The sequence below is a fragment of the Arthrobacter terricola genome (genome assembly GCF_004354015.1).
Lineage (GTDB): Bacteria > Actinomycetota > Actinomycetes > Actinomycetales > Micrococcaceae > Arthrobacter > Arthrobacter terricola.
The window spans coordinates 1-57,671 of sequence record NZ_SMRU01000030.1; the positions used below are offsets into that span (position 1 = coordinate 1).

Annotated in this window: 54 protein-coding genes (1 of these 54 running past the window's edge); 39 read left to right on the forward strand and 15 right to left on the reverse strand. The window is 63.4% G+C overall.

Annotation, left to right across the window (positions count from 1 at the left end; all coding sequences use genetic code 11):
* Window positions 1–495: 495 nt before the first annotated feature.
* A complete protein-coding gene (locus tag E1809_RS20790) occupies window positions 496–951 on the reverse strand; it encodes a MarR family winged helix-turn-helix transcriptional regulator (RefSeq protein WP_133206151.1) in 456 nt (151 codons plus the stop codon).
* A gap of 173 nt (window positions 952–1,124) precedes the next feature.
* Between E1809_RS20790 and E1809_RS20795 the strand changes: the two genes are divergently transcribed.
* Window positions 1,125–2,348 carry an MFS transporter gene (locus E1809_RS20795; RefSeq protein WP_133206152.1) on the forward strand — a complete coding sequence of 408 codons (1,224 nt, stop codon included), beginning with the start codon at window positions 1,125–1,127 and terminating at the stop codon, window positions 2,346–2,348.
* An 81-nt stretch (window positions 2,349–2,429) separates the two neighbouring features.
* Here E1809_RS20795 and E1809_RS20800 read toward each other — a convergent pair whose 3' ends face one another.
* Window positions 2,430–3,326 (reverse strand): DNA-formamidopyrimidine glycosylase family protein, encoded by an 897-nt coding sequence (locus E1809_RS20800; RefSeq protein ID WP_133206153.1) that lies wholly within the window; start codon window positions 3,324–3,326, stop codon window positions 2,430–2,432.
* A gap of 164 nt (window positions 3,327–3,490) precedes the next feature.
* On the opposite strand from E1809_RS20800, the gene gcvH reads away from it, so the two are divergent.
* The 5 genes from gcvH to E1809_RS20825 all read left to right on the forward strand — a co-directional run bounded on the left by gcvH (window position 3,491) and on the right by E1809_RS20825 (window position 6,575).
* The gene (gene gcvH / locus E1809_RS20805) at window positions 3,491–3,877 is read left to right on the forward strand and encodes a glycine cleavage system protein GcvH (protein WP_133206154.1); all 387 of its coding nucleotides are present in this window, start codon (window positions 3,491–3,493) and stop codon (window positions 3,875–3,877) included.
* Window positions 3,878–4,020: 143 nt separating this feature from the next.
* Window positions 4,021–4,500, forward strand: a complete 480-nt coding sequence (locus E1809_RS20810; protein WP_133206155.1) for an FHA domain-containing protein — start codon at window positions 4,021–4,023, stop codon at window positions 4,498–4,500.
* A 20-nt stretch (window positions 4,501–4,520) separates the two neighbouring features.
* Window positions 4,521–5,237 carry a transcriptional regulator FtsR gene (gene ftsR, locus E1809_RS20815; protein WP_133206156.1) on the forward strand — a complete coding sequence of 239 codons (717 nt, stop codon included), beginning with the start codon at window positions 4,521–4,523 and terminating at the stop codon, window positions 5,235–5,237.
* Complete coding sequence (locus tag E1809_RS20820) at window positions 5,237–5,740, forward strand: bifunctional nuclease family protein (RefSeq protein WP_133206204.1); 504 nt, start codon at window positions 5,237–5,239, stop codon at window positions 5,738–5,740. The genes ftsR and E1809_RS20820 overlap by 1 nt, the downstream gene beginning before the upstream one ends.
* A 241-nt stretch (window positions 5,741–5,981) precedes the next feature.
* A complete protein-coding gene (locus E1809_RS20825; RefSeq protein WP_133206157.1) occupies window positions 5,982–6,575 on the forward strand; it encodes a MerR family transcriptional regulator in 594 nt (197 codons plus the stop codon).
* A gap of 125 nt (window positions 6,576–6,700) precedes the next feature.
* Here the strand turns inward: E1809_RS20825 and E1809_RS20830 are convergent, their stop codons facing one another.
* Window positions 6,701–7,519, reverse strand: a complete 819-nt coding sequence (locus E1809_RS20830; protein ID WP_133206158.1) for a ParA family protein — start codon at window positions 7,517–7,519, stop codon at window positions 6,701–6,703.
* A 313-nt stretch (window positions 7,520–7,832) separates the two neighbouring features.
* Here E1809_RS20830 and E1809_RS20835 point away from each other — a divergent pair, with 313 nt between their 5' ends.
* Window positions 7,833–11,228 (forward strand): pyruvate carboxylase, encoded by a 3,396-nt coding sequence (locus E1809_RS20835; protein ID WP_133206159.1) that lies wholly within the window; start codon window positions 7,833–7,835, stop codon window positions 11,226–11,228.
* An 81-nt stretch (window positions 11,229–11,309) separates the two neighbouring features.
* On the opposite strand, the gene E1809_RS20840 is transcribed toward E1809_RS20835, so the two are convergent.
* Window positions 11,310–13,118, reverse strand: a complete 1,809-nt coding sequence (locus E1809_RS20840; RefSeq protein WP_133206160.1) for an AMP-dependent synthetase/ligase — start codon at window positions 13,116–13,118, stop codon at window positions 11,310–11,312.
* Between the two features lie 242 nt (window positions 13,119–13,360).
* Between E1809_RS20840 and E1809_RS20845 the strand changes: the two genes are divergently transcribed.
* On the forward strand, window positions 13,361–14,428 hold the full coding sequence (locus E1809_RS20845) for an ROK family glucokinase (protein ID WP_235835704.1): 1,068 nt from the start codon (window positions 13,361–13,363) through the stop codon (window positions 14,426–14,428).
* 26 nt (window positions 14,429–14,454) lie between these two features.
* On the opposite strand, the gene E1809_RS20850 is transcribed toward E1809_RS20845, so the two are convergent.
* From E1809_RS20850 to E1809_RS20860, 3 genes are read right to left on the reverse strand one after another with little or no spacing between them, the layout of a single operon-like run.
* Entirely contained in the window at window positions 14,455–14,985 is a 531-nt protein-coding gene (locus E1809_RS20850; protein ID WP_133206162.1) for a hypothetical protein, read from the reverse strand.
* A complete protein-coding gene (locus tag E1809_RS20855; RefSeq protein WP_133206163.1) occupies window positions 14,978–15,784 on the reverse strand; it encodes an alpha/beta hydrolase in 807 nt (268 codons plus the stop codon). Before E1809_RS20855 ends, E1809_RS20850 begins: the two co-directional genes overlap by 8 nt.
* Window positions 15,781–16,413: an alpha/beta hydrolase gene (locus E1809_RS20860; RefSeq protein WP_133206164.1), complete on the reverse strand. Its 633-nt coding sequence runs from the start codon at window positions 16,411–16,413 to the stop codon at window positions 15,781–15,783. The genes E1809_RS20855 and E1809_RS20860 overlap by 4 nt, the downstream gene beginning before the upstream one ends.
* 101 nt (window positions 16,414–16,514) lie before the next feature.
* Between E1809_RS20860 and E1809_RS20865 the strand changes: the two genes are divergently transcribed.
* Both E1809_RS20865 and E1809_RS20870 read left to right on the forward strand, forming a co-directional pair.
* A complete protein-coding gene (locus tag E1809_RS20865) occupies window positions 16,515–17,324 on the forward strand; it encodes a lysophospholipid acyltransferase family protein (RefSeq protein WP_133206165.1) in 810 nt (269 codons plus the stop codon).
* Between the two features lie 73 nt (window positions 17,325–17,397).
* Entirely contained in the window at window positions 17,398–18,813 is a 1,416-nt protein-coding gene (locus E1809_RS20870; protein WP_374102640.1) for a class II 3-deoxy-7-phosphoheptulonate synthase, read from the forward strand.
* Window positions 18,814–18,916: 103 nt separating this feature from the next.
* Here the strand turns inward: E1809_RS20870 and pknB are convergent, their stop codons facing one another.
* Together pknB and E1809_RS20880 are read right to left on the reverse strand one after the other, a co-directional pair.
* Window positions 18,917–20,980: a Stk1 family PASTA domain-containing Ser/Thr kinase gene (gene pknB, locus E1809_RS20875; protein WP_133206166.1), complete on the reverse strand. Its 2,064-nt coding sequence runs from the start codon at window positions 20,978–20,980 to the stop codon at window positions 18,917–18,919.
* Window positions 20,981–21,055: 75 nt separating this feature from the next.
* On the reverse strand, window positions 21,056–22,423 hold the full coding sequence (locus E1809_RS20880) for a LysM peptidoglycan-binding domain-containing protein (protein ID WP_133206167.1): 1,368 nt from the start codon (window positions 22,421–22,423) through the stop codon (window positions 21,056–21,058).
* 265 nt (window positions 22,424–22,688) lie between these two features.
* Between E1809_RS20880 and E1809_RS20885 the strand changes: the two genes are divergently transcribed.
* Window positions 22,689–23,042, forward strand: a complete 354-nt coding sequence (locus E1809_RS20885) for an Rv2175c family DNA-binding protein (RefSeq protein ID WP_133206168.1) — start codon at window positions 22,689–22,691, stop codon at window positions 23,040–23,042.
* 114 nt (window positions 23,043–23,156) lie between these two features.
* On the opposite strand, the gene E1809_RS20890 is transcribed toward E1809_RS20885, so the two are convergent.
* Together E1809_RS20890 and E1809_RS27890 are read right to left on the reverse strand one after the other, a co-directional pair.
* Complete coding sequence (locus tag E1809_RS20890) at window positions 23,157–24,248, reverse strand: polyprenyl synthetase family protein (RefSeq protein ID WP_133206169.1); 1,092 nt, start codon at window positions 24,246–24,248, stop codon at window positions 23,157–23,159.
* On the reverse strand, window positions 24,245–24,565 hold the full coding sequence (locus E1809_RS27890; RefSeq protein WP_308166742.1) for a hypothetical protein: 321 nt from the start codon (window positions 24,563–24,565) through the stop codon (window positions 24,245–24,247). The genes E1809_RS20890 and E1809_RS27890 overlap by 4 nt, the downstream gene beginning before the upstream one ends.
* A 49-nt stretch (window positions 24,566–24,614) precedes the next feature.
* On the opposite strand from E1809_RS27890, the gene E1809_RS27895 reads away from it, so the two are divergent.
* The 24 genes from E1809_RS27895 to dnaE all read left to right on the forward strand — a co-directional run bounded on the left by E1809_RS27895 (window position 24,615) and on the right by dnaE (window position 51,907).
* Window positions 24,615–24,764: a hypothetical protein gene (locus E1809_RS27895; RefSeq protein WP_308166743.1), complete on the forward strand. Its 150-nt coding sequence runs from the start codon at window positions 24,615–24,617 to the stop codon at window positions 24,762–24,764.
* Between the two features lie 117 nt (window positions 24,765–24,881).
* Window positions 24,882–26,138, forward strand: a complete 1,257-nt coding sequence (dinB, locus tag E1809_RS20900; protein ID WP_133206171.1) for a DNA polymerase IV — start codon at window positions 24,882–24,884, stop codon at window positions 26,136–26,138.
* 236 nt (window positions 26,139–26,374) lie between these two features.
* On the forward strand, window positions 26,375–26,737 hold the full coding sequence (locus E1809_RS20905; RefSeq protein ID WP_133206172.1) for a DUF3040 domain-containing protein: 363 nt from the start codon (window positions 26,375–26,377) through the stop codon (window positions 26,735–26,737).
* A 397-nt stretch (window positions 26,738–27,134) separates the two neighbouring features.
* Window positions 27,135–27,566 carry a division/cell wall cluster transcriptional repressor MraZ gene (gene mraZ / locus E1809_RS20910; protein WP_133206173.1) on the forward strand — a complete coding sequence of 144 codons (432 nt, stop codon included), beginning with the start codon at window positions 27,135–27,137 and terminating at the stop codon, window positions 27,564–27,566.
* 199 nt (window positions 27,567–27,765) lie between these two features.
* Window positions 27,766–28,764 (forward strand): 16S rRNA (cytosine(1402)-N(4))-methyltransferase RsmH, encoded by a 999-nt coding sequence (rsmH, locus tag E1809_RS20915; protein WP_133206174.1) that lies wholly within the window; start codon window positions 27,766–27,768, stop codon window positions 28,762–28,764.
* Window positions 28,761–29,456 (forward strand): hypothetical protein, encoded by a 696-nt coding sequence (locus tag E1809_RS20920; protein WP_133206175.1) that lies wholly within the window; start codon window positions 28,761–28,763, stop codon window positions 29,454–29,456. The genes rsmH and E1809_RS20920 overlap by 4 nt, the downstream gene beginning before the upstream one ends.
* A gap of 42 nt (window positions 29,457–29,498) precedes the next feature.
* The gene (locus E1809_RS20925) at window positions 29,499–31,295 is read left to right on the forward strand and encodes a peptidoglycan D,D-transpeptidase FtsI family protein (protein WP_205754284.1); all 1,797 of its coding nucleotides are present in this window, start codon (window positions 29,499–29,501) and stop codon (window positions 31,293–31,295) included.
* Window positions 31,296–31,413: 118 nt separating this feature from the next.
* The gene (locus tag E1809_RS20930; RefSeq protein ID WP_133206176.1) at window positions 31,414–33,057 is read left to right on the forward strand and encodes a UDP-N-acetylmuramoyl-L-alanyl-D-glutamate--2,6-diaminopimelate ligase; all 1,644 of its coding nucleotides are present in this window, start codon (window positions 31,414–31,416) and stop codon (window positions 33,055–33,057) included.
* Window positions 33,058–33,063: 6 nt separating this feature from the next.
* A complete protein-coding gene (locus E1809_RS20935) occupies window positions 33,064–34,554 on the forward strand; it encodes a UDP-N-acetylmuramoyl-tripeptide--D-alanyl-D-alanine ligase (RefSeq protein ID WP_133206177.1) in 1,491 nt (496 codons plus the stop codon).
* The gene (gene mraY, locus E1809_RS20940) at window positions 34,551–35,660 is read left to right on the forward strand and encodes a phospho-N-acetylmuramoyl-pentapeptide-transferase (RefSeq protein ID WP_133206178.1); all 1,110 of its coding nucleotides are present in this window, start codon (window positions 34,551–34,553) and stop codon (window positions 35,658–35,660) included. The genes E1809_RS20935 and mraY overlap by 4 nt, the downstream gene beginning before the upstream one ends.
* Entirely contained in the window at window positions 35,642–37,243 is a 1,602-nt protein-coding gene (gene murD, locus E1809_RS20945) for a UDP-N-acetylmuramoyl-L-alanine--D-glutamate ligase (protein ID WP_165962435.1), read from the forward strand. The genes mraY and murD overlap by 19 nt, the downstream gene beginning before the upstream one ends.
* A 2-nt stretch (window positions 37,244–37,245) precedes the next feature.
* Window positions 37,246–38,553 carry a putative lipid II flippase FtsW gene (ftsW, locus tag E1809_RS20950; RefSeq protein WP_133206180.1) on the forward strand — a complete coding sequence of 436 codons (1,308 nt, stop codon included), beginning with the start codon at window positions 37,246–37,248 and terminating at the stop codon, window positions 38,551–38,553.
* A 6-nt stretch (window positions 38,554–38,559) separates the two neighbouring features.
* A complete protein-coding gene (murG, locus tag E1809_RS20955) occupies window positions 38,560–39,666 on the forward strand; it encodes an undecaprenyldiphospho-muramoylpentapeptide beta-N-acetylglucosaminyltransferase (RefSeq protein WP_133206181.1) in 1,107 nt (368 codons plus the stop codon).
* Window positions 39,663–41,036, forward strand: coding sequence for a UDP-N-acetylmuramate--L-alanine ligase (gene murC / locus E1809_RS20960; RefSeq protein ID WP_133206182.1), 1,374 nt, complete (start codon window positions 39,663–39,665; stop codon window positions 41,034–41,036). Before murG ends, murC begins: the two co-directional genes overlap by 4 nt.
* Window positions 41,029–41,868 carry a cell division protein FtsQ/DivIB gene (locus tag E1809_RS20965; RefSeq protein WP_133206183.1) on the forward strand — a complete coding sequence of 280 codons (840 nt, stop codon included), beginning with the start codon at window positions 41,029–41,031 and terminating at the stop codon, window positions 41,866–41,868. The genes murC and E1809_RS20965 overlap by 8 nt, the downstream gene beginning before the upstream one ends.
* Window positions 41,869–42,064: 196 nt before the next feature.
* On the forward strand, window positions 42,065–43,294 hold the full coding sequence (ftsZ, locus tag E1809_RS20970) for a cell division protein FtsZ (protein WP_133206184.1): 1,230 nt from the start codon (window positions 42,065–42,067) through the stop codon (window positions 43,292–43,294).
* Window positions 43,295–43,350: 56 nt separating this feature from the next.
* A complete protein-coding gene (locus E1809_RS20975) occupies window positions 43,351–44,079 on the forward strand; it encodes a polyphenol oxidase family protein (protein WP_133206185.1) in 729 nt (242 codons plus the stop codon).
* Window positions 44,072–44,821, forward strand: coding sequence for a YggS family pyridoxal phosphate-dependent enzyme (locus tag E1809_RS20980; protein WP_133206186.1), 750 nt, complete (start codon window positions 44,072–44,074; stop codon window positions 44,819–44,821). Before E1809_RS20975 ends, E1809_RS20980 begins: the two co-directional genes overlap by 8 nt.
* A gap of 89 nt (window positions 44,822–44,910) precedes the next feature.
* Window positions 44,911–45,441, forward strand: a complete 531-nt coding sequence (locus tag E1809_RS20985) for a cell division protein SepF (RefSeq protein WP_133206187.1) — start codon at window positions 44,911–44,913, stop codon at window positions 45,439–45,441.
* 100 nt (window positions 45,442–45,541) lie between these two features.
* Window positions 45,542–45,829 carry a YggT family protein gene (locus E1809_RS20990; RefSeq protein WP_133206188.1) on the forward strand — a complete coding sequence of 96 codons (288 nt, stop codon included), beginning with the start codon at window positions 45,542–45,544 and terminating at the stop codon, window positions 45,827–45,829.
* Window positions 45,830–45,993: 164 nt separating this feature from the next.
* The gene (locus E1809_RS20995) at window positions 45,994–46,671 is read left to right on the forward strand and encodes a DivIVA domain-containing protein (protein ID WP_133206189.1); all 678 of its coding nucleotides are present in this window, start codon (window positions 45,994–45,996) and stop codon (window positions 46,669–46,671) included.
* 92 nt (window positions 46,672–46,763) lie between these two features.
* On the forward strand, window positions 46,764–47,387 hold the full coding sequence (lspA, locus tag E1809_RS21000) for a signal peptidase II (protein WP_133206190.1): 624 nt from the start codon (window positions 46,764–46,766) through the stop codon (window positions 47,385–47,387).
* Window positions 47,380–48,306, forward strand: coding sequence for an RluA family pseudouridine synthase (locus E1809_RS21005; RefSeq protein ID WP_133206191.1), 927 nt, complete (start codon window positions 47,380–47,382; stop codon window positions 48,304–48,306). Before lspA ends, E1809_RS21005 begins: the two co-directional genes overlap by 8 nt.
* 43 nt (window positions 48,307–48,349) lie before the next feature.
* On the forward strand, window positions 48,350–51,907 hold the full coding sequence (gene dnaE / locus E1809_RS21010) for a DNA polymerase III subunit alpha (RefSeq protein WP_133206192.1): 3,558 nt from the start codon (window positions 48,350–48,352) through the stop codon (window positions 51,905–51,907).
* A gap of 25 nt (window positions 51,908–51,932) precedes the next feature.
* Here the strand turns inward: dnaE and E1809_RS21015 are convergent, their stop codons facing one another.
* Entirely contained in the window at window positions 51,933–52,391 is a 459-nt protein-coding gene (locus E1809_RS21015) for a flavin reductase family protein (protein ID WP_205754286.1), read from the reverse strand.
* 169 nt (window positions 52,392–52,560) lie between these two features.
* Between E1809_RS21015 and E1809_RS21020 the strand changes: the two genes are divergently transcribed.
* From E1809_RS21020 to nrdR, 3 genes are all read left to right on the forward strand, one after another.
* The gene (locus E1809_RS21020) at window positions 52,561–53,088 is read left to right on the forward strand and encodes a hypothetical protein (protein WP_235835705.1); all 528 of its coding nucleotides are present in this window, start codon (window positions 52,561–52,563) and stop codon (window positions 53,086–53,088) included.
* 9 nt (window positions 53,089–53,097) lie between these two features.
* A complete protein-coding gene (gene hisD / locus E1809_RS21025; protein WP_133206194.1) occupies window positions 53,098–54,471 on the forward strand; it encodes a histidinol dehydrogenase in 1,374 nt (457 codons plus the stop codon).
* Between the two features lie 161 nt (window positions 54,472–54,632).
* Window positions 54,633–55,133, forward strand: coding sequence for a transcriptional regulator NrdR (gene nrdR, locus E1809_RS21030; RefSeq protein WP_133206195.1), 501 nt, complete (start codon window positions 54,633–54,635; stop codon window positions 55,131–55,133).
* A gap of 138 nt (window positions 55,134–55,271) precedes the next feature.
* Here nrdR and ppgK read toward each other — a convergent pair whose 3' ends face one another.
* On the reverse strand, window positions 55,272–56,075 hold the full coding sequence (ppgK, locus tag E1809_RS21035) for a polyphosphate--glucose phosphotransferase (RefSeq protein WP_133206208.1): 804 nt from the start codon (window positions 56,073–56,075) through the stop codon (window positions 55,272–55,274).
* Between the two features lie 74 nt (window positions 56,076–56,149).
* Complete coding sequence (gene map / locus E1809_RS21040; RefSeq protein ID WP_133206196.1) at window positions 56,150–57,028, reverse strand: type I methionyl aminopeptidase; 879 nt, start codon at window positions 57,026–57,028, stop codon at window positions 56,150–56,152.
* A 100-nt stretch (window positions 57,029–57,128) separates the two neighbouring features.
* Here map and E1809_RS21045 point away from each other — a divergent pair, with 100 nt between their 5' ends.
* Window positions 57,129–57,293, forward strand: a complete 165-nt coding sequence (locus E1809_RS21045) for an SPOR domain-containing protein (protein ID WP_133206197.1) — start codon at window positions 57,129–57,131, stop codon at window positions 57,291–57,293.
* 4 nt (window positions 57,294–57,297) lie between these two features.
* Here E1809_RS21045 and panB read toward each other — a convergent pair whose 3' ends face one another.
* Window positions 57,298–57,671, reverse strand: partial view of a 3-methyl-2-oxobutanoate hydroxymethyltransferase gene (gene panB / locus E1809_RS21050; RefSeq protein WP_133206198.1) — the final stretch only. Its footprint extends 529 nt past the window's final position; the window shows 374 of its 903 coding nt (coding positions 530–903); its start codon lies beyond the right edge, outside the window; it ends in the stop codon at window positions 57,298–57,300.

A 57,671-nucleotide genomic window follows, 5' to 3' on the forward strand; every position in this document is an offset into this window, starting at 1 on the left:
TGGCTCAGGCGTTGGACATCGATCCCCGGCTCATCGACCCGCGGGCGGACCAAGACGGGGATCCACCCAAGGTCAGGCCCGAGCACACGCCCAAGAGCAACACGGCTCCGGTTGATGTGAGTGCACTCGTGTGTGCACCCTGCCGGAAAGGCCCGAAAACAAGAGGGAACTAGCGGAGATGCATAGCCCCTATATATGAGGCACAAGGCCACCAGATGCACCCACGGGACAGTGGGGATATGGTGGCCTTGTTACTGGGGGTCAAGGGGTCGCAGGTTCAAATCCTGTCAGCCCGACCGCAAAGTATGGAAGCAACGTCCCGGAAACCTTTGGTTTCCGGGACGTTTGCGTTAAGCACTGACTGGGACGCGCGACGCCGAACATGCTCCGCGACACGGAAAAGCCGTGGCGACACTGGAATTCGGAATTTATCGAACTGTCACAGACAGCTTGATAAATTCCGCTTTTCCGCGTCGCAGGTCCTTTTGTGTGTCGTCAGGCGGAGTGAACGGCCTGCAGTGCGCCGAGTGCCTTGACCAAAGGCTCCAGCTCCGGGACCGATTCTGCTGCCGCGAGCGATTCCGCGAGTGTTTCGTCGTGCACGGGCCGGGCCGCAAGGAGCAGCTTCTGGCCGGCGTCGGTGAGTTCGGTATAGATCCCGCGGCGGTCGTCGGCGCATAGGATCCTGGTCAGCAGGGCGCGCTCCTCAAGCCTGTTCACCAGCCGTGTGGTGGCGCTGCTGGACAAGGCTGTCGCCCTGGCGAGCTGCTGCATCCTCATGTGCCAGCCATCCTGCCGGCTGAGAGCGTCCAAAACCGTGTATTCGACCACTGAGAGCTCCACGGCCGACTGCAACGCCTTCTCCAGTGCCGTCTCGATGTTCCCGTGCAAGGCTGCCAGCGTCCGCCACCCCTGCGCCCGCACCTCAACGGCGTCGTCCTTGATGCCCATGTCCTGCGTATCTCCTGCCGGTTGATAAATAAACCAGACGCACCCAAAAGTAGTTGCTTGCGCAATTACATGGCGTGTGCAACTATATATACGGCGTCTGCAACTAATATTCTACGGTTCTCGGCGGCGCACTTCCACTCTTACGGGAATCCATCCCCATCAAGGAGCACAACATGCCAGCAGGGTTGATCGCCCTAGCCCTCGGCGGATTCGGTATCGGACTGACCGAGTTCGTCATTATGGGCCTCTTGCCTGAGGTCGCGACCGAGTTCAATGTCAGTGAGGCCGCTGCCGGCTGGTTCATCACCGGCTACGCCCTGAGCGTCGTTGTCGGGGCCCTTCTGGTCACGGCGGCGGTAACCCGCTTGCCCCGGAAGCCAGTGCTGATCGGGCTTTTGGTCCTCTTCATCGCTGGGAACTTCCTCTGCGCGATCGCCGACAGCTACCAGGCCATGATCGTCGGTCGCGTCGTCGCCGCACTTTGCCACGGTGCCTTCTTCGGTATCGGATCAGTGGTCGCAGCCGGTCTGGTGCCCGCGAACAAGAAGGCCGGAGCCATCGCGATCATGTTCACCGGCCTGACCGCCGCCAACGTTCTCGGAGTTCCGTTCGGAACCTTCCTTGGCCAGAACCTTGGCTGGCGTTCCACGTTCTGGGCCATCACCATCATTGGCGTCGCGGCACTCGTGGGAATCGCGGTAATGGTTCCACGGGCCAATGACGACGCCGAAGCGAACAGCGTGCGCGGTGAGTTGCGGGCTTTCGCCTCGGGCCAAGTGTGGCTTTCCATCGTGGTTACGATCCTTGGCTTCGGCGGGATGTTCGGCGCCTTCACCTATATCGCCTTTACCCTGACAGACGTCTCGGGATTCGACCCCCACGCGGTGCCCTGGCTCCTGGTCCTTTTCGGTGCCGGCCTGTTCGTCGGGAACATCGCGGGCGGCAAAGCGGCGGACAAGTCCATCGACAAGGCGCTCGTGGCGATCCTTGCCGGACTGGTGCTGGTCCTGGTGTTTTTCGCGCTCACTGCTGCCAGTCCCGTGGCTACGCTGTTTTCGCTGGCCCTGATGGGCGGCTTCGGATTCGCGACCGTCCCCGGATTGCAGATGCGCGTGATGCACTTTGCCGCGGCGGCACCAACCCTCGCCTCCGGGGCGAACATCGGAGCTTTCAACCTGGGCAATGCACTGGGCGCCTGGCTGGGTGGCGTCACGATCAGCATGGGCTTGGGATACACCTCTCCCATTTGGGTAGGCGCCACCATCACCGTTTCCGCATTGCTTGTGATGATCGGAGCCGCATCAGCGGCCCGGCGCGGGGAAGCAGCGCGGCTGGCTTCCGCGCACAAAGCAGCTCCCGACGTCGGACGCGATCCTGCCGCCGTACCCGCCCCCTGATTGCCGGGCGCCTGACTGTCGGACGCCTAAGGGGGACCTGCCGAAGCCCGCCGCAACTATCGCGGCGGGCTTCGCTTGCGCTCAGGCGACGTCGGGGGAACCGCGCTTGACCAGAACCTCGCCGTCGGTTTGGCATGTAGGGCAGTACTGCAGGGAGGTTCCCACGAACGCAACTTCCCGAATACTGTCCGAACAGACGGGGCATGGCTCTCCCGTTCGTCCGTGGACACGCATGGAGGATTTCTTGGCAGCCTTCAACTCGCCGGGATGCAGGCCCGTGAACTCCTGGACGGCGCCTGACAGTATGTCGTTCATGGTCGTGTAGAGGAGTTGGAGGGCCTCTGGATCCAGCGAGGACGCGGCAACGACGGGGGACAGCTTCGCTGCGTGGAGGATTTCATCGCTGTAGGCGTTGCCGATTCCCGCTATGAGTTTCTGGTCCTTCAGGAGACCCTTGACCTGCTGCCGGTGGGTGAAGAGCTTGCTGAATTCGTTGATTCCGAAAGCGGGGTCGAGCGGTTCCGGACCCAGTTCGGCGATGCCCTTCACCTCAATGGGATCCTTGACGACGAATATGGTCAGCCCCTTCCAAGTGCCGGTATCGGCAAGTATGACCTGATAGCCCCGGTCATCGTTCTCAAAGTCGAACCGGGCTGCGAAATATCCGTCGGGGGAGGGGGCGTCCTCGCCTGGCTGCGTTTCCGAGAACGTCAGCCAACCGGTCTTCGCGAAGTTGACCACCAAGAACAGGAGTCCTGAGTCGCCTGTTTCCGGGAGTCCGTCCGGCGCGATCTTGACGATGATGAACTTCCCTTGCCTGCCCACGGACTCAACCGTTCGCCCGATCAGCGTTTCGAACGGGACATCTGAGATCTTCAAGGCGAATTTTGACGGCAGGAGTGCGTCGGTGATCCTGGAGCCGGATAGGCGCTGGTCGAGGAAGGTGGCCAAGGCGGTGATTTCAGGCAGTTCCGGCATGATCGCGCTCCTTCGACGGCGTTGCAGGAATGTGCGTTGCGGGCCTCGCAACCCATCATCCCAGAGACCTGTGGGGAGCGGGACTGGATGTGCTTATACTTTCAGCGGTGGCCGGAAGCCCGGGCCGCCCTCGTGGTCCTTAACGTACCGATGAAAGGCGACTCATGAGCAACATTCCTGCCGATCTTTCCTACACCGCTGAACATGAATGGGTCAGTGCCCCCAATGCAGACGGCGTCGTGCGCGTCGGCATCACGGATTTCGCCCAGGACGCCCTCGGGGACGTCGTCTACGCCCAACTGCCCGAGCCGGGCACGACCATCAAGGGCAACGACGTCGTAGGCGAGGTTGAATCAACGAAAAGTGTGAGCGATATCTACGCTCCGGTCAGCGGAGAGGTTATCTCCCGCAACGAGGCCCTCGACACCGACTCAGCCTTGATCAACTCGGATCCGTACGGTGACGGCTGGTTGTTCGAGGTCAAGCTTTCGGAAGCGGACGCCATCGAGTCTTTGCTCAGTGCATCAGAGTACGAACAACAGGTAGGCTAAAAGGTATCTGGCCCGCCAAGCTGGTTCTTCCTTTCCAGGGAGGGCGGCAGCGGCGGGCCAGCGGCCCGTTGTGGCCCGGGAGGACCGGGCAGATGCGTAGCCGGCGGTCGGGGACAACTGTCGGCGGATTGAGGAGGATTTCCATGGTTGGCGGCGAGCAGAACCAAGCCCAAGGCGAGTACGGTGCTGGAGAACAGCCAACGTCGGAGACCACCTCAATCCACCTCACGCCCGTGCGGCACCACGATCAAGGTGTCCGCCCGTCCTTGGCACCCGAAGAGCGCGCAGCGGTTGAGGCACTGCCTCCTGGATCCGCGCTGTTGATTGCCCACAGCGGCCCGAACGCCGGGGCCCGTTTCCTCCTGGACTCGGACACTACGACGGCGGGCCGTCACCCGGACGCCGACATCTTCCTGGACGACGTCACGGTTTCGCGCAAGCACGTCCAGTTCCTGCGCACCCCCGAAGGGTTCGAAGTTGTTGACACGGGAAGCCTCAACGGCACCTACGTCAATCAGGACCGCGTGGACAATGTCCTGCTCAAGAACGGCAATGAGGTCCAGATCGGCAAGTTCCGACTCACCTACTACCTGAGCCCTGCCCGCGCAGCAGGCCAGGACTGATTCCGGGGACGCCTGTGGCAATGGCCCAGCCGGAACGGCGCGGACCGCAGGTCCTCAATATAGGGGAGGTCCTCGCCCAGCTCAGCGACGACTTTCCCTCGATGACGGCTTCCAAGATCCGGTTCCTGGAGGAAAAGGGACTGATCAATCCGAAGCGCACGCCGGCGGGATACCGCCAGTATGCGGAGAGCGACGTCGAGCGCCTGCGTTTCGTCCTGGCTCTCCAGCGGGACCAGTACCTTCCGCTCAAGGTGATCAAGGACTATCTGGACGCGATCGACCGCGGCGAACGTCCTGAAAACCTGCCGCCAGGCGTCTCGGTGTCTCCGCGCATTGTTTCGGACGAACTTGCGGCCGAGCTGCAGGGGCGGGCCCGCGCTTTGAGCGAGGAGCAGCTTCGGGCAGAATCCGGTGCCAGCGTTCCCCTCTTGCAGTCCCTCCTCAGCTTCGGGCTAATCAGCCATGTCAATGGCAAGTTCGACGAGCATGCGTTGCAGGTGGCCCGGGCCTGCGTCCAGCTTGAGGGCCATGGATTGGAGCCCCGGCACCTCCGGCCCTTCCAAGCCGCTGCCGATCGCGAGTTCGGCCTCGTGGAGCGGGTTGTGGCCCCTTTGACGTCCCGCAAGGACGCCGCATCGCAGTCCCGGGCCGCTGAAGCCGCCCGGGAAATCAGCGAACTCTGCCTTAGCCTGCACCGTGCCCTGGTGCAGGACCGGATCTCCCGTATGGACGCATGATGATTGAAGTCGAAATTGTCGGAGTCCGGATTGAGTTGCCCTCAAACCAGCCGCTTGTCCTCCTTCGCGAGATGCACGGCGAACGGCATGTGCCGATCTGGATCGGAACGCCTGAAGCGAGTGCGATTGCCTTGGCCCAGCAGGGCGTGGTCCCGCCGCGCCCGATGACCCATGACTTGTTGATCGACGTTGTCGAGTCCCTTGGGCACTCGATCATCAGCGTCAACATCGTGGCGGTCGAGGACAACATCTTCTACGGCCAGCTGCAGTTCGACGACGGAACCGTAGTAAGTTCGCGGGCTTCGGATGCGCTGGCCCTTGCGTTGCGGGCGAAGTGCCGGATCTGGTGTGCCGATGCCGTGATGGACGAAGCCGGGGTCAGGATTACCGAGCACGACGAAGGCGAAGAGGCCGAGCCAGGTCCGGACGTCGATGAAGAACGGGAGTTGCGGCGTTTCCGTGAATTCCTGGACGACGTGGAGCCGGAAGACTTCGAAGGCTGATCCATCGCTAAGGTTAAAGTTGAGGGTGAAAGTCTCGACACGATCCAAAAATGGTTCGCACGTCTTTGACCTGAGGCCCTTGCACGCCTAACGTCGAAGATAACAAGTTCCCGTTGCATCCAGGACCGCTCCGCGTCACACTGAAAGGTGCGCACGCGTTGAAATTACACGGTTGCTCTTTCTGATCGTGTTGTGCGCCTCACGCAACATCCCCAAGGGAACTTCGGACAAGGAGGGTCACGTGAGTCCCAAAGGCGAAGCAGGCGAGCTACGGCAGGCCTCGGCTGGCATTGCCGTACCCGCAAGCGGTGCCCAGGGCCTGCTTTTCACCGAGGACCTTCCGGTCCTGGATGAAGATGCCGGCTACCGCGGTCCCACCGCTTGCAAGGCCGCGGGCATCACCTATCGCCAATTGGACTACTGGGCCCGAACCGGGCTTGTTGAGCCTGCAGTGCGCGGTGCCGCGGGCTCCGGTTCGCAGCGACTTTACGGATTCCGGGACATCCTGGTCCTCAAAGTGGTGAAGAGACTCCTGGATACCGGCGTTTCCCTCCAACAGATCCGCTCTGCGGTTGAACACTTGCGTGAGCGCGGAGTGGAAGATTTGGCGCAGATTACGCTCATGAGCGATGGCGCAAGCGTCTATGAATGTACGTCGGCAGATGAAGTCATTGATCTCGTGCAGGGCGGTCAAGGCGTCTTCGGTATCGCAGTCGGCCGCGTGTGGCGCGAAGTCGAGGGGAGCCTCGCAGCTCTTCCCAGCGAACACGCCGTGGAGCAATCCTTTCCCGACGACGAGTTGAGCAAGCGCCGGTCGGCCCGCCGGACCGGATGAACGCCGTCGTGATTTCCGCGCAGGATCCCGCGCAACACTAGACATGAATGAAGCCGCCTTCTTCGGAAGGCGGCTTCATTGCGTTGGGAAGGATTCAGGCCGGGGCCCTGAAAGGCGGAGGCGGCTCAGCGTTGGCGTCGTTCCCGCGTACCATTGTGGGCCGCAAGCATGTTTTCCAGGAGCGTGTCGAAAAGCTTGGCAGTGTTCTTTGCGGAGTCGCCCGGCCAATGGTGCACGGCGTGGGCTGCGCCTTGGATCTGCTGCCAGTTCGCTTGTTCAGGAATATGCGGAGACAACAGCAGGTCTCCGAACATCGATTCCATCTCGGCAAGCCTGAAGCTGTGCTCGGACGACGTTGGCCTGACGCGGTTGGCGACGATGCCGCCCGGGGCCAATTTCGGCGCGAATTCCTGGCGGAACAACTGGATGGCGCGCATAGTGCGTTCGGTTCCGGCGACGGAAAACAGACCCGGTTCGGCAACCAGGACCACGCGGTCGCTCGCGCCCCATGCCATACGGGTCAGTCCGTTGAGGGAGGGAGGGCAATCGACCAGGACCAGTTCGTACTGGTCGGCGGGCGCCAGGACCGACGAAAGGCGCCGGAGGTCGCGCCGGCCGAGGTCGGGCCGGTCGTAGATTCCGGTGTAGGCGGATCCGATCGCGACGTCGAGGGCGGAGGGTTCGCCGTTGCGGCGGGCGTGCTCTACCCAGCCGCTCGTGACGACGTTCTCGGGAAGCTTCGCTTTGCGGGGGTTCTTCAGCATGCGGCCGATGTCGAGCTGGTCGCCGGCCTGGACGCCGAGGGCAGTGGTTGCGTCGGCGTGGGGATCGAGGTCCACAACAAGGGTGGGGATGCCTGCAGTCAATGCGGCCGAGGCTAGCCCAGTGGTTACGGATGTTTTTCCTACGCCGCCCTTGAGGCTGCTGATGCTGACTACTTGCACTTGAAAACCCAAAACCTAACGCCGGTTACCGTGTCGCGGTGCTTCTGTTCCGATGAGGCCGGAACCGGGGCTCTGCCGCCGCCCTTCAACATCATATGTGGAGTCGCCGCAGAATCCCGCCTTATCCACTCCGAGGGGCTTTGATCTCCGTTACTTCCCAAGTCCCATAGCACGTGTATCCGGACCGTGCGCGAATGTACACTGCTCGTGACGATTCTCTATGTGACCGTCAACACAAAGATTTGTATTTGTGTGTGGAGGTCTTACACACTGTGACCACCGACCGTTACACCCGCAATGATGCAGGAGAAGCATGTTTTCCAAGATTCTGGTGGCTAATCGCGGCGAAATCGCGATCAGGGCCTTCCGCGCCGGCTACGAACTCGGCGCAAAAACGGTAGCGGTCTTCCCGCATGAGGATCGTAACTCGATCCATAGGCAGAAGGCCGATGAGGCGTACCTGATTGGCCAGCAAGGCCATCCGGTTCGCGCCTATCTGGATGTTGACGAAATTGTCCGCGTCGCCAAGGAAGCGGGTGCAGACGCAATCTACCCGGGCTACGGGTTCCTTTCGGAGAACCCGGACCTTGCCCGGGCAGCCCAGGAAGCCGGAATCACGTTCGTCGGCCCGCCTGCCGAAGTGCTTGAGCTTGCGGGCAACAAGGTCGCTGCGCTTGAGGCCGCGCGCAAGGCAGGCGTACCGGTCCTGAAGTCGAGCGCGCCCTCCCGTGACGTGGACGAGCTCATCGCTGCGGCGGACGAGATCGGCTTCCCCATCTTCGCCAAGGCTGTTGCCGGTGGTGGCGGTCGTGGCATGCGCCGCGTCGAAACCCGGGAAGAGCTTCCGGAAGCGCTGCAGTCGGCAATGCGCGAAGCGGACGCTGCGTTCGGCGATCCCACGATGTTCCTCGAGCAGGCCGTGCTGCGCCCCCGCCACATCGAGGTCCAGATCCTGGCCGACGCCGAGGGCAACGTCATGCACCTCTTCGAGCGTGACTGTTCACTCCAGCGCCGACACCAGAAGGTCGTCGAAATCGCGCCGGCCCCCAACCTGGACGAATCCATCCGCCAGGCCCTGTACCGGGACGCCGTTGCCTTCGCCAAGGCACTCAACTACGTCAATGCCGGCACCGTTGAATTCCTCGTGGACACGGAAGGCGCCCGCGCCGGCCAGCACGTGTTCATCGAGATGAATCCGCGTATCCAGGTGGAGCACACGGTCACCGAAGAAATCACCGACGTTGACCTGGTCCAGGCCCAGATGCGCATCGCGTCGGGCGAAACCCTCGCGGACCTCGGCCTCAGCCAGGAGTCGGTCTCCGTCAAGGGTGCAGCCCTCCAGTGCCGCATCACCACTGAGGACCCCGCAAACGGCTTCCGCCCCGACGTCGGACGGATCACCGGTTACCGTTCCGCCGGTGGAGCGGGCGTGCGTCTCGACGGCGGTACGGTTTACTCGGGTGCCGAGATCAGCCCCCACTTCGACTCCATGCTGGTGAAGCTGACCTGCCGAGGCCGTGACTACCCGGCCGCCGTCGCCCGCGCACGCCGTGGCCTTGCCGAATTCCGGATCCGTGGCGTGTCCACCAACATTCCGTTCCTGCAGGCCGTGCTCGCCGATCCGGACTTCATCGCCGGCAACGTAGCGACCGACTTCATCGACAAGCGCCCGGAACTCCTGAAGTCCCACGTCTCCGCGGACCGTGGAACCAAGCTGCTCACCTGGCTTGCCGACGTCACCGTCAACAAGCCCAACGGCGAGCTCAAGGTCCACACTGATCCGGCGATCAAGCTTCCGAAGATCACCGGTCCGGTCCCGAGCTCCGGCTCGCGGCAGAAACTGAAGGAACTGGGACCCGAAGGCTTCGCGAAGGCGCTTCGCGAGCAACAGGCCGTGGCCGTCACGGACACGACGTTCCGCGACGCCCACCAGTCCCTCCTCGCCACACGCGTCCGCACCAGGGACCTCGTAGCGGCCGGCCCCGCAGTCACCGCGCTCCTCCCGGAACTCTTGTCCGTAGAAGCGTGGGGCGGCGCCACCTATGACGTCGCGCTGCGCTTCCTCGGCGAAGACCCGTGGGAACGCTTGGCTGCGCTGCGCAAGGCATTGCCGAACACCTGTATTCAGATGCTTTTGCGCGGCCGCAACACGGTCGGCTACACGCCGTACCCGGAAGAAGTGACCGAAGCTTTCGTCAACGAGGCAGCCGCCACCGGCATCGACATCTTCCGGATCTTCGACGCGCTCAACGACGTCAACCAGATGGCTCCCGCGATCCGCGCCGTGCGCGCCACAGGCACGGCGGTGGCTGAAGTCGCCCTGTGCTACACCGGCGATCTCCTTGATCCGAACGAGAAGCTGTACACGCTCGACTACTACCTGGACCTCGCCCAGAAGATCGTCGACGCCGGTGCCCACATCCTCGCCATCAAGGACATGGCCGGCCTACTTCGCCCGGCCGCGGCAGCGAAGCTTGTAACGGCCCTGCGTGAGCGCTTCGACCTCCCGGTCCACTTGCACACCCACGACACCGCTGGCGGCCAACTGGCCACCCTGCTGGCGGCCGTGGACGCCGGTGTGGACGCGGTCGACGTCGCCTCTGCATCCCTCGCGGGAACCACCAGTCAGCCATCCGCTTCCGCCCTGGTGGCCGCGTTGGCACACACTCCGCGCGATACCGGCCTCAGCCTGGCCGGCGTGAGCGCCCTGGAGCCGTACTGGGAAGGCGTGCGCCGCGTCTACGCGCCGTTCGAATCCGGACTCCCGGGTCCCACCGGACGTGTGTACCAGCACGAGATCCCGGGCGGCCAGCTGTCCAACCTTCGCCAGCAGGCCATGGCTTTGGGACTCGGCGAACGCTTCGAGGCCATCGAAGACATGTACACCGCGGCGGACCGCATCCTGGGCCACCTCGTGAAGGTGACTCCTTCGTCCAAGGTGGTAGGCGACCTCGCCTTGCATCTTGTGGGAATCAACGCCGATCCGGCGGACTTCAACGAGAATCCGCAGAGCTACGACATCCCGGACTCCGTGATCGGCTTCCTGTCCGGCGAGCTGGGCGATCCTCCCGGAGGATGGCCGGAACCGTTCCGGACCAAGGCCCTCCAAGGACGCAGCATCAAGGTCCGCGACGTGGAGCTGAGCGCCGAGGACAGTGCGGCCCTCAAGGGCGATTCCAAGACGCGCCAGCGGACTTTGAACCGCCTCCTGTTCGATGGTCCCACCAAGGACTACCTCAAGAGCGTCGAAACCTACGGCAACTTGTCCGTGCTCGACACCCGTGACTACCTTTACGGCCTCCAGCTCGGTGCCGAACATGTCATGGAGCTGGAAAAGGGTGTGCGCCTCATTGCATCCCTCGAAGCGGTTTCCGAGCCGGACGAAAAGGGCATGCGCACGGTCATGTGCAAGCTCAACGGACAGTCCCGCCCCGTAGTGGTTCGCGACAAGTCGGTTGTCAGCAACGTGAAGACGGCGGAGAAGGCGGACACGTCCCAGCCGGGCCACGTCGCGGCTCCGTTCGCGGGCGCCGTCACGGTCACGGTGAAGCCCGGCGACGCCGTCAATGCCGGCGACACCGTTGCCACGATTGAGGCGATGAAGATGGAGGCATCTATCACGACGCCGGTAAGCGGCACGGTCTCGCGCCTCGCCATCAACAAGGTGGAACAGGTGCAGGGCGGCGATTTGCTGATCGTCGTCGAGTAGTGTGACGTCCCCGGCAGGGGACACAAAGGAGGGGTCCCGGGCTTCACAGCCCGGGACCCCTCCTTTCGTTTGACGGCAGATTCAGGACGCTTTCGGAGCGGAGTACATTTCCTCGATCACGGCGTCGAAGTCTTTCAAGACTTGTGCCCGCTTCACCTTCAAGGACGGCGTCAGATGGCCGGACGCCTCGGTGAAGTCCGAAGGGATGATCCGGAACGACTTGATGGCCTCGGCCTGGGAAACCGACTGGTTTGCGCGGTTGATCAGTTCCTGGACAGCCGCCCTGACCGTTGCGTTCTCCGTGGCGTCCTCCACGCTGGTAGACGTGGGAAGGCCGTGGCGCTCGAGCCAGCCCGGCAATGCTTCCTCATCCAGGGTGACGAGTGCTCCCACGAACGGCCTGTTGTCGCCTATCACCAGGACCTGGGAGACGAGGGCATCTGCCCGGATCTGGTCTTCGAGGAGGGCCGGCACAACGTTCTTGCCGCTCGCCGTGACGATGATCTCCTTTTTGCGGCCGGTGATTTTCAGGAAGCCCTGTTCGTCCAGTTCGCCGATATCGCCCGTGCGAAACCATCCATCGACGAATGTGTCCGCGGAGAGGTCTTCCCGCTTGTAGTAGCCCTTCATGACGCAGACACCCTTGGCGAGGATTTCGCCGTCTTCGGCAATCTTGACCGCGTTGCCGGGCAGCGGCGCCCCGACGGTACCGATCTTGATCAGGGACGGGGTGTTCACCGAGATGGGCGCGGTGGTCTCGGTGAGTCCGTACCCTTCCAGGATCTGCAGTCCGATCCCGTGGAAGAAATGGCCCAGGCGTTCGCCGAGGGGACCTCCGCCGGAAACGGCGTGGTGGACGTTGCCGCCCATCGCGGCACGCAGCTTTCCGTAGACGAGCCGGTCGAAGATCGCGTGCTTTAGCTTCAACGCGATTCCGACTGAACCCGCTTGGCGCGCCTTGGAGTAGGCGATCGCCGTGTCTACGGCCCGGTGGAAGATGGCTCCCTTGCCGCCGTCTTCGGCCTTCGTGAGGGCCGAATTGAAGACCTTTTCGAATACGCGGGGGACGGCGAGGATGAACGATGGCTGGAAACTCTGCAGGTCCGCCAGCAGGTTCTTGATATCCGGAGTGTGCGCCACTTGGGCGCCGGCCGCGACAGCCAACACCGAAATGAAGCGGGCAAACACGTGGGCCAAGGGAAGGAACATGATGGTCTTGGCATTTTCGTTGACCACGTCCCCGAGCGAAGCCAACGCGTTCTCCGAGAGCTCCACGAAATTCCCGTGCGTGAGCTCGCACCCCTTCGGACGGCCAGTGGTGCCGGAGGTATAGATGATCGTGGCGACGTCGCTAAGGACGGCGTGGCTGCGGCGGCTTTCGAGCTCCTCGTCGCTGACGCCCGTGCCGGCGTTGCGCAGGACGTCCAGTCCGTCCCCGAGCTGCCAGACGTTGGTCACGGCCTCAAGGCCTTCGGCTGTGACAGCCCGCCGGATGACGTCTTCGTGGTGGGCGGATTCGGCGAACGCCGCAACCGCTCCGGAATCGCCGAGGTTCCAAGCCACTTGGGACGGCGACGACGTTTCGTAGATCGGCACTGAAATTCCGCCGGCGAACCAGATGGCGAAGTCCACCAGCGACCAGTCATAACGTGTCCTGGACATGATGCCGACGCGATCTCCGGGCTCCACACCGTTGGCGATCAGTCCCTTCGCCAAGGCGGAGACATCTTGGAGGAACTCGACGGCCCGGATGTCCTGCCATTGGCCTGCGGTGTCGAGGGTGGCGAACAATGCCGGGTTGGAGGGATTGGCGGCCTGACGGATCACGAGGTCCGTGATGTTGGTTTCGGGGGCAACATTTACGAGGGGCGGAACACTGAATTCACGCACGATAGCTCCTTCGATATCAACAGACCATTGCGGGGCTGCTCTAACTCTATACGGCCCGGTCAGGGGTGTGTCGCAGTTCACCGCTCCAAGTTACTGATGAGTAACCTTACGGGAAGTGTCCTGTTCCTCAAAGAGGCCGGGCGTGAAGGCGCACCATGTCCTGACAAATGCTGCTCTCGGAATATGATGTCCACATGCCTCTCAATCCACCCAACGACCAGACCCCATCAAGAGTTCGGGACGTGTCCTGGCCAGGATCCGGATCGGCGCTCCGCCGCCTCGCCCGCAAGAAGGGTGGCCGGCGCGGGGAGGCTGTTCCCTGGGCTGCGCGGCGCGCGCATCTCGGACGCCGGGGCTTGGCTATCGGGATTGACATTGGCGGAACCAAAGTGGCGGCGGGCGTTGTTGATCCCTCCGGACAGGTTGTCGAGGAAGCACGGCGATCCACCCCCGGGAACGATGCCCGTGCCGTTGAGCGGGTGATCGTCGAGCTCGTCCAGGAACTCGGAATGAACCACAGGATCGCTTCCGTCGGGATCGGCGCCGCCGGCTGGATGGATCTCGACGGCGGCACGGTGCTGTTCAGTCCGCACCTCGCCTGGCGTAACGAGCCGCTGCGTGAAAACCTCCAGAGCCTCCTGCGGCGGCCCGTGTTGGTAACCAACGACGCCGATGCCGCCGCATGGGCCGAATGGCGCTTTGGCGCCGGTCAGGGAGAGAGCCGCCTCGTCTGCATCACGCTCGGCACCGGCATAGGCGGGGCAATGGTCATGGACGGCCGGGTGGAACGCGGGCGCTTCGGTGTCGCAGGAGAATTCGGGCACCAGATTGTGGTCCCCGGCGGGCACCGCTGCGAATGCGGCAACCGGGGATGTTGGGAGCAGTACGCGTCCGGCAACGCCCTCGGAAGGGAAGCCCGGGAGCTGGCGCTGCGGAACTCGCCGGTCGCCTACGAATTGCTGAAAGCAGCCGGTGGCTCCGCCGAGGACATCACCGGGATCACCGTGACGGAACGCGCGAAGGCCGGGGACGCGGCGTCGAAAGAACTCTTGGAGGAAGTCGGGCATTGGCTCGGGCTGGGCCTCGCCAACCTCGCCGCCGCGCTGGATCCGGGAACGTTCGTCATCGGCGGGGGACTGTGCGACGCCGGCGAGCTCCTGGTCGGTCCTGCCCGCACATCATTCGCCCGCAACCTGACGGGCCGGGGTTTCCGGCCGACGGCCGACATCAAGCTCGCCGCCCTCGGACCCCGGGCTGGAATGATCGGCGCAGCGGACCTCTCCCGCGTCAACGGCAGGATGCGCGGCTGACCCGAAGCCCGAGGTGCGGTGCCCGATCAGACGCGTGCGCCGTCGTCGTTGTCGTCTTTTTCCTCGGGGAGCTTCATGATGAGGTACACCACTGAGCCGAGGAACGCTGCCAGGATGCCCATGACCGCGAGGAGCGGTGCCGAGCGCCAGAACATGGCGGTGAACAGCAGCGCGATGGGCCCACCGACGGCTCCGAGCCACGCGAGCATCGTCATCGGTTCGGTACCGGCCAGGCTGGGCGGCTCTTCCGGTACGAAGCCGCCGTCGTCCTCTACGCCGTAATCGCGCGGGCCCGTAGCTCCGCCGGCTTCCTCGTCCAAGGACTTCGGCTCCTCCGCCCCCTGCCTGGACAATCCGAGCGGGTCGAAGTCCCTGAAGGAACGGGGCGCGGCGGTGTCCTGGTCCGGACGGCGGCCAGTGACGTCCTCGGGCGGCAGCGTCTCGTCCGGCGCCGTGGACGGCATCGACTCAAGGCGGGCTACGAGATCGAGCCAGACGGCGTCGTCGTCGTTATTGGCGCTCTGGTCCGCGGAGTCCGGCCCTGGCCTGTTATTCATGGCGTGAGTCCCGGAACTCGGAGCCGGAACGTCCGGCATCTGCACCGATCCCGGCCATCGTCTTCTTGATGAATTCGGCGGAACCGCGGAAGATCTCCGGGGCGTCGTTGTCGAGGGTAGCCACGTGGTAGCTGTTTTCGAGGGCGATGAATTCCAAAGGCGCAGTGACGCTTTCCTTCAGTTTCGTGATGCTGAGATCGGAAATAACGTGGTCCACAGTGGACCGGAAGACCCGGACAGGCGCGGAAATGCGGGGGAGGAGAGCCCGAGTGTCCTTGTACAGCTTCTTCAGTTCGTGGGCGGCCGCAACCGGTGTCCTCGGGTAGGCGCCCTCCTCGACGCCCGGCTTGCGGATGTCATTCGCAATGGCCGGCGTTGTTTTCATGACGTATTTGAGGGCGCCGACAATCGCTGCCCGGGGGTCGTCGATGACCAACCCGGGATTGACGACGACGGTACCGGCCACCGGGCGGGTGGCGGCGATCCGGAGGGCAAGTGTTGCGCCCATGGACAGGCCGGCGGCGAAGACGAAATCGCATTCGGACTGAAGCTCCAGGTAGGCGGCGTCGACTGCATGGTGCCACTCTTGCCAACGGCGCGTGGACATGTCTTGCCAGCTCGTCCCATGCCCCGGAAGAAGGGGCAAACGGACGGCGTACCCTTCGGCTGCAAGATACTCGGCCCAAGGGCGCATGCTGTGCGGACTGCCCGTGAAACCGTGGCTCATCACGACGCCGACGCTAGGGCCGTCGCCGGTGAAAGTACTGGCGTAGGGCGAAGGATCAGGGAGAGTGTTCATGATGACTCCGAGGCTACTCTGTTGGCGGCATGCTGGAGGAAAAATCTGGAGGATTCGTCAAGTATTGTGGGCGCGTCCACGTCGAGGGTTGCGACATGCCCGCTGGCGAGCAACGTGACAATCTGGAAATCGCGCGCGCCGAGGCGGCGCCGGATCATCGGCAGCGAGCTCGGCGGCACCACGCTGTCCCGGGCAGAAGTGAATACCAGCGTCGGGGCTGAGACCGCCGGCAGGGACAGGTAGCTGGACCGGAAGAGTTTCTTGAGTTCGTGCACGGCTGACAGCGGAGTCCGGGAGTAGTCGCCGTCGTCGGTGGGTGTCGCCGTCGGCTCCTGCTCCTCGACCGGGATGGTGGTGCGCATGAAGTACTTGAGCGCGCCGACGTAGCGGACGCGGCGGTCGTAGAAACTGAGCCCGGGATTGACGACGGCAACGCCGGAAACCGGATGCCGTGCGGCTACCCTAAGCGCCACCGCGCCGCCCTGGTCAGCCAAATATTCGGCCCACGGAAGCATGCTGAGCGGACTGCCGGTGAAACCATGGCAAAGGGTTATTCCGGTACCGGCGTTGGGCCCGTGACCCGGGTAGTGAAAAGGGCCGATGGCGCCCGCGACACCGCTTTCCGTCATGAGTACATCGTGTCACTGTTCCGGACATTTCTCACTGGAGTAGGGTGTCTTCTGGGCGCGGACGGGATGCCGCGCAGAGTCCGCCCGCGAGAGGAACCGACGTGTTCTATTGGGTCATGAAGCGGATCTTCCTGGGTCCGATCGTCAAATTGCTGTTCCGGCCGTGGATCAAAGGCCTCGACAATGTTCCCCATGATGGTGCGGCGATTCTCGCGTCGAACCATTTGTCGTTTTCGGACTCGATTTTCATGCCTTTGATGGTGCCGCGGCCTGTGGTTTTCCTGGCCAAATCCGAATACTTCACCGGCACGGGGCTCAAGGGCAGACTGACTGCGTTGTTCTTTCGGCTCACGAACCAGTTGCCCATGGACCGTTCCGGCGGCGCGGCATCGGAAGTATCCCTTCAGGCGGGCAGGGACATTCTGACTGGAGGAGGGCTCCTGGGCATCTACCCGGAGGGAACCCGCAGCCCGGATGCGCGGCTTTACCGTGGCAAGGTCGGGGTCGCCAAACTCGCGCTCCAAACCCGGGTCCCCGTGGTTCCGGTGGCCATGATAGGAACCGAGAAGGTCCAGCCCATCGGCAAGAGGCTGCCCAACATCCGGCGCATCGGCATCATCTTCGGCCAGCCCCTCGACTTCAGCCGCTATTACGGGCAGGAGGAGGACTACGCCGTCCAGCGGGCAGTCACCGACGAGATCATGTACGAGCTCATGCGGCTCTCGGGGCAGGAATATGTGGACGAATACGCCGCCGTCGTCAAACAACGGCTCGCGGGCCAAAGCACAACAGCGGTGTCCGCAAAGGAGCAGACTACGGGCAGCGCGGATTCGGCGGGCGGGCCAGTCCCGGCTAACGGCGCTCCGGCGGATTCCTCGCCGGACGACGACGGCGACACGCCCGGGCGGTAAGTGTGACGGCCCGGCCATTGCTGGTTACGGAGGCCGTGCGCAGAACAGTGGACAAGGCAATTAGGCTTGGAGGGTGACTGAGTTATCCGCAAACCCCGCACCGTCTGTAATCAGCCCGCTGGCCAGCCCCATGACCAGCACCGCGCAAAGCGGCGCGGCAAACTATCCCGGCTTGGACGACTGGCGGCAGTTGCCTATCTCGCAGCAACCCACGTGGTCCGATTCCGCCGTATTTGACGCCTCAGTCAAGGAACTTTCCGTCCTTCCGCCGCTGGTTTTCGCGGGCGAAGTGGATGTCCTGCGTGAGCGCCTGGCTGCCGCGGCGCAGGGCAAGGCGTTCTTGCTGCAGGGCGGGGACTGCGCCGAGACGTTCGAGGACGCGACGGCGGACAAGATCAGTGCGCGCGTCCGCACCATCCTCCAAATGGCAGTGGTGCTCACTTACGGCGCGGCAATGCCTGTCATCAAGATGGGCCGCATGGCAGGGCAGTTCGCGAAGCCGCGGTCTTCGAACGATGAGACCCGCAACGGCGTGACGCTTCCCGCCTACCGGGGTGACATCGTCAACGGCTACGACTTCACTCCGGAGTCCCGGGCGCACGACGCCAGCCGCATGCTGAAGGCGTACCACACCTCGGCATCCACCTTGAACCTTATCCGTGCCTTCACCCAGGGAGGCTTCGCCGATCTTCGCCTGGTCCATCTGTGGAACAAGGGCTTCACCGAAAACCCGGCCCATGCCCGCTACGAGTCCCTCGCCAGGGACATCGACCGTGCCATCAAGTTCATGGATTCCTGCGGCGCCGACTTCGAAGCGCTCAAGCGAGTGGAGTTCTTCGCGAGCCACGAGGCATTGCTGCTGGACTACGAGCGCGCCTTGACCCGTATCGACTCCCGTACCGGACTTCCTTACGACACGTCGGGGCACTTCCTGTGGATCGGCGAGCGTACCCGCGAGCTCGACCACGCCCACGTAGACTTCTTGTCCCGTGTCCGGAACCCCATCGGCGTCAAGCTCGGTCCTGGCACAACGGGTGATGACGCCCTGCGGCTCATCGAGAGGCTGGACCCGAACCGCGAACCGGGGCGCCTCACGTTCATCACCCGCATGGGTTCGAAGAACATCCGGGAGAAGCTGCCAGCCGTCGTCGAGAAGGTCACGGCGTCCGGCGCACAGGTTCTCTGGGTCACGGATCCCATGCACGGCAACACCGTCACCTCGCCGAACGGCTACAAGACCCGCAACTTCGACGACGTCGTGGACGAAGTGCGCGGCTTCTTCGAAGTCCACCACGGTTTGGGCACGGTCCCCGGCGGCTTGCACATGGAGATGACCGGCGACGACGTCGCTGAATGCCTCGGCGGTGCGGACCCGATCGACCAGGACGCGTTCCTCGACCGCTACGAGTCAGTGTGCGACCCCCGCTTGAACCACATGCAGTCCCTCGAGATGGCATTCCTGGTGGCTGGAGCCCTGGCGCGGCCATAGATTCAGCGCGGCCATAGTGTACGCCAGCCATCGTTTCAGCAAGCCAAGGCGCTAAAAATAAAGGCGATCCGGAAGATTCCGGATCGCCTTTACTTTTGGGCTGCTAAACCACCGTCAAAGTGACGGTGGATCCTTCCGGCGCGTCACTGTCCACTGGATTTTGGTCGCGTACTGTGCCGAAGAATCCGCCCAGGATGTTGTTGACCTTGACGTCGAAGCCGAGTGACTCCAACGCTTTCCGGGCGGCATCGGCCTGCTTGCCGATGAAGTTCGGAACGTGCACTTGCCTCGGACCCTTGGACAAGGTGATCGTAACGGCCGAGCCGCGGGTGAGCGTTCCGTTGGCAGGGGACTGGCTCACTACCGAACCCGCCGGGACTTTCTTGTCGAAGACCGGGTCCGGGGCGATTTTCGCAGTCAGCCCGGCGTCGCTGATGGCTTGCACCGCAGCTTGCTGGTCCATGCCGCGGACGTCGGGCACAGGAAGCGGCTGCGGACCTTTGGATACGAGCAACGACACCTGGGTACCGTGGCGTACCGCCGTGTCCTTGGCGGGCGACTGCGAAACGATGGAGCCCGCCGGCACGGTGTCGTCATACTGCTCCGTCACCTTGCCGAGCGTCATTTCTGCATTGCCCAAGGCGTTCTTGGCTTGGTCCAGCGTCAAGCCCGCCAAAGCCGGAAGCGGAAACAGTTGCGGTCCCTTGGACACGAAAAGCGCCACCGGTTGGAATTTCCGCACCACCTGGCCCGAAGCCGGCTCTGTTCCTACAGCCAGGCCGGCTTGCACGTCGTCGTCGAACACATCCCGTGGTTCCGATTGGAATCCGGCGGTCCGCAGCAGTTGCTGGGCCTCGGCGACTGTCTTGTTCTTCGTGTCCGGAATAGTTCCGGGGGAACCTGGTCCCATGCCGAAGAACCATCCTGCGGCGCCGGCCAATATTGCGAGGACAATCACGACGACGATCCAGATGATGGCGCGGCGCCGGGGGTTTCCTTCGCGCAAGGTCCGCGACGGAGTCGCCGCGGCACGCAGGCGGTCCTTTTCCTCTTGCCGGGCAATCCGCTTGAGGTCCCGTTTGCTTGGCGGGGCATCCTGCCGGTCCAATTCCCCCGTGTAAACGGCTGCCGGCGGCAAGGACGACGGCATCACCGTGGTCGGATTGCGCTGCCCGGAGATGATATCCGTCGGGCGTCCGATCCTTTCCAAGGTCTCCGTGCGTCCGTCGTCGAAAGGAGCAACAATGGCGGTTGCCACTGCGGTCCTCGGTTCCGCGTTCACGACGGCGGCCGCCGCGGCAGGCGGGTTGAGGTCCAATTGTGCGTCGCTCAGGGTCGTCCGGATGTGCCGCAATTCGGACAAGAGGGCCGAACCGTCCACAGGACGGTCATCCGGCTCCTTGGCAGTGCACCACTGGACGAGTTCGTCCACGTCTGCGGCGAGTCCGGGAACAGCGAGCGACGGCGGAGCGACCTCGGCGTTGACGTGCTGGTAGGCGACCTGGATGGGAACATCGCCGGCGTAGGGCTGCTTGCCCGTGAGCATTTCGTAGAGCATGATGCCGGTGGAGTAGATGTCGCTCCGGGCATCCGCGGGCTTCCCCAGGACCAATTCGGGCGCCACGTAGGCGACCGTGCCGATCAGGGCGCCGGTGCTGGTGTTTGCGGTGACGGCCCGAGCGAGTCCGAAATCGCCTACCTTGATCCGCCCGTCCTCGGCTATCAGCACATTTTCCGGCTTGATGTCGCGGTGGATCAGGCCTGCGGCATGGGCGGCCGCGACGCCTTCGATAACGGGGTCGATGAGTGCGAAAGCCAGCCGTGGCGGGAGCGCTTTCTTCTCGTTGAGGACATCGCGGAGGGTGTGGCCCTTGATGTACTCCATGACGATGTAGGCAATGTGGCCGTCTTGTCCTTGGTCGAGGACACCGACCACATGCGGGTGGGACAGGCTGGCGGCGGCCCGGGCCTCGCGCTGGAGGCGATCGAGGAAATTCTGGTCGTTGGCCAAGTGCGGATGCAGTACCTTAAGCGCGACATCACGGTCGAGCCGCTCGTCGGTGGCGAGATACACGGTGGACATGCCACCGCCCGCAAGGCGTGAACGCACCAGGTAGCGCCCGTCCACGCGGGATCCGATGAGATGGTCCGAAACTTGTTGCTGCACCCTTCGATCCTAGTTGAGCAAAAAAGAACGGGCCCGAACCATCAAAGGATCCGGACCCGTTTTTTGCAGCTGGAGTCAGCTGAACTTCTTCTGGAGCGCCTTGATCGAGGCGACGTACGCCTTCGTGTCGTCGTACATGCCGTGCTTCTGGACCGAGTACTGGCCCTGGTAGTAGCCGGCGATTGCGTTGTCCTCGTCCTTGCTGGTGCTGACGAGGGCGCGGATGATCGCGACTCCGGCGGTCACGTTGTCATAGGGGTCGAGCAGGTTGAGCTTGCGGCCCACCAGATCGGAAGCCCATTCGCCGGAGGACGGAATCACCTGCATGGTGCCGATTGCGTTCGCGGGCGAGACCGCGCGCTGGTTGAAACCCGATTCCTGGTAGGCGAACGCCATGGCCAAGGACGGATCAACGCCCATGCGCCGGGCCGTGTCCGCAACGATCCCCTTCATCTGGGTTGTGCTCGGAACAGGTGCGGCGTTGAGCAAAGCCTTGTTCGCGTTGGCGGAACTGACGACCGCCGCGGGGTAGGTGTAGCCGAGGAAGGTGCTGGGGACCAGCGGGGCGGCGGCGGGAGCCGGAGCCTGCGCAGGGCCGGAGGCGCCAGGGACGGCGAGCTTTTGCCCCGGGTAGATGATGGTGGACATGGACAAGTGGTTCGCCGAGAGGAGCGATGAAAGGGACACTCCGAGGCGGGAAGCGATGCCGCCCAGCGTGTCGCCCACCTTGATGGTGTACGCGCCCGGTCCGGCCGGGGCTGGGGCGGAAGGAGCTGGTGCCGCGGGGGCGGACGGCACCGACGCCGGTGCCAAGGTGACTCCGCCGTTGCCTCCACTGAGCTTGATCTGCTGGCCCGGGTAAATGATCGACCTGCCGTCGAGGCCGTTCCATGCGAAGACATCGGACAGGGCCACGCCGTTGCGGGCCGCGATGGCGCTCAGGGTGTCGCCCGATACGACCGTGTAGCTTCCCGACGACGGGCCCGCCGCCGGGGTCGCCGCGGCCGGGGTGATCGACGCCGGAGCGATGGTTCCGGAACCGCTCAGCTTGATCTGCTGGCCGGGGTAGATGATGGTGGTGGCCGTCAGGCCGTTGAGCTGGAGGACAGTGTCCGTATCGAGCCCATAGCGGGCGGCGATAGCGCTCACGGTATCGCCGCGGACGATTGTGTACGTGTCCGGGACGCCAGGCGCCATCGGCTGTACCGACGTCGGAATGCTGGCGGCAACGGCCGAAGCCGGAATGACGTTGGCGGCAACGGAGGCCTGGGCCTCCATCGCGGCAGCCAGCGTAGCCGGGATGCGCTGGGGCTGGGGCGCCGGGAGTGCGGAAGCCGGTTGGGCAATCGCCAGTGAGGAGAGCATGACGGCGGGCAGAGCCGCTGTAGTGGCCGCAATTATTGGCATGCTCGGTGTTTTCTTGGGCGAGCGGAGCGTCGTCATGGGGCAGTCCTCATCTCAGAAGCGGGTTTGGGGAAAGCCGCTGCTGCCAGTGATACCAGTGTTGCTAAAGTGAACAGTGATCTAGTTGTTACCGATGGTACGGCTGATACAGGTGATACAAATGTGATCATTGCGAATCTCTCATACTTTTTGATTCCGCACAAGAAATCCCGCTGCATTCGGTTCGGGATAAATGGCGGCGCCAAATCCGACGGGACGGCAAACCGGCTAGGCGCGAAGTGCAAGCCCGTGGCAATCTTGTTTCGTGAGTAATGTAGAAAGCCTCGTTTCCGAATGGTTGCCGCTGCCCGATGTCGCAGAGCTGCTGAACGTTCCAATCACCAAAGTCCACGGTCTCTTGGATGAACGTGCTGTGGTCGCGGTAAGGGTCGGGGAACGGAACATCCGTTCAATTCCCGCCCTTTTTATTCAGGATGGCCATGTCGTGGACAGCCTGAAGGGCACAATCGCCGTGCTGGGCGATGCTGGTTTTACGGACGAAGAGCTGGTTGGGTGGCTCTTCACCTCGGACGATTCGCTGGGCGGACGCCCCATTGATGCGTTGCGTGAGGGCCGCAAGACTGAAATCCGGCGCAGGGCGCAATCGCTGGCCTGGTAGTGGGCCCCGCGGGGTAAACACGTTAAATACGGAGGTGGCGGCAGGAAACTGCCGCCACCTTTTCGTTTATCACAGGCCGGTTATTTTACTTTTCTTGTGTTGTTAAGCAAGAGTTCATGCTGCCCGGCTGACAGCCGCCTCTGCCAGTTGACGCAGCGCCGTGAGCGGCAGATCCGTCAGTGGAAGGCGCTCAAGGGCCTCGAAAGCTTGGTTGCTGAGCTCGTCGATCAGTGATTCGGTAGCGTCAAGGGCTCCGCATTCCACGATGATCCTCCTGAGTTCGGCCACTTCGGCCTCGCCCAGGTCCTGCTTGCCAAGCATCGTGTCCAGGTACGTCGAATCGGCTGGATCCGCCTGGTTGACTGCGTACCCGACCAGCACGGTCCGCTTGCCCTCCCGCAGGTCGTCGCCGGCAGGCTTCCCGGTGGTCCCGGGGTCGCCGAAGACGCCCAGGATGTCGTCGCGTAATTGGAAGGCTTCACCGAGCGGCAACGCGAAAGCGGAGTATCCCTGCAAGAGTTCATCGCTGGCACCGGCCAACGCGCCGCCGAGTGCCAGAGGGTGCTCGGTGGAGTACTTTGCCGACTTGAAGCGGATGATCGATTGGGCTCGATTGACTGCGCCGGCCCTGTCGCGGACGGGTCCGGCGACTTCCTCCAGGATGTCCAGGTACTGCCCGGCCATTACTTCGGCACGCATGAGGTTGAAGATTCGCCGCGCCGTGGTACCGGAGGCTGCCCTCCTGCCAATCTGCGTGAACACTTCTTCGCTGAAGGACAAGCACAAATCCCCGGTAAGGATCGCGGCAGCGTGGCCGAACCGCTCACTGTCGAGCGCCCAGCCTTCGCTTTCGTGAAGTTGGCTGAAGCGCTTGTGGACGCTCGGACCTCCGCGCCGCGTATCCGAACGGTCGATGATGTCGTCATGGATCAAGGCTGCGGCTTGGAAGAGTTCCAGGGCGCAGCCCGCCGTGATGATATCGGAGTGGGCGGGCTCACCGCCGGCGCCGCGCCAGCCCCAGTAGCACATGAGCGCCCGAAGCCTCTTGCCGCCGGTCACCAGGCTACTGATGGAACCCATAAGCGGAGCGACGTCGGGCGAGATGGTGGCCATGGTGCCTTGCTGCTCGCCCAGGAAGCCATGGAGGTTGGCGGCGACGTCGGAGACGAACTGGCCCTGTTCGGCACGAACGCTTTCTGCCGTCACTTGATGGACCCCGGTGCGACGTTTGCGCCGATGGTAAAGGTGGACTTCCCCGCGTTTTCGACCACTGAGATGTTCACTGTTTCATTGTCTCCGCGAAGGAAGTCCTTCGACCTGATGGTTCCCACCGTGCTGCCGGGAACTTCCTTGAAGCCTTGCGCCGTGAAGGCGGACGTATAGAAGGCCACGACGGCGTCGGCCGGCGCGGCGATGGTACCGACCAGCGCGACCGAGGCAGGTGAGCTGTTCTTGTCGAAGCTGCTGGATTCGACGGCGGCCTGCGGCATGAGGGGAACCAGCTGCTGGGGGAAGCCAGGCACCAGGGACCCGACGGAAGCGGACGCCCCGGCCGTTGCTGAGGAAGAACTCGTGGCTTGGGGGCTCGAAGACGCACTTGATGCTGGTGCCGAAGACGCAGGCGCCGGCACTTCGGACGGAGCGCTGGAGGTCGGCATCCCCCCGCACGCGGAGAGGCTCAACGCGGCTCCCACGGCCACTAATGCCAAGGTGGCGGGTTGAGGCTTTCCAAAGAGCTTCACAGGGATTTCCTCCTGGGGACGACGCCGGATGCTGCCTCCAGTTTAGGTGCCGGACGCAGCCTCCAGTTTATTCAGTACCGCGGCATAGGATTTCCATGTGAGACCACATGCGGAGGACAGCGGACGCGGCGCCGGTCCCGGCCCCGCCGCTTTGAGGGAGCTCAGGCGGACCAGCATCCTGCACGTAGACATGGATGCCTTTTTCGTCTCAGTCGAATTGCGCACGCGTCCCGAATTGCGCGGGAAACCTGTGATCGTGGGCTTCCCCGGAGCGCGATCCGTCGTGTTGTCCGCATCCTACGAGGCTCGCTCGACGGGCGTGAGGTCGGCCATGCCAATGGCGAACGCCATGCGGCTGTGTCCCGCGGCGATCATCATCGAACCCCGCCACAGTGTCTACTACGAAGTCTCACGGCAACTGATGGCAATATTCGAATCCATGACCGACCTCGTCGAGCCCTTGAGCGTGGACGAAGCGTTCCTGGACGTTGGCGGCGCGATCCGGAGGCTCGGCCCGCCGCTCGAGATCGGACACCTGATTCGACGCCGGGTTGCGAGCGAATTGGGGATCACCGCCTCTGTGGGTATCGCGGCAAATAAATTCGTTGCGAAGATTGCGTCCACCTACTGCAAGCCGGACGGCATCCTGCTCATCGAGGCCGGGCAGACCGTCGCTTACTTACACAGCCTTCCCGTCAGCGCCCTGTGGGGTGTCGGCGCGAAGACCGCCGATGTCCTCGCCCGGCTCGGTATCCGTACTGTGGCCGATGTCGCCGCCACCCCGCTCGCCTCCCTGAAGAAGGTCCTCGGAGCATCCGGCGAGCACGTCCACAGATTGTCCATGGGCGTGGACCCGCGGTCGGTGACGCCAGTCCGCTTGGAAAAGAGCATCGGTTCGGAAGAGACCTTCTCGGTGGACACTTGGGACGATGAACTCCTGCACCGCGAATTGCTTCGGCTTTCGCACCGGACCGCCTCGCGTCTAAGGAGCGCCGGCATGCTCGCACGGACGATCGCCTTGAAGCTCCGCTACGCGGATTTCTCGACGATCAGCCGCAGCAAGACCGTACAAACACCAGTGGACAGCGCCCAGTTGATCTACCAAGTGGCAAGTCAATTGCTGGCCTCGCTGGGGCAGCGGCCCATGAGCGTTCGCCTTGTTGGCGTCCGTGCTGAACAGCTTGAACCGGCCCGGCAGACTTCGTTGCAACTCAGCCTCGACCGCAGGGACGACAACTGGCGTTCCGCCGAGCAAGCACTCGACAAAGTAGCAGAGCGGTTCGGGAGCAAAACCGTCCTGCCAGCGCGCCTCCTCGAGCCCCAGCCTGGCCCTGACAGGCCGGACGTTCCCTGACCCCCGGAACAGTGCCTCCTGCGGCCTCGGCGTGTCTTTCAGAACAGCGGCCAACAAACTATCCTAGAGATACACAGATTTAGACCGTCTGGATAAATTGCTCCGTCGCGTCTGTTCCGTGCGACCGAGTTCACAAGACGAGGTCTCCGGGAACCTTTTAACGGATTCGTCCGTTCAAAGAAGCAGAGGCGACGGCCGCGGCGTATTCAGGCGCTGGCCGACTAAAGGAGGTCGCGATGCCCCTCTCGGAGCACGAACAGAAGCTTCTCGAGCAACTCGAAAAGCAACTGCATGAGGACGATCCAAAGTTTGCCAATTCAATGGGCTCGGACCCCATTCGCTCATGGTCCACCAGGCACATCGTTATTGGCGTTCTAGGCACTATCGTCGGAATCCTCTTGTTGTTGGTAGGTGTGTCCTTACAGAACATCTTCCTTGGTGTGTTGGGCTTCGTTGTCATGGGGGCCGGTGTTTACTTCGCAACCTTGAGAAGGGCTGCGGTCGGCAAGACGAAGAGCGCCAAGCCCGGCAAGAGCCGGAACTCGTTTATGAGCAACCTCGAGGAGCGCTGGGACGAACGGCGCCGCGGCGAGGACTAATCCCGGCGACGACTTGTTGCAGGGACAATCCGACGGCCTCACGGTGAGCAGGTAGCGAAGACCTCCACATTGCTCCACCTCGCTCTCGTCACGAAGCGAAAAGACCCGAATTTCGGGTCTTTTCGCTTTTAACCCGCCTTTTTGGCCGCCCTGGGCACCGTAGTCCGCCACTTCCGTGCCGCCGTCCTGCCCGCTAAGGGGACCGGGCCGAAATGCCCTCCACTTTCACCCACTCCAGCAATGGCCTGTGTTTTCGCGCACGTGGGGGCGTAAGTGGGGTCGAAACACGCCGGATTGCGTTGACTGTGGGGGCTTGTGGAGTAAAGTGGAGCGCGTAAGAGGGTAGTGGCGGCATGGGGCAGTTGCAGGCACCTTTGACAGACGGGGCGGTGGACCAGTGTTTCTGGGCACACATTCGCCGCGGCTGGACGAGAAGGGCCGAATCATCCTCCCCGCCAAGTTCCGCGAGGAACTTGCTGACGGTTTGGTTCTCACCAGGGGCCAGGAGCGTTGCATCTACGTCTTCAGCCAGCGGGAATTCGAACGTATTCACGAGTCCATGCGGGAGGCCCCCATCTCCTCCAAGCAGTCGCGCGACTACATCCGGGTTTTCCTGTCTGGAGCCTCAGACGAGGTACCTGACAAGCAGGGGCGCGTGACGATTCCGCCGGCGCTCCGGACGTACGCAGGTCTCGATCGGGAATTGGCGGTCATTGGCGCCGGGACCCGGGCTGAGATCTGGGACGCCCACGCTTGGGAGGAGTACCTGGCCGAGAAGGAAGCCGCTTTCTCGGAGACCGACGACGACACCCTCCCCGGTTTCATCTAGAAGCCGGACCCCGGAAGTACCACGGCTTCTTGGACGGGATCTCCAGCCGCCCATCGCAGTGTTTTCCTGGCTCACCTTCCCCGGAGCCAGGCGGACCCTGCGATAGGCGCGGATGGGGATCCGGCCTAACAAGCCAGAACCCAACGCAAGAAGCTTGACCGGCACACGAACCAAACTGGCGAAGCACTGAGGAGGCCGCATGGATGAGCAAAGCACGCCCAAGCCGACCTCCGAGCGACATGTACCGGTCCTGAAAGACCGGTGCATCAATTTGTTGGCACCAGGTTTCGAAGCAGCCCGCAGCCGGGGCGAAACTCCCATAGCCATCGACGCGACGCTGGGGATGGGCGGGCACTCGGAAGCAATGCTCCAGCGCTTCCCGGACCTGCATCTCGTGGGGATCGACCGTGACGAGGAAGCCTTGGCGCTCGCCGGCGAGAGGCTGGCTCCGTTCGCGGCGCGGACCGACCTTGTCCATGCTGTCTACGACGAAATCGAAGACGTTCTCGAGGATCTGGGTATCCCAGCGGTGCACGGCATCCTGATGGACCTTGGTGTGTCCTCCCTGCAATTGGATGAGCGGGAGCGCGGCTTCGCCTATTCCTACGACGCCCCGCTGGACATGCGGATGGACACCAGCCGTGGCCAGACTGCCGCCGACGTCGTCAACAACTATTCCGAGGAAGACCTTGTGCGGATTATCCGCGCATGGGGCGAAGAGAAGTTCGCAGGCAGGATCGCGAACCGCATCGTGTCGGCACGCGCCGCCAAGCCGTTTACAACCACCGGCGAACTGGTCGAGCAAATCCGGGGCGTCGTCCCGGCCGCAGCAGCGAAGTCCGGCGGACACCCTGCGAAGCGGACCTTCCAGGCATTGCGGATCGAAGTCAACGAAGAACTCGATGTCCTGGAAAGGGCGGTACCGGCCGCGCTCTCGGCCACGGCCATGGGAGGACGCGTAGTGGTGATGTCTTACCACTCGCTCGAAGACAAGATCGTCAAGTCCGTCTTCCAGTCCCGGTCCAAGTCCTCCGTGCCCTTGGGGTTCCCCGTGGAGCTGGAGGAGCACAAACCGGAATTCAAGACCCTGACCAAAGGCACGGAAGTGCCGACGCCCGAAGAAATCGCCGAAAACCCGCGAGCCGCATCCGCCCGGCTGCGGGCCGTGGAACGCATCAAAGCGAGGAGAACAGCATGAGCACCGCCGCCGCGAAGAGCCTGCCGACCACGGTAGGCAACACCGCGCGTGCCCTGCCCGTCCCGGGTCCGGAGCGCGAAAACCCCCGCAAGTCCCGGACCCCGCTGTCGCTCGTACGAAGTGCCCCCGGAAGGCGCCGGACTCCGTTTGTGGTCTTTTGCTTTGGCGTGCTCGCAGCAGCCTTGCTGACTGTACTGGTGCTCAACATCTCCGTTTCCACCGCGCAGTACGATCTCGTGACGCTCAAGAACGACGCCGCGTCGCTGACCAAGCAGAACCAGGACCTGACACAGCAGGTACAAAGCTTCCAAGCCCCGCAGAACCTGGCGGCAAAGGCCACGGCACTGGGAATGGTACCTTCCACGGTGACGGGCCAGATCGATTTGAACAGCTTGGCGGTCACAGGGAAGGCCACTCCGGCGACGAAGGGACAGGATCCCGGAGCCGTCATCCCGGCTCCTGCGCTCGGAGGCCAGCCGAGTGCTGTTCCTTCCGCACCCGCCAACGATTCGTTGGATACCCGCAAGCCCGCGGCGGCAACTGATCCGACGTCGAACCCGTCGACAGCGCCGGCGGCAACGCCGACAGCGCCCGCGGCAACGCCTGCGGCCCCCGCCGCTCCGGCGCCGCCGGCCGTGGACCTGCACGGTGGATCGGTCCCCGCTCCGCAGCAGAAGGTGCCCGGACAGTAGCGTCCACCCGACCTGACCCAGGGTAAACAGCGAGGATTCAACGTGGTGCAAAATACCGGCAAATCGAAAATCAAGAGAACGCCGGCGGCGAAGAAGCGCCTGCGCATCGGGCTCGGCATCATGCTGACGTTGTTGCTCGTGGTGGGGGGAAAGTTGTTCCTTATCCAGGGCCTGGACGTCGGCGGGATGGCTGAAGCCGCGTACAAGAACCGCCTGACCACCACCATCCTGCCGGCGGAGCGAGGCAAGATCCTCGACGCGAACGGCACTGTCCTTGCGAGCAGTGTGATCCGCTACAACATCGTGGTGGACCAGACCGTCAATACCAACACTTCGGATTTCTCGCGGTATGACGCCAAAACCCAGGGCATCGACAAGATTTCCCGCTCGCAAGGAATATCGGAACTCGCGAACGTCCTGGGCATGGACGTGAACCAAGTCACCCAGGCCGTCACCGGCGACAAGAAGTACAACATCGTCGCCAAGGAAGTGAAACCCGAGGTCGAAGACCAAGTGGCGCAGCTCCACATTCCGGGCGTCGTGTCCGAAGGTACCAGCAAGCGGGTTTACCCCAATGGGAGCGTAGCCGGGGGAGTGATCGGCTTCCTTAAGGACGGCACCACCGGTCAGGCCGGGCTTGAGCAGACCCAGGATGACCAGCTGAAGGGCACCGACGGAAAACGTGTGTTCGAGATTGGCGCCGACGGTCTCCGCATCCCGGTGGCAACCGACCTGCTGACCCCCGCGGTCAACGGCAAAGACGTCAAGCTGACGCTCAACACGGACATCCAGTACTTCGCACAGCAGGCCGTCCAGACCCAGGTCAACCAGCTCAACGCCGAATGGGGATCGATCGTCGTCGAGGACGTCAAGACGGGGAACATCATCGCCATGGCGGACACGAACGCCCCAGACCCCAACGACCCCGGCAAAGTGCCAGCCGCGGACCGCGGCGTGCGATCGGTGACTGCGGCTTACGAGCCCGGTTCGGTGGAGAAGATGATTACCGCGTCGGCTGCGATCAATGAAGGCAAGTCCAGTCCGTTGGACACCGTCACGATTCCCCCCGCGGTCACTATCGATGGCCAAACCTTCACTGACGCATTCGACCACGGAACCGAGCAGCGGACCCTTGCCGGCATCCTTGGCTATTCCATGAACACCGGCACGGTGATGGTCGGCAGCCGTTTGACCAAGCAGCAGCGCTATGACTACCTCACGCGGTTCGGCATCGGCCAGGCTCCGGACATCGGTCTGCCGGCCGAAACGACCGGCATCCTGGCCACGCCGGACCAATGGGACGACCGCCAGCAATACACCGTGCTGTTCGGCCAGGGCGTCTCACAGTCCACCCTTCAAACCGTCCGGGCCTACCAGAGCGTAGCCAACGGCGGCGTGATGCTCCAGCCCCGGCTCATTGACGGCTACATCGGTGCCGACGGAGTCGAGCAGAAAGTGCCGGCCCAGGATTCCCGGCAGGTTGTCACCAAGGAGACCGCGCAACAGGTCCGGGACATTCTTGAGAGCGACGTCACTGAAGGCGAAGTGAAGGACGCCGCAATCGATGGCTACCGGGTGGGTGCCAAAACCGGCACGTCCCAGGCACCCCGTGAAGACGGGCTGCCCGGCTTCGACGGTTACACCGCGTCCATCATTGGAATGGCCCCCATGGACGATCCCCGGTTCATCGTTGAAGTTGTCGTGCAGCGGCCGAAGGGCAGCATCTACGGCATTACGCAGGGCCCGATTTTCCGGTCTGTCATGGGCCAGGTCCTGCGTACCTACAACGTGCCGCCATCCACGGGAACCCCGGTGAGGTTCCCGCAGTACGCCAAGTAAGTTCGATTCGCCAAGTAAGCTTGTTGGGCATCTGTCCGGCCACACCACGATCCAATGCGCCGCTACCAGGAGCGATAGTTCCTGCGCGGCCAGTTTTACGAGCACCAACGGAGACCCCTTGTCAGAGCAGCATGACGACGCATCGATCCCCGCTGGGAATCCGCCGGCCGCGGACAAACCGGCGTTCCGCCCTGCAACGGTCGCATCGGTTCCGCTGGCGGCCATTGCCGCAAGCCTGGGCATCGCCCTGCCGGCAGACTCAGGCGACAACACCTCGGTAACTGGCGTCTCCCTCAACTCGCGCACGGTTGAACCGGGAGACCTCTATCTAGCGTTGCCCGGCGCTGCCCGGCACGGAATCGACTTTGTCCAGCAGGCCGTCGACGCGGGGGCCGTTGCAATCCTGAGCGACGAGCACGGCGCCCGCCAGTTGGCGCTCAGCGACTCGCTTGCTGTTCCGGTGCTCGTCGTGAACGACCCGCGTGCCGCCGTCGGGCCCGTCGCTGCCCTCGTCTACCGCAGCCAGCCGGAGGATGGACCGTCTCCAACGCTTTTCGGTGTCACGGGAACAAACGGCAAGACGACCACGACCTACTTCATCAACTCGCTCCTCCGTTCGCTCGGCAAGACGCCCGGCCTGATCGGGACGATTGAGGTTCTGGCTGGTGGAGCACCCATCCCGAGCCTCCTGACCACCCCGGAGTCCACGGACGTCCACGCGTTGCTCGCGCTCATGAGGGAACGCGGCCTGGACGCGGCTTCAATGGAAGTCTCATCTCACGCGCTTTCCTTCCATCGCGTGGACGCGGTGACCTTCGACGTCGCAGGTTTCACCAACCTCACGCAGGACCACCTGGACCTTCACGGAAGCATGGAGGAATACTTCAGGACCAAAGCGGAACTCTTCACGAGCGCGCGGGCGCGTTCCGCCGTCGTAACTGTCGACGACGAGTGGGGACGACGGCTCGCCGCGGAGGCCGGGATTCCGGTGACCACCTTGGCGGTTGCGCCCGGCACGGAAGCCGACTGGATTGTCGCGGCGACCGCTCCGCGCGGGCTTGGAACGGACTTCGAGTTGCGGCACAGCGATCGCACCGTCCTGCGCGTCCACACCGGCCTGCCCGGCGAATTCAACGTCGCCAACGCAGCCCTTGCGACCACCATGGTGCTTGCCTCCGGCGTCGACGTCCAAACGCTGCAGGTTGCCCTCGACGCCCACGATCCATTCACGGTTTCCGTTCCCGGGCGGATGCAGCTGATTTCGGACGCGCCGGCGTCTGTTGTTGATTTCGCGCACAACCCGGACGCCCTCGCGAGGGCGCTCGAAGCAGTACGCTCGACGGAGCCGGATTCGCGTGTCATCGTTGTTTTCGGTGCCACCGGCCAGCGGGACCAAGGCAAACGGCCAACCATGGGGGGCATAGCGGCACGGCTTGCCGACGTCGTTATCGTCAGTGACGACGATCCGCACGACGAAGACGCGGCGACCATCCGCGCGGAGGTCCTTGCCGGAGCCCGGGCTGCCCAGGAGAGCGAGCACCTCGGGTGCCAGATCCTTGAGGCATACCCGCGGGATATCGCCATCCGGCGTGCCGTGGAGCTCGCTACCGAGAAGGACACCATCCTGGTCGCGGGCCGCGGCCACGAGGTGTGGCAGGAAGTCAAGGGCGTCAACCTTGCCCTCGACGACCGGGTGGAGCTTCGTGCGGCCTTGACAGCCAGGGGATTCAAGGTTTCCACGAACGAGCGGATAGAGTCCTAGACCGAGATGATTGCACTAACAGCGGCGGAAATCGCCGATATCACCAAGGGCCGACTGGCGGCGGACCCGGGCATCGTTCCGGCATCCGTGGTCACCGATTCCCGCGAGGTGGTTGCCGGATCGATGTATGTGGCCAAACCGGGGGAAAACGCCGACGGCCATGCCTACGTTGGCGCGGCATTCGCGCGCGGCGCCGTCTTGGCGCTCACCGAGCGCGAGGTCCTGGACGACGACGGAGTGCCGTATCCCGCCGTCGTGGTTGACGACGCCGTGCTCGCCATGGGTGCGCTGGCCGCCGAGTCCGTCCGGCGGATCCGGGCCGTCCGCGCAGCCCGCGGCGAGCAGTTCACCGTTATCGGAATCACCGGTTCGGCAGGAAAGACCACCACCAAGGACTTGCTCGCGGGGATTCTCTCCCGAGCGGGAGCCACAGTGGCGCCGCAGGGTTCCTACAACGGCGAAATCGGTGTGCCGTTGACTGTCTTCGGCGCGGACTCCGGCACCCGCTTCCTCGTGATCGAAATGGGCGCGACTGGCATCGGCCACATTCAGTACCTCGCCGACATGGTCAAGCCGGATATCGGTGCGGTCCTTGGCGTGGGCACCGCGCACGCCGGCGAATTCGGTGGTGTGGAGAACATCGCCAAGGCGAAGGGCGAGCTCGTCGAAGCGCTCGGTGAGGACGGCACCGCCGTCATCAACCTGGACGACGCCCGTGTAGCGGCCATGATCACGCGTACCCGTGCAAAGGTCCTGGGCACGACGGCGACCGGTGCCGCCGGCGCTGCGGTCGAGGCGAGGAACGCCGATATCAGCGAAAGCGGCCACCCGGAGTTCGACCTCGTCCTTCCCGACGGCGGTCCCTCCCACCCGGTGCGCAGCAAGCTCATCGGCGCACACCACGTCACCAACCTGTTGGCCGCCGCGGCGTCGGCGTTCGCGGCAGGTATTTCCGGGTCCGACATCGCCGCTTCCCTCAGCGAGCAGTCGCCCGCCAGCCGCTGGCGCATGGAACGCACGGAACGTGCGGACGGCGTCACCATAATCAATGACGCCTACAACGCAAACCCCGAATCGATGCGCGCGGCACTCCGGACGCTTGCCGACCTCGGCCACGGTCGCCGCACGTGGGCAGTCCTGGGAGCGATGCTGGAACTTGGCGAGGATTCGATCCGCGAACACACCGCCGTAGGAACCCAGGTGGTCCGGCTCAACATTTCCCGGCTGGTCGTCGTAGGACGCGAAGCCCGGGCGCTCTATATTTCGGCGATCCAGGAAGGCTCCTGGGGCAACGAATGCAGCTTCACCGAGACGGCTGACGAAGCGTACGAACTGCTTCAGGCCGAGCTCCAGCCCGGCGACCTTGTCCTGTTCAAATCATCGAACGGGATCGGACTTCGCCATTTGGGCGATCGGATAGCATTACCCCCACAAGCCGGGACAAGTGCGACCACCGCGGCTGGACCTGCCGCCAATGAAGGGAACGAGCTGCTGTGATTGCACTGTTGGTCGGCGCCGGCGTTGCCCTTTTGGTGGCGTTGATAGGCACCCCGCTCTTCATCCGTTTCCTTGTCACCAAGGGCTATGGCCAGTTCATCCGGGACGACGGCCCCACCTCCCACCACACCAAGCGTGGAACTCCCACGATGGGCGGAACCGTGGTGGTCGCGGCCGTGCTGATCAGCTACGGCGTGACCCACCTGATCATGTGGATGATGAACCCCAGGTCGCCCGGGCCGTCCGCTTCGGGACTCCTCCTGCTGTTCCTCATGGTGGGGATGGGATTCGTGGGCTTCCTGGATGACTTCATCAAGATTTCGAAGCAGCGCAGCCTTGGGCTCAATGCCAAGGCGAAGTTGATCCTGCAGGCCTTCGTCGGCATCGCCTTTGCCATCCTGGTACTTAACTTCCCGGACCCGAGCGGCATTACGCCCGCCTCCACGCATATTTCCCTGGTCCGGGATATCCCTTGGTTGAACCTGGCCTTCGGCGGCACCGTCCTTGGCGCGATCCTCTTCGTCATCTGGTCCAACTTGATTGTCACTGCTGCGACGAACGGGGTGAACCTGACGGACGGCCTGGATGGCTTGGCGGCCGGCGCATCCATCATGGTCTTCGGCGCGTACACTCTGATGGGAATCTGGCAGAACAACCAAGCTTGCGGTTCTCCGCGCGAGGCCGGAAGCGGCTGTTACACCGTGCGCGATCCGCTTGACCTGGCACTCCTCGCAGCGATCTGCAGCGCCGCACTCGTGGGCTTCCTTTGGTGGAATACCTCGCCGGCGAAGATCTTCATGGGGGACACCGGTTCCCTCGCGATCGGCGGAGCTGTGGCCGGCTTCGCCATCCTGTCCCGGACCGAGCTGTTGCTGGGCATCGTGGGAGGACTGTTCGTCCTCATCACGCTCTCGGTGATTATCCAAGTGGGCTATTTCAAGATCAGCAAGGGCAAGCGCGTCTTCAAAATGGCACCACTGCAGCATCACTTCGAGCTCAAGGGCTGGCAGGAGATCACGGTGGTTGTCCGGTTCTGGATTCTCTGCGGACTGTTCGTAGCCGCGGGCCTCGGTATTTTCTATGCTGAATGGGTGGTGCTGCTATGAGTGAAAATCCGCAAACCAAGCCTTCGTCGAATGACCGGCTTAAGGACCTCGTCAGTTGGGACTCCGACTGGAAAGGCCTCCGCGTGGTGGTCACCGGCATCGGGGTCTCCGGATTCGCCGCCGCCGACACCCTGATCGAACTGGGTGCCCGCGTGGTGGTCGTCGATGCCGCGACAAGCCCTAAAGCGCTCGCCCAAGCCGACACCTTGAAGATCGTCGGCGCGGCCGACGTCCTCCTTGGTGAAGATGCAGTCAAGGCTCTTCCCCTCGTTGACGACGAGAAAGCCGAACTGGTGGTGACATCGCCCGGATGGCGCCCGGACCAATCCCTTTTGGCAGCTGCGAAGCGTGCCCACGTTCCGGTATGGGGCGACGTCGAACTCGCCTGGCGGGTGCGGGAGCGCAAGGGCCGCAAGACGGCTGACTGGCTCACGATCACCGGGACCAACGGCAAGACCACCACGGTCGGCATGACCGAAGCAATGCTCCAAGCAGCCGGACTGAAGGCGATCGCCGTCGGCAATGTCGGCACGCCCATCCTGGACGCCCTCCGCGATCCGGTGGAGTATGACGCGTTCGCGGTGGAGCTCTCCAGCTTCCAGCTGCACTGGAGCGAATCCTTGTCCCCGGTGGCGAGCGTGTGCCTGAACGTCGCCGAAGACCACGTCGACTGGCACGGCTCGTACCAGTCCTACCTGGCGGACAAGGCAAAGATCTACGAAAACACGCAAAAAGCGTGCATCTACAACGCCGAGCAGATCGAGACTGAACGGATGGTGGAAAACGCCGACGTCGTCGAGGGCTGCCGTGCCGTTGGTTTCACCACTGTGACTCCCGCTGTCAGCATGCTCGGCGTCGTCGAGGGACTTCTCGTGGACCGCGCGTTCATCGAGGAACGCCGGACGTCCGCGGAGGAGCTTGCCTCGTTGACGGACCTCGGCGCGGATGCTCCGCGCCACATGGTGGCGAACGCACTCGCTGCTGCGGCGCTCGTACGGGCCTACGGACTGGACAGTACGGCAGTGCGCGAAGGGCTCAGGAACTACCTCCCGGGAGATCACCGGATCCAAGCCGTGGCCAAGCAGGACGGCGTGCTCTGGATCAACGACTCCAAAGCCACCAATCCGCATGCTGCCGCGGCCGCGTTGTCGGCGTTCGAGAGTGTCATTTGGATCGCCGGTGGACTGTCCAAGGGCGTCAACTATGACGAAATCGTCAAAAACAACGCCAACCGGCTCAAGGCCGTGGTCCTGATCGGCTCGGACACTTCGGACCTGGAAGCCTCCCTCAAGCGACACGCAGCGGATGTGCCCGTAATCGGGCAAGCGAAGGGCGACACTGAGAGGGTGGAGTCCGCCGAAGCAGCCGGTGCCGCCGCGGAACAGTCACCGATTTTCGGCGACACTGTGATGGCACACGCTGTCCAGTCGGCAGCAAGGCTCGCCGAGTCCGGCGATACCGTGCTGATGGCCCCGGCGGCTGCCTCCATGGACCAGTTCACTTCCTACGCTCACCGTGGCGATGCTTTCATCCGGGCAGTGCGCGATCTTGTGGAAGGCCAGGCACAGACCACCGAGGAGTAACAATGGTCAGCACGCCCACGCGTACCGGTCCCGGGAAGTCCCGGTCCGGGGACGCAGCAACTGTTGGACGCGCGGCCGGCAATGCTCAACCCAGGAAGTTGATTTCCCGCCTTCGCAGCGGTGTTTCCGGTTTCTGGTCGACCCTCGAGGGATCGGGCAAGTCGCGGAGCAACTCGACGTATTACCTCGTCCTTGGCGCGTCCCTCGCGCTCACGGCCATCGGGATCATCATGGTCCTCTCCGCGTCGAGCGTCGAATCGATCGCGGCCGGGGAGTCCCCGTATTCGCTCGCCGCCAAGCAAGGCATGTTCGCGGGCTTGGGCATTGTCATGATGCTGGTCCTTTCCAGGATCAACGTCGTGTGGCTGAAAAGGTTCGCATGGCCTGCAGTCATACTTGCCGTTGCTTTGCTGCTTCTCGTCCTTGTGATCGGCAAGAGGGTCCTGGGCAACCAGAACTGGATCGAGGTGGGCGGCTTCACTTTCCAGCCTTCGGAGTACGCCAAGTTCGCGCTCGTGCTGTGGATGGCCACCGTGCTGTCCGTCAAGGCGAAGCTCCTCGACAAGTGGATGCATGCCTTGGTGCCGATCGTCCCGGTCGCGGCCGTCATCATCACGCTGATCGTCCTGGGGCACGACCTCGGTACCTCGCTGGTTGTCATGCTCATCATGGCAGCCGGATTGTTTTTCGGCGGCGTCAACCTCAAGCTCTTCGCCAGTGCCGGGGGAGTGGCCGCCGCTGCCGCCTTGGTGCTGGCTCTCACGAGTGGAAACCGGATGTGCCGCATCACTGCCTGGATGGGGCAAGGCTGTACCGGCGCATCGGACATCGGCTTCCAGAGCGAACAAGGGATGAGCGCCCTCGCATCCGGCGGATGGCTGGGCGTCGGGCTCGGCCAGAGCCGCCAGAAGTACCAATGGATTCCGGAAGCCCATAACGACTTCATCTTCGCCGTGATCGGCGAAGAACTCGGCCTCGTGGGTACCCTGGTGGTCCTCGTGCTTTTCGCCTTGCTCGCCGTTGCCATCTACCGCATTGTGAGCCAGCAGGAAGACCTGTTCGCCCGCGTGCTCGGCGGCTCGATCATGGCGTGGATGCTCGGCCAGGCTGCGATCAACATGGCCATGGTTGCCGGCCTGCTTCCGGTGATCGGCGTTCCGCTGCCGTTCATATCGTATGGCGGTTCGGCGCTGGTGATGTCCTTATGCGGCGTGGGCGTAGTCTTGTCCTTGGCCCGCGCCCAGATGGTTCCCGCCAAATCTTCCAAACCGCGCAGGTGGCCTGCGATATTTGCACGAAAGCGTACATAGCACCCCATGAATTCCCAGCCCAAGCCTTTGTCCGTGGTCCTCGCCGGGGGCGGGACCGCCGGACACATCAGCCCTTTGCTGGCCATCGCCGATGCCATCAAGGCATTACGGCCCGACGCCGCGATCCTTGCTGTCGGCACCCCCAACGGAATGGAAACCCGCCTCGTACCGGCTGCGGGCTACGACCTTGCGACTATCGACCGGGTCCCTTTTCCACGGAAGCCTTCCTTGGACCTGGTGAAGCTGCCGGGCAGGCTCGCGAATGCCGTGAAGCAAGCCGGCCGTATCCTCGATGACGCCAAAGCGGATGTCCTGCTGGGCGTCGGCGGGTATGTCTGTACTCCCATGTACCTCGCGGCTTGGCGGAGGAAGATTCCGATCGTCATCCACGAGGCGAACACCCATCCCGGCCTGGCGAACCGCGTGGGTGCCATGTTCACCAAGCATGTCGCAGTCGCTTTTCCGGACACGCCGTTGCGCCACGCCCGGCATGTCGGCATGCCCATGCGCACTGCCATCGCCGCCCTAGACAGGGAGGCCGGCCGCGGACCTGCCAAGCAATTGCTCGGGCTGGATGCCGATCGTCCGGCGCTCATTGTTACCGGCGGTTCGTCCGGTGCCCAAAGCATCAACCGCACCATTGCAGGTGCCGTCACCGCCTTGGCGGACGCCGGGATCCAGACCTTGCACATCACCGGCCGTGGCAAGGCAGTGAAGAACGACGACGGAGCTCCGCTTGCCGCCGACGGCTACCGCCAAGTGGAATACGTCGACGGCATGGAAAACGTGTATGCCGCCGCGGACGTGCTCCTCGCCCGCTCGGGGGCAGCGACCGTCAGCGAGGTCGCCGCCGTCGGACTCCCGGCGGTTTTTGTCCCCCTGCCCATCGGCAACGGGGAACAGGCCAAGAACGCTTCGGCGTTGGTCAACGCGGGCGCGGCCCTCCTTGTTGACGACGCCGCGTTGAGCGCCGAATGGATGCAATCCGAACTGATCCCCCTGCTCACGGACCAGGCCCGCCTCGCGGATATGGCCGACAAAGCACGCCGGCTTGGTGTGAGAAATGCCGATCAGCGGATGGCTGATCTTGTCTTGGAAGCGGTGTCCGAATGACCCAACCCGTTGTTGACCTCGAATCGCTCGGCCGGGTGCACTTCATCGGCATCGGCGGAGTGGGGATGTCGGCTGTCGCCCGTATCATGGTGGCCCGTGGCGTGACGGTGAGCGGTTCGGACGCCAAGGACTTGCCCGTCATGCGGGACCTTGAGTCCGCAGGCGCGCGGATCGCCGTCGGATATGCCGCGTCGAACGTGGGCGACGCTCAGACTGTCGTCGCGGGTTCGGCCATCCGCGCCGACAACCCGGAACTCGAAGCGGCCCGGGCGGCCGGCCTTCCGGTCCTGCACCGTTCCGAGGCCTTGGCCACGACAATGGGCCAGGACCGGGTGGTAACCGTAGCCGGGACGCATGGGAAATCCACCACGACGTCAATGATCGCGGTCTTGCTGAAGGAAGCGGGCCTGGATCCGTCCTTCGCGATCGGTGCCAACGTTCCCTCCCTCGGAGTCAACGCCGCCAACGGCACCTCGGACATCTTTGTGGCCGAGGCGGACGAGTCGGACGGTTCATTCCTCAATTACCGGCCGCTGCTCGCCGTCGTCACGAACGTTGAAGCCGACCACCTGGACTATTACGGGACGGCGGAAGCGGTGTTCGCCTCCTTCGACAAATTCGCCGCGCTCCTGCCAACCGACGGCGCGTTGTTCGCATGCGCGGACGACGACGGCGCACGGGCCCTCGCCGAGCGGACGCGCGCGGCGGGCAGCACCCGCGTGCTGACATACGGGACCGCGGACGACGCCGACATCCACCTTCACGACGACGGCCCGGGAGCCGTCTGGCTAAGCGTCGCCGGAGAACGGCACCGCCTGGAACTCCAGGTCCCCGGCCGGCACAACGCCCTCAACGCAGCCGCCGCCGTCGGGGTCGCCGTCGAACTCGGAGTGGCTCCCGAAGCGGCGGTGGCCGCCTTGGGCAAGTTCACGGGTGCCTCCCGCCGGTTCGAGTTTAAAGGACAGGGGAGGGGAGTGCGTGTCTACGACGACTACGCACACCACCCCACCGAGGTCCGGGCCGCATTGTCCGCCGCACGTTCGGTGGCGGGCGACTCCAAGGTGCATGTGCTCTTCCAGCCCCATCTGTTCTCGCGGACGCGGGAGTTCGCCCAGGAGTTCGCGGAAGCGCTCAGTGAAGCCGATACCGCGCTGGTCCTGGACATCTACCCCGCGCGCGAGGACCCGATTCCCGGGGTAACAAGCACGCTGATCACGGAACGCCTCAGGACCGGCAGGCTCGTGGCCGGCGGGCAGGAGGCCCTGGACGCCGTCCTCGCTGCGGCCGGCGACGGCGACGTCGTGCTGACGGTCGGCGCCGGCGATGTCACGGCCTACGGGCCCCGAATCGTGGAGTTGTTGGGTGGCTGAAACCCGGAAGCCCACTTTCAAGCCGAAGGCCGGAGCGCGCCCCGGCGTCGTCAGTGCCGAACGAAGCGTTGACGAACCCGTCGTCGAACCGCCCAAAGAGGCTGGTCCGAAGGACAGCAACGTCCTCGCTTTTCCCGAGCCGAAGGGACGCAAGCGGCGCCGCACGGTACTGACCGTACTCGCGATCGTTGTGGTCCTGGTCGCGGGGATCATTGTGGCAACGATCTACTCTCCGGTGTTTGCCGTGCGCACGGTGACCGTGGACGGCGTCAAGATGCTCCAGCCGGCCGCCGTGCAGCAAGCCTTGGCACCGATCAAGGGCAAACCATTGCCGCAAATCAACGACGCTGAGATCACCACCCTGCTCAGACCGCTGGTCCAGGTGCGTTCAGTGACCACCGAGGCCCGTCCGCCGTCGGAACTTTTGGTCCATGTGGTCGAACGCGTGCCGGTGGCGCTCGTGAAGAACGGCGACGCGTACATGCTGGTCGACGTCGATGGCGTGCAGCTCGGTTCGACCCCTGATTCTTCTTCGGTGCCCTTGCCTATCATCGATGGCCAAGGCACCAACCCGGATCTCTTCAAGGCGATCACCGCCGTGCTGGCGACGCTGCCATCCGACGTCTTGGCCAAGATGGCCAGCGCTTCGGCGACGTCACCTGACGCGGTCCAACTCAAGCTGAACGACGGGAAGACCGTAGTGTGGGGTAACGCGGACGAAAAGGAGCTGAAAGCGCGCGTCTTGGAAGCGTTGATCAAGGCTCCCGTGAATCCGAAAGTTCCCGTGAACGTCTACGATGTCAGTGTGCCGCGGCACCCGTTCACAAAGTAGCAATCAAGGCGTGAAGGGCTATTTTGGGTACTTTGGACGACACGCGGGAGCGGTCATTGAATGTAGGATTCATAGCCCATACCGTCGCATAAGAGTTACTTGACATAACTATAACCTTCAACTAGAGGGTTAAGGTCCAAGAATTCAAGTTGGACTCGATCTGTTTCGAAATAGGACAAAGCAAGGGGCACGAAACGTGGCAGCACCGCAGAATTACTTGGCCGTCATCAAGGTCGTCGGCATCGGCGGCGGTGGCGTGAATGCAGTTAACCGAATGATTGAGGTCGGCCTTCGCGGCGTCGAGTTCATCGCCATCAATACCGATGCCCAGGCGCTGCTCATGAGTGACGCGGACGTCAAGCTCGACGTCGGACGCGAGCTTACCCGTGGTCTAGGTGCCGGCGCCAACCCCGACGTCGGACGCCAGGCCGCCGAAGACCACGCAGACGAAATCGAGGAAGTCCTTCGCGGGGCGGACATGGTATTCGTCACGGCGGGCGAAGGTGGCGGAACCGGTACCGGCGGTGCCCCCGTCGTGGCCCGTATCGCCCGTTCGCTCGGCGCGTTGACGATCGGTGTGGTCACCCGGCCCTTCACCTTTGAAGGCCGCCGCCGTGCCGGCTCCGCAGAGGCAGGAATCGACGCCCTCCGCGACGAAGTCGACACCCTCATCGTCATCCCCAATGACCGGCTCCTGTCCATCAGCGACCGCAACGTCTCCGTCCTGGACGCTTTCCGTTCCGCTGACCAGGTCCTGCTTTCGGGTGTCCAAGGCATCACGGACCTCATTACCACCCCCGGCCTCATCAACCTCGACTTCGCCGACGTCAAGTCCGTCATGCAGGGTGCCGGTTCGGCGCTCATGGGCATCGGCTCGGCCCGTGGCGAAGACCGTGCGGTCAAGGCGGCGGAGCTCGCCATTGCATCGCCCTTGCTGGAAGCGTCCATCGACGGCGCCCACGGCGTGCTGTTGTCCATCCAGGGCGGCTCGGACCTGGGCCTGTTCGAAATCAACGAAGCCGCGCGGCTCGTTCAGGAAGTGGCCCACCCCGAAGCCAACATCATCTTCGGTGCGGTCATTGACGACGCCCTCGGCGACGAAGCCCGCGTGACGGTCATCGCCGCCGGATTCGACGACGTCAAGGCAACATCGCCGTCCATGAACCAGTCGTCCTCCCAGCAGGGCCAGCACCAGGCGGCTCCGGCTCCCGAGCGTCCTGCCGCCCAGGCAGCGGCTCCCGCGTACCCGGCTCCGCAGCACGTGGGCGCCGGCGTGGGTGCTTCAGGCCTGAGCAATTGGGGCCAGCAGCGTCCTTCCGCGTTGCCCGCCGACTCAGGGTTCGACGTCGACCTTCCGGCCGTCGTCGAACCGGACCTGTCCGGTAGCCGTACCGACGACCTCGACGTGCCGGACTTCCTGAAGTAACGGATCCTCTTGAAGCAAGCATTCGGTATTGGGTAGTCCAGGAGAGTCAGTAAGCAGTGTTTTGGTGGCGAAAAGAAGTGCGACCGGGCGTCTCGGTCGCCTTCTCGGATGCTGATGCGGGAAACCTCGCACTGCACGTATCGGACAATCCTGACGACGTCGCGGTGCGTCGGGTCCGGCTGGAGGAAGCGGCCGGACTTGGCCAACGGCATTTCCAATACATGAACCAGGTTCACGGCAATGCCGTGGAGTTCATTCCGGCCGGGGGAGTGGCGGACAGCGCTCCCATAGCGGACGCCATGGTGTCGACCGGCCAGCCGCTTGCGGTCATGGTGGCCGACTGCGTCCCTGTCGTCCTGGTCGGTGACCTGCCGGCAGGCGCCGAAGGTTCGGATAGCGCCACAACGCCTCCTGTTCTCGCGGTGGTCCACGCCGGCAGGCCCGGAGTGGCCGCCGACGTCGTATCCGCCGCCGTCACGGAGATGCGAAACCGGGGTGCCGCCGGGATCAGCGCCTGGCTTGGCCCTTCCATTTGCGGTAACTGCTACGAAGTTCCGGAGCAAATGCGCGAAGACGTTGCGGCGGTAGTTCCGGAGGCTTGGGCCACCACGTCCTGGGGGACACCGGCACTCGACCTGCCTGCGGGCGTCCGTGCCCAATTGGAGTCCCTCGGCGTCACAGTCGAGTATTCGGGGGATTGCACCCGTGAAACCACCGGGCTCTTTTCCTACAGGCGCGAGGCCCGCACCGGTCGCTTCGCGGGCTTGGTGTGGACCCATGACTGAGCCAATGCCCGGCGTGGACGCCGTCGACACCGATCCGAGGACTGCCGAACTTCGGGACCGGCTGGCCACGGTCCACCGGAGGATCACCGAGGCAACCCGGGAAGCGGGACGCGGGGAAGAACCGCGGCTCATTGTCGTCAGCAAGTTTCACCCGGCCGCGGACGTGGTCCGGCTGGCCTCCCTCGGCGTCATTGATCTGGGTGAAAACCGGGACCAGGAGGCCGGAGCGAAGGCGGCTGAGCTCTCGAACCTCGACCTGCGCTGGCACTTCATCGGCCAATTGCAAAGCAACAAAGCGAAGTCCGTGGTGAAGTACGCGCATTCCGTGCAGTCTGTTGACCGCGTCCAACTCGTGACAGCCCTCGCGAAGGCGATCGAGCGCCAGCAGTCCGAGACCGGCCGTCCGGACCTTGAATGCTTCATCCAGGTAAGTCTCCAGGACGACGGCGGCGAGCACCGCGGCGGTGCGGCACCGGCCGACGTCGGGCTTCTCGCCGATTCGATCGCGGACGCAGCGGGCCTGCGGTTGGCGGGCCTCATGGCTGTCGCGCCACTTGGAGTGCCGCCGGAAGCCGCTTTCGAGAGGCTTGCCGCGATTTCCGAAGAATTGCGGCGATCGCATCCGGGCGCCGGGGCCATCTCGGCGGGGATGAGCCAGGACCTTGAGGCTGCTGTCCGATTTGGTGCGACACACCTGCGAATTGGCTCGGATATTCTCGGATCGCGTCCGCCCGTGGGGTAGCGTCAAAGTATTCGAAGCGACGGGCCGGGGTTTTCTGCTATGCCAAGTCACGGGCGGCCCGCCCACTGCAGACACGATAGGAGTCCAGCATGGCTGGCGCACTGCGCAAGACAATGGTTTATCTTGGGCTCGCCGATGGCGAAGATCACTACGAGTCTGAACAGCACGTGCAGCAAGTTGAAGAGGAACGGCCTGCAGAGAATGATCGCGAAGAGCGACGCGCCCCCGCACCTGTACGTGAAGTAGTTCGTGAAGTCCCCCCAGTCGCCGAAGAGGAATACCGCGCACCCGTGACACCTATCAAGCGTGCGGCATCGAGCCGTGAAGAAGCTTCAGGCCTGAAGCAGATCACCACAGTCCACCCGCGTTCCTACAACGACGCCAAGATCATCGGCGAAAGCTTCAGGGACGGCATCCCCGTGATCATGAACGTCACTGACATGGGAGAGGCGGACGCGAAGCGCCTCGTCGATTTCTCTGCTGGTTTGGTGTTCGGCCTGCACGGCAGCATCGAACGCGTCACCAACAAAGTCTTCCTGCTGTCGCCGTCATACGTTGAGGTCCTAGGTGACGAAAAAAAGACCGCTGAGTCCCAAGCGTCGTTCTTCAACCAGAGCTAGTCCAGTTACCAAAGATGCCAGGCAGAGCGATCTGCCTGGCATCTGTGTTGCAATAGAGGGACCGACCGAACATGGCGAACTAGGAGATCTGAGCTAAACCGTGGGCATTGTTTTCGGCCTTCTCTACATCGCACTGCTGCTTTTCCTGGTTTCCCTCGTCATCAGGCTCGTTTACGACCTGGTGCAGATGTTTGCGCGCCAGTGGCGGCCGCGCGGTGCCGCCTTGGTGGCGGCCCACGTGGTTTACTCCGTCACGGACCCGCCCTTGAAACGCATTCGCCGGCTCATTCCGCCATTGCAACTTGGGGGTATGTCGCTGGACCTGGCATTCCTGATTGTGTTCATCATCGTCAGCATTGCCATGGGATTTGTCTATTCGCTGGCGTAGGCCTCCCGGAAGGCTTTGCGGGCGCGGCCGGGACCCGGTTGCGCGGCGCAAATCCTCCAAGCCAACACGATGGTGTTGAATTGGGGGAATCAGATGATATTTAGGTACCGTAGTTTTGAACGGCCGGAAGGCCTACTGACTAACTAGACCAACGAGGTGACCAGATGGCTTTGACGCCAGAAGACGTTGTCAACAAGCGCTTTCAGCCGACTAAGTTCCGCGAAGGCTACGACCAGGACGAGGTCGACGACTTTCTCGACGAGATCGTCGTCGAGCTGAGGCGTCTGAACCAGGAGAATGACGAGCTTCGCAAGAAGCTTGCCGAAGGTGGAAACGCTGTCCCCGCTGTAGCCGCGCCGGCACCCGTTGTCGAGAAGGTTCCCGCCGCAGCCAAGGCCGAAAAGGAAGCACAGGCAAAGGCGGAAGCCGAAGCCAAGGCAGCCGCCGAAGCCGAGAAGAAGAAGGCGCAGGCTCCGGCTCCCGCCGCGACCCCCGGCGTCGGATCCCCCTCCGCTGAGTCCGCAGCCGGCCTCCTGGCCATGGCCCAGCAGATGCACGACAAGCACGTTTCCGATGGCCAGCAGCAGAAGGAAAAGATCATCGCCGAGGCGCAGATCGAAGCCTCGAGCCTTGTCAACGACGCGCAGGACAAGTCCCGCAAGATCCTTGGTGCCCTCGAACAGCAGCGCTCGGTCCTCGAACGCAAGGTAGAGCAGCTTCGCGGCTTTGAGCGCGACTACCGCTCGCGCCTGAAGGCTTACATCGAAGGCCAGTTGCGTGACCTGGATGCCCGTGGCTCTGTTGCGGCCCCCGAGGTCGGCGAAGCAGCCGCAGAGGTCTAGCAAGTATTCTGAAAGCCGGTGGCTGGGGATTCCTCGGCCGCCGGCTTTCGCCTGTTAAGGCGCCAGAAGCCACGGCCACGAATGAAAGTACTATGAGCGAAGAACAATCAGACGGCACTGCAGAGCCAGTCCGCATCAAAGCCCACGTTTGGCGTCCGGCATTGCTATGGGTCTTCGCGGGCTTTGCCGTTTTCGCCTACGTCTTTGACCAACTGACCAAACTTTGGGTCACAAGCACCATGGTCGAGGGCGAGCGGATCCCCGTGCTGCCGCCGCTTCTGCACTGGTATTACATCCGCAACTCCGGGGCGGCGTTTTCGATCGGCGAGAACGTCACGTGGGTCTTCACGATTGTCATGGCAGCTGTGTCCGTAGTGATCTTGTTCCAGTTGCGCCGGCTCGGCTCAGCCTGGTGGGCACTTGCCCTGGGCTTGCTGCTGGGCGGGGCCCTCGGAAACCTTACGGACCGGCTTTTCCGGGAACCGTCCTTTGCCATGGGCCACGTGGTGGACTTCATCCAACTGCCCAATTTCGCGATTTTCAATATTGCCGACTCCGCCGTCGTTTCCGGCGTCGTGATCATTTGCCTCCTGACCTTGCGGGGCATCGGGCTGGATGGCTCCCGCCACCATTCCGTTGCGGCTCCGGATTCCGCGGCTCCGGATTCTTCCGGGAGTTTGCCGGCCAAGCGGGACGGGGAACCGGACGATGCCTGAGCGCTTCCTCGTACCTGAAGATCTTGGCGGAGCCAGGGCGGACGCAGGACTGGCCAAACTCCTGGATATTTCACGTTCGGCCGCTGCCGTCCTCATCGCAGAAGGCAATGTGATGGTGTCAGCAGCAGTGGTCGGAAAATCCGCGAAGCTCGTTGCCGGTTCCGTCCTGGAAGTCACCGTTCCCGAACGCCGGGATCCCTTGGAAGTCGTGGAGGAAGTCGTGGAAGGCCTGAACATCCTGTTGGACGATGAGGACTTTGTCGTCATCGACAAGCCTGTTGGCGTGGCTGCGCACCCGTCGCCGGGCTGGGTGGGGCCCACCGTCGTCGGAGGCTTGGCCGGTGCCGGCTACCGGATCTCCACGTCCGGCGCGCCGGAGCGTGCCGGAATCGTGCATCGGCTCGACGTCGGAACCTCGGGCGTGATGGTGGTCGCCAAGAGCGAGCATGCGTACACGGTCCTCAAGAGGGCCTTCAAGGAACGCACTGTGGACAAGGTCTACCATGCTGTGGTCCAAGGCCTGCCGGATCCCCTCGAAGGAACCATCGACGCACCTATTGGACGCCACCCGGGGCACGACTGGCGCTTCGCCGTCGTCGAGGACGGACGTCCGTCCGTGACGCACTACGAGGTCCTCGAAGCGTACGGCAAGGCGACTCTCGTGGAGGTTCACCTGGAAACCGGGAGGACGCATCAGATCCGGGTGCATTTCTCCGCCTTGCGGCATCCCTGCGCCGGCGACCTGACTTACGGGGCGGATCCGCGGCTTGCCGCCAACCTGGGGCTTACCAGGCAGTGGCTGCATGCTCGCCGCCTTGGCTTCAACCACCCACGCACGGGGGATTGGATTGAAGTTACCAGCCAGTACCCCGCGGATCTCCAGTTCGCGCTGGATCTCCTGGAAAGCGGCAACGCCTGATCAACTCCCTGCGGCACAGGAAGGCTCCCGATAGACTGTCGTGGTGACTTCCAGCAATGACTCGTTCGTCCATCTCCACACCCACACCGAATATTCCATGCTGGATGGTGCTGCCCGGCTCACCGAATTGTTCGATGAGACCGAACGGCTGGGGATGCCCGCCCTGGCCACCACGGACCACGGGTACCTGTTCGGCGCCTTCGATTTCTGGAAGAAGGCCACCGACAAGGGCATCAAGCCCATCATCGGTGTAGAGGCGTATGTAACGCCCGGGACGGCGCGTGGGGACAAGGAACGTGTCCGTTGGGGCGACGAGAGCCAGCGCAAGGACGACGTCTCCGGTGGTGGCTCATACACCCACATGACGTTGTTGAGCTACAACAACGTGGGCATGCGCAACTTGTTCCGGGCATCGTCCATTGCCTCGCTCGATTCGGTGTTCGGCAAGTGGCCGCGCCTGGACCGGGAATTGCTGAACACCTATTCCGAAGGCCTGATCGCCACTACCGGTTGTCCTTCCGGTGAAGTGCAGACCCGGCTCCGCCTCGGCCAGTACCGTGAAGCCTTGGCTGCGGCCTCCGAGTTCCGCGACATCTTCGGTGCCGGGAACTACTACTGCGAACTGATGGACCACGGCCTGGACATCGAACGGCGGGTCACCGGCGACCTCCTGCGGCTGGCGAAAGAGCTCAACCTGCCGCTCGTAGCCACCAACGACCTCCACTACACCCACGAGCACGATGCCAAGGCGCACGAAGCCTTGTTGGCGATCCAGTCCGGTTCAACGCTCCTGGAACCCACCTACGATAACGGCGGATCCCGCTTCGCTTTCTCCGGAAGCGGCTACTACTTGAAGTCCCCCCAGGAGATGCGGGAGTTGTTCCGCGACTATCCTGATGCGTGCGACAACACCCTGGCGATCGCGGAACGCTGCGAAGTGTCCTTCAACACGGGGGCGAACTACATGCCCCGGTTCCCCTGCCCGCCGGGTGAGGACGAGACGTCGTGGCTCGTCAAGGAAGTGGCGAAGGGCCTCGACTACCGGTACCCCACGGGCGTTCCGGACAAAGTCCGCAAGCAGGCCGACTATGAACTCGATGTCATCACGTCCATGGGATTCCCCGGCTACTTCCTGGTGGTTGCCGACTTCATCAACTGGGCGAAGAACAACGGCATCCGGGTAGGCCCGGGCCGTGGTTCCGGTGCGGGATCCATGGTGGCGTACGCCATGCGTATCACCGACCTCGATCCTTTGGAACACGGCCTCATTTTCGAGCGGTTCCTCAACCCGGACCGTGTGTCCATGCCCGACTTCGACGTCGACTTCGACGATCGCCGCCGTTCCGAAGTGATCGACTACGTCACGCGGAAGTACGGCGATGAGCGCGTCGCGATGATTGTCACCTACGGCACCATCAAGACCAAGCAAGCACTCAAGGACTCTTCGCGTGTGCTCGGGTATCCGTTCAGCATGGGCGAACAGCTCACCAAGGCACTTCCGCCGGCGGTGATGGCGAAGGACATTCCGCTCGCGGACATCCAGAATCCTGAGGCCAAGCGGTACAGCGAAGCCGGGGATTTCCGCCAGCTCATCAGCACGGACCCCGAAGCTGCCAAGGTGTTCGAAACCGCGCTGGGCATCGAGGGCCTGAAACGCCAGTGGGGCGTCCACGCCGCCGGCGTCATTATGTCCTCGGACCCCATCATCGACGTCATTCCGATCATGCGCCGCATCCAGGACGGCCAGGTCATCACGCAGTTCGACTACCCGACGTCCGAAGGCCTCGGGTTGATCAAGATGGACTTCCTCGGCCTGAGGAACCTGACGATCATTTCGGACGCCTTGGAAAACATCAAGATGAACCGGGGCGTGGACCTCGACCTCGAGAACCTCGCCCTGGACGATGCCGCGTCCTATGAACTCCTGGCCCGCGGCGACACCTTGGGTGTGTTCCAGCTCGACGGCGGACCCATGCGGTCGCTGCTCAAGCTCATGAAGCCCGACAACTTCGAAGACATTTCCGCCGTGCTGGCTTTGTACCGTCCGGGTCCCATGGGTGCTAACGCGCACACGGACTACGCCCTGCGCAAGAACAAGATCCAGGACGTCATCCCGATCCACCCGGAGCTCGCCGAGCCGTTGGAAGACATCCTGGGCGGGACATTCGGCCTGATCGTGTACCAGGAACAGGTTATGGCCGTGGCCCAGAAACTGGCCGGCTATTCGCTCGGCCAAGCCGACATCCTGCGCCGTGCCATGGGTAAGAAGAAAAAGTCCGAACTGGACAAGCAGTTTGCCGGCTTCTCCCAAGGCATGCAGGACAACGGCTACTCCGCTGACGCCGTGAAGACGCTCTGGGACATCCTGCTCCCGTTCTCGGACTACGCCTTCAACAAGGCGCACTCGGCCGCGTACGGGGTGATCTCGTATTGGACGGCGTACTTGAAGGCGCACTACGCGCCCGAGTACATGGCGGCTCTGTTGACCTCGGTGGGCGATGACAAGGACAAGTCGGCGATCTACCTCAACGAGTGCCGGCGCATGGGCATCACTGTGCTTCCGCCGGACGTCAACGAGTCGAGCCTCAACTTCACCCCTGTGGGAAGCGATATCCGCTTTGGCATGGGCGCCATCCGCAACGTCGGCGTCAACGTGGTGGAGGCCATGGTGGCGGCCCGTGAGAGCGAAGGCGCCTACGGTTCCTTCAAGGACTTCCTCATGAAGGTGCCCGCGGTGGTCTGCAACAAGCGAACCATCGAATCCCTCATCAAGGCAGGAGCGTTCGACTCACTCGGCCACCACCGCCGGGCCCTCGCGATGGTCCATGAGGAAGCCATCGACTCCGTGATCACCCTGAAGCGCAATGAAGCGATCGGACAGTTCGACCTCTTCGCCGGGATCGATGACCAGGAGCCGCAGGCCTCCTTGAGCACCGAGATCCCGGACCTGCCAGAGTGGGAAAAGAAGGACAAGCTCGCCTTTGAGCGGGACATGCTGGGGCTTTACGTCTCCGACCACCCCTTGCAGGGCCTCGAAGGCCTCTTGAGCCAGCACGCCGAGCAGTCCATCACCTCGATCCTTGGTGAAGACGGACCGCACGACGGCGCCATCGTCACCATTGCGGGCATGATCACCTCCCTGAGCCGCAGGATCGCGAAAGCAAGCGGCAACGCTTATGCGCGGGCTGAAATCGAAGACCTCGGCGCGTCGATCGAGGTCATGTTCTTCGGCCAGGTCTATGGCCCGATCGCTTCGGTCCTGGCGGAAGACCTCATTGTCGTGGTCAAGGGCCGCCTGCAGCGGCGCGACGACGGCGCGGTCACTTTGAACTGCATGGAGCTTTCGGTTCCGGACCTCAGCGAAAGCACGAGCGGTCCGCTGGTCATCACGATGCCCACGTACAAGGCCACTGAAGCGGTTGTCACCGACCTTCGCGATGTCTTGAACACCCACCGGGGCAACTCAGAGGTAAGACTGCATTTGCAGGGCGATTCGAAAGTGGAAGTCATGGGGTTGCCGGTGCACTTGCGCGTGAATCCGACGCCGTCGCTCTTCGGAGACCTGAAGGTGCTTCTGGGGCCCACCTGCCTGGACGGGTGACCCGCCCGGGTCAGATCTCCCTGGGTCAGATCTCATAGTCGAGCGGGACGGGTTGGCTGTAGGAACCGGAGTGGTAGAGCAGGGGAGTGTCGTCGTCGCCGACCAGGCCGTCGACAACTTCCACCACTACGATCGCGTTGTTCTCGAAGGACAGCCGCATCTGGATCTTTCCGATGAGCCAGCCCGCCACGTTCTTCAGGACCGGCACGTCAAACGGGCCCGGTTCCCAGTGGTCGCCTTCGAACCGTTCCTGCGTGCGGGAAAAGCGGTCGGCCAGTGCCTGGTTCTCGCGCCCGAGCATGTGCAATCCGATGTAGCTCGAATTGGCTATGGCCGGCCAGGAGCTGGAACTGCGGGACATGTTGAAGGTGAACCGTGGCGGCTCCGCGGACAAGGACGCCACTGACGTCGCTGTGAAGCCGAAGGGTTTGCCGTCCAAGTCGGCAGTGATGATGGCGACTCCGGCGGCATGCCGACGGAACATTTGCTTGAACGTTGCTTCAAAAGCCGATCTGTCCAACGTCACTTTGACCGTTCTCCTGCATAGCCTGTTGCCATCAACTGGTATTAACGCCCGTACCTTCAGCGTATTCCGCTGCCGTGCAGTGCGGCCGCGTATTGAGCGTCCAGAAACGTTTGTTAATGTTTGTGTCATGACCAAGCAAACACCAGACCTTCTTGAGTCCGCGCCAGCGACGGACAGGCGCGACCGTAAATGGTGGTTGTGGCTCGCGGTGCCGGCGGTATCCGGCGTCGGTCTGGGACTTGCTTGGTGGGTATTGGCCCCTGGTGGGCTCAACCTCGTTTCCGGAAACCACGCACTCGCGGATCCAACCGATTCCGATGGCCGGCTACCCCGCGACCTCGTCCTGGCCGGACTCTTCCTCCTTGCCGGCTGCTTCACGGCTATTCTCCTGGACGCCAGGATCCGCAAGCCCGGCCAAGGGATGCGCGTCTTGCTGGCGGTACTTGGTGGCCTCATCGGCGCACTCGTTGCCTGGCAGGTGGGCTTGCTTTCAGCGCAATGGTGGGGGCCGGCTGCCAACGGTTCCGACGGCTTTTCGTTGCGAGCGACGGCGGCCCTCCTGTTGTGGCCTGGCGCGACGGCCTTGGTGTCCTTCCTCCTGACTCTTTTCGGCCTGATGGGCAAGCAGCCGGAGGAACAGCGGGATGCCCCGTAAAATGGTCGGGTGACCATTTCTTCCGAGAACACCACCAACGCTGCTTCCCGTTCCGTGGACTTCCGCCGCATCGACCTGCGCGGGCGCTCGCTCACCTTGGCCGAATTGCGTGCTGCTGTGCCGCGGGCCAAGCATCAGACGATGGCGGACGCCGAACAGAAGGTTCTGGACATCATTTCGGCCGTCCGCTCCCGTGGTTTTGCGGCATTGGGTGAATTGGCCCTGGCTTTCGACGGCGTGGAACAGTCCCACCCCCGTGTGCCGGCCGCTGCCCTTGCCGACGCCTTGGAAAACCTGGATCCGGCCGTCCGTGCAGGCCTCGAGGAGTCCATCAGCCGTGCGCGGCGCTTCGCCGAAGGCCAAAAGCCCGCGAACGTCGATGTGCAATTGGGCGACGGCGCTGTCGTCAGCCAGAACTGGGTGCCGGTAGGCCGTGTCGGCCTGTACGTCCCGGGTGGCCTGGCGGTCTACCCTTCCTCGGTGATCATGAATGTTGTTCCCGCCCTTGCGGCCGGGGTGGCCTCGATCGCGCTCGCGTCGCCGCCGCAGAAGGAATTCGGCGGCCTGCCCCACCCCACGATCCTCGCGGCTGCAGCCCTCCTGGGGATCGACGAGGTCTATGCCATCGGTGGCGCACAGGCCATTGCCTCGTTCGCCTACGGGATCCCCGGCGCCGACCATGAGTTGCCGATCGAGCCCGTGGACGTCGTGACTGGGCCTGGGAACATCTTTGTGGCCACGGCAAAACGCCTGGTGAAGGGCGTCGTCGGAATCGACTCCGAAGCGGGCACCACTGAAATTGCCATCCTCGCGGACGCCTCGGCGCACCCTGCCCTCGTGGCCGCCGACCTGATCAGCCAGGCCGAGCACGATCCCAAAGCGGCATCTGTCTTGATCACGGATTCCGAGGAACTCGCCGCCAACGTCCAGCGGGAGCTCGCGGATCAGGTGGGAATCACGAAGCACGCTGAACGGGTCGCCACTGCCTTGTCCGGTCCCCAGTCCGGCGTCGTGTTGGTGGACGATGTGGACCAGGGCGTGGCGGTGTGCGACGCCTACGCGGCGGAGCACTTGGAAATCATGACGGCGGACGCCGCAGCGGTTGCTGCGAGGATACGCAACGCGGGTGCCATTTTCGTGGGGAACTACAGCCCGGTCAGCCTCGGGGACTACTGCGCGGGCTCGAACCACGTCCTGCCCACGAGCGGCACCGCGGCGTTCTCTTCGGGTCTCAACGTGACAACCTTCCTGCGCGCGGTCCAGGTGATCAACTACAGCAAGGATGCCCTTGAAGAGGTGAGCAAGCACATCGTGAGCCTCGCTGATGCCGAGGATCTTCCGGGCCACGGTGACGCCGTCAAGATCCGCTTCAGGGGAGCCTGAACCACTACATATTGGGTCGTTGCCACTACATATAGTAATTACAGTCTTGGCATTAGGACTGGAATCGCCGTAAACTGGTGCCGGAAGTCATACTTCCGGCACTTTTGCGTCTGCGGCCGGTTCCGCAGCGGCAGCGCCGGAACCGAGCAAGGGAGGCCAGCGTGTATTGTCCGTTCTGCCGAAACCCTGACTCGCGCGTTGTTGACAGCCGGATGGCCGAGGACGGGTCAGCCATCCGCCGGCGGCGTCAATGCCCTGAATGTGGACGCCGGTTCACCACTGTGGAGACCACCAGCCTGTCCGTGATCAAGCGTTCGGGCGTGGGGGAGCCATTCAGCCGGATCAAGATCATCAATGGTGTCCGCAAGGCCTGCCAAGGCAGGCCGGTCACCGAAGACGACCTCGCCATGCTGGCGCAGGAAGTGGAAGAAAACATCCGTTCTTCCGGCGCAGCCGAAATCAATGCCCATGAGGTCGGGTTGGCTATCCTTGGGCCGCTCCAAAAGCTGGACGAAGTCGCGTACCTGCGTTTCGCCAGCGTCTACCAGGCCTTTGAGTCCTTGGAAGACTTCGAGTCCGCCATCTCGCTCCTTCGCCACGAGGCTGCCAGCGCGGCCAAGGGCGGCTCCAACGGCAAGAGCTCGGAAAAGAGCCCCATCTAGCTCCGGTGGTGGCAGCGGAGGGGAAGCCGCAACCACCACCGGCCTTCTTTCGCACCCGCCGCGGTTCGTTTTACCGCGTTGCCGGGTGCCGCCGTCGTACGTGGGATCACGACGACGGCGGCCCGTTACGCTGCGGGGTTACTTGGCGGTCTTGTCGTGGAGTGCGATGTCGAGCGCAGCGCCCACGATCCCGGCGTCGTTCTTCAGCTCCGCCGTGACGATCGGCGTCAGGAGGGACAAGTGCGGGAAGTACTCATCCGAACGCTTCGAAATGCCTCCGCCGATGATGAAGAGTTCGGGGGAGAAGAGGAACTCGACGTGGGAGAGGTACCGCTGCAGCAATACGCTGTATTCTTCCCAGCTCAGTCCGTCACGCTCGCGGGCGACGGCGGATGCCTTCGTTTCGGCGTCGTGACCGTCCACTTCGAGGTGGCCGAGTTCCGCGTTCGGGACCAGTTGTCCGTTGAAGATGAACGCCGAACCGATGCCCGTGCCGAGGGTGATGACAAGGACAGTGCCTTCGACGCCTTCACCGGCGCCGTAGCGGGCCTCGGCGAGGCCGGCCGCGTCGGCGTCATTGATGACCTTGACTGGCCGGTCCAATCGCTTGCTCAGCAGCGAATCGATATCAGTGTTGAGCCACGACTTGTCCACGTTCGCGGCGGAACGCACCACGCCGTGCTGGATGATTCCAGGGAACGTCACCCCCACGGGAGATCCGGGGGCCGGCGCATCCGGACGGGTGGACAAATCCTCGACTATCTGCGCGATGACCTCTGCGACAGCTTCCGGCGTGGACGGCTGCGGCGTCAGGATACGAAGGCGGTCGCCGACCAGCTTGCCCTTCTTGAGGTCGACGATGCCGCCCTTGATGCCGGTGCCACCAACATCAATGCCGATCAATGGTCCGTGCTTGTGGAACTTCTCATCCTTCTTGGTCAATGCGTTTCCGTTCATGGCAGGAGGGGTGGGCATGGTTCAGCAGGCTAACGCTGCCAAGTGACCTTCCGGGGTAGCTAAGGAAGGGTCAGTATTTCGGCGCCGGTCTCGGTGACCAGCAGGGTGTGCTCAAATTGTGCCGTCCGCTTGTGGTCGCGGGTGACGACTGTCCAGTCATCGGGCCACATGTCCCATTCGACGGTGCCAAGCGTGAGCATCGGCTCGATCGTGAACACCATTCCCGCCTCGATCACAGTGTTGTACGCGGGCGCTGCGTCGTAGTGGGGAATGATCAGGCCGGTGTGGAACGCTTCGCCTACGCCATGGCCGGTGAAGTCGCGGACTACGCCGTAGCCGAAGCGTTTCGCATATGACTCGATCGCCCGGCCGATCACGTTGATCTCACGTCCCGGGGCCACCGCTTTGATGGCCCGGTTGAGCGATTCCTGTGTCCGTTCGACCAACAGGCGTGACTCCTCGTCCACATCCCCGACGAGGAAGGTGTAGTTGGTGTCGCCGTGGACACCGTTGATGTACGCGGTGATGTCGATGTTGAGGATGTCGCCGTCCTGGACCACCGTGGTGTCCGGGATGCCGTGGCAGATGACCTCGTTGAGCGAGGAACATAGCGACTTGGGGAAACCCCGGTACCCAAGGGTGGACGGGTAGGAATGGTTGTCGAGGAGGAACTCGTGCCCGATCCGGTCGAGCTGGTCCGTGGTCACTCCGGGGACAATGTGCTTCCCCACCTCGACAATCGCCTGTGCCGCGATCTTTCCGGCAATCCGGATTTTCTCGATGGTCTCGGACGATTTGACCTCGGAACCGGTGAACTTCGCCGGGCCCGGTTTGCCGACGTACTCCGGGCGCGGGATGGACGCAGGTACGTCCAGCCGCGGGCTGACGGTTCCTCGGGTAAGCGTGCCGATGGGTGCGGTCGGAGCGGGAGAAGGCATAGATTGATCATATAAGGGACGCACGAGACGCAAGTAACAATGGCGGCCAAGAGCTAAGTGGCGCGGCCCAGGTTACGGCGGGATGGGCTGAGGAGGAACAGTGGCGGAGTACTGGTACAACGTCAAGACACACCAGGTCGAAGAAGACGCGTTGTCTGATTGGACACAATTGATCGGACCCTACAAGACGCGCAAGGAAGCGGAAGAGGCCCTGGAAAAGGTCAAGGCCCGCAACGAAGCCTGGGATAAGGACGACGAGGACTAAGTCCTCAGAATGAGTGCTCCGGCCCAGGGAACTGGCCGGACCTGACGTCGTCGGCGTAGGACTTTGCCGCGTCGCTCAGCGTTGTCCGAAGGTCTGCGTATTGCTTGACGAATTTGGCCATCTTGCCACCGCGTAAGCCTGCCATGTCCTGCCAGACCAGGACCTGGCCGGTCGTTGCGTTGCCGGCGCCGATCCCGATCGTTGGGACGTCGATCGCGGCGTCGACGGCGGCGGCAGTTTCCGCCGGGACCATTTCCATCAGGACCGAAAAGGCACCCGCGTTGGCGAGGGCGACCGCGTCCTCGATGAGGCGGGTAGCGTCGTCGCCGCGACCCTGGACCCGGTAACCGCCCAAGGAGTGTTCGCTCTGCGGGGTGA

What these genes read in the sequence shown, in the direction of transcription:
- E1809_RS20790 (WP_133206151.1), bottom strand. Translation starts at nt 951, where the DNA reads ATGGGCATCAAGGACGACGCCGTTGAGGTGCGGGCGCAGGGGTGGCGG.
- E1809_RS20795 (WP_133206152.1), top strand. Translation starts at nt 1,125, where the DNA reads ATGCCAGCAGGGTTGATCGCCCTAGCCCTCGGCGGATTCGGTATCGGA.
- E1809_RS20800 (WP_133206153.1), bottom strand. Translation starts at nt 3,326, where the DNA reads ATGCCGGAACTGCCTGAAATCACCGCCTTGGCCACCTTCCTCGACCAG.
- gcvH (WP_133206154.1), top strand. Translation starts at nt 3,491, where the DNA reads ATGAGCAACATTCCTGCCGATCTTTCCTACACCGCTGAACATGAATGG.
- E1809_RS20810 (WP_133206155.1), top strand. Translation starts at nt 4,021, where the DNA reads ATGGTTGGCGGCGAGCAGAACCAAGCCCAAGGCGAGTACGGTGCTGGA.
- ftsR (WP_133206156.1), top strand. Translation starts at nt 4,521, where the DNA reads ATGGCCCAGCCGGAACGGCGCGGACCGCAGGTCCTCAATATAGGGGAG.
- E1809_RS20820 (WP_133206204.1), top strand. Translation starts at nt 5,237, where the DNA reads ATGATTGAAGTCGAAATTGTCGGAGTCCGGATTGAGTTGCCCTCAAAC.
- E1809_RS20835 (WP_133206159.1), top strand. Translation starts at nt 7,833, where the DNA reads ATGTTTTCCAAGATTCTGGTGGCTAATCGCGGCGAAATCGCGATCAGG.
- E1809_RS20850 (WP_133206162.1), bottom strand. Translation starts at nt 14,985, where the DNA reads ATGAATAACAGGCCAGGGCCGGACTCCGCGGACCAGAGCGCCAATAAC.
- E1809_RS20855 (WP_133206163.1), bottom strand. Translation starts at nt 15,784, where the DNA reads ATGAACACTCTCCCTGATCCTTCGCCCTACGCCAGTACTTTCACCGGC.
- E1809_RS20860 (WP_133206164.1), bottom strand. Translation starts at nt 16,413, where the DNA reads ATGACGGAAAGCGGTGTCGCGGGCGCCATCGGCCCTTTTCACTACCCG.
- E1809_RS20880 (WP_133206167.1), bottom strand. Translation starts at nt 22,423, where the DNA reads ATGACGACGCTCCGCTCGCCCAAGAAAACACCGAGCATGCCAATAATT.
- E1809_RS20905 (WP_133206172.1), top strand. Translation starts at nt 26,375, where the DNA reads ATGCCCCTCTCGGAGCACGAACAGAAGCTTCTCGAGCAACTCGAAAAG.
- rsmH (WP_133206174.1), top strand. Translation starts at nt 27,766, where the DNA reads ATGGATGAGCAAAGCACGCCCAAGCCGACCTCCGAGCGACATGTACCG.
- E1809_RS20920 (WP_133206175.1), top strand. Translation starts at nt 28,761, where the DNA reads ATGAGCACCGCCGCCGCGAAGAGCCTGCCGACCACGGTAGGCAACACC.
- E1809_RS20935 (WP_133206177.1), top strand. Translation starts at nt 33,064, where the DNA reads ATGATTGCACTAACAGCGGCGGAAATCGCCGATATCACCAAGGGCCGA.
- murD (WP_165962435.1), top strand. Translation starts at nt 35,642, where the DNA reads ATGGGTGGTGCTGCTATGAGTGAAAATCCGCAAACCAAGCCTTCGTCG.
- ftsW (WP_133206180.1), top strand. Translation starts at nt 37,246, where the DNA reads ATGGTCAGCACGCCCACGCGTACCGGTCCCGGGAAGTCCCGGTCCGGG.
- murG (WP_133206181.1), top strand. Translation starts at nt 38,560, where the DNA reads ATGAATTCCCAGCCCAAGCCTTTGTCCGTGGTCCTCGCCGGGGGCGGG.
- murC (WP_133206182.1), top strand. Translation starts at nt 39,663, where the DNA reads ATGACCCAACCCGTTGTTGACCTCGAATCGCTCGGCCGGGTGCACTTC.
- E1809_RS20980 (WP_133206186.1), top strand. Translation starts at nt 44,072, where the DNA reads ATGACTGAGCCAATGCCCGGCGTGGACGCCGTCGACACCGATCCGAGG.
- E1809_RS20985 (WP_133206187.1), top strand. Translation starts at nt 44,911, where the DNA reads ATGGCTGGCGCACTGCGCAAGACAATGGTTTATCTTGGGCTCGCCGAT.
- E1809_RS20995 (WP_133206189.1), top strand. Translation starts at nt 45,994, where the DNA reads ATGGCTTTGACGCCAGAAGACGTTGTCAACAAGCGCTTTCAGCCGACT.
- lspA (WP_133206190.1), top strand. Translation starts at nt 46,764, where the DNA reads ATGAGCGAAGAACAATCAGACGGCACTGCAGAGCCAGTCCGCATCAAA.
- E1809_RS21005 (WP_133206191.1), top strand. Translation starts at nt 47,380, where the DNA reads ATGCCTGAGCGCTTCCTCGTACCTGAAGATCTTGGCGGAGCCAGGGCG.
- E1809_RS21015 (WP_205754286.1), bottom strand. Translation starts at nt 52,391, where the DNA reads ATGTTCCGTCGGCATGCCGCCGGAGTCGCCATCATCACTGCCGACTTG.
- E1809_RS21020 (WP_235835705.1), top strand. Translation starts at nt 52,561, where the DNA reads ATGACCAAGCAAACACCAGACCTTCTTGAGTCCGCGCCAGCGACGGAC.
- map (WP_133206196.1), bottom strand. Translation starts at nt 57,028, where the DNA reads ATGCCTTCTCCCGCTCCGACCGCACCCATCGGCACGCTTACCCGAGGA.